Genomic DNA, 57,671 nt, shown 5'->3' with positions numbered 1-57,671 from the left:
CAAATTCCGAGACGATAAACAGTTGTTTCATGTTTTCGTTAATTGAATCTAACAGCGTTTTTGATTTATCTGTCACATATAAGGAAACTTTTGCTGTTAACGATTTCCCAATTACTTTTTGATTCCTTGCTTCTTCTAATGCCTTTAATACATCATCACGAAGCTTCAAGAATGACGACCATTTTTCTTCTAGTGCTTGTGAACCTTCAAGCTCCTGATACTCCGGAAGGTCGGTTAATTGCACACTTTCCTCTTTGACATTTGGGATGAACTTCCAAACTTCATCTGCTGTATGTGAAAGAATTGGCGCAACTAATTTTGTCAAGGCAAGCAATGCCTCATATAAAACAGTTTGAATTGCACGACGCTCATGGTGGTTCTCTGCTTCAATATATAGAACATCTTTTGCAAAATCAAGATAGAAGGCACTTAAGTCAAGGGTACAGAAATTATTGACTGCATGATAAATGCCGGCAAATTCATAATTTTCATAAGCATTGCGTACATATTTAATCAGCTTATTTAATTTAACAAGCATAAATTGGTCAACTTCACGCAGGTTTTCATACTTAACCATATTTACCGTCGGATCAAAATCCGCTAAATTTCCAAGCAAGAAGCGGAAGGTATTACGGATTTTGCGATAAACCTCGGCAACCTGCTTCAAGATGGCATCGGAGACTCGAACATCTGCCTGATAATCAACAGAAGCTACCCAAAGGCGTAAAATATCGGCTCCAAGCTGATTCATTACTTTGGCAGGAACTACGGTATTTCCGAGCGACTTACTCATTTTTCTGCCTTCACCATCTAGTGCAAAACCATGGCTTAGAACGCCTTTGTATGGCGCTTTGCCTGTTACTGCAACCGCTGTTGACAGCGAAGAGTTAAACCAGCCGCGGTATTGGTCAGAACCTTCAAGATAAAGGTCAGCAGGACGGACTAAATCTTCACGCTCAAGAAGAACGGCTTGATGCGAAGAACCGGAATCAAACCAAACATCCATGATATCTGTTTCTTTCGTAAATGTCCCGTTCGGACTTCCTGGATGGGTAAATCCTTCAGGAAGCAAATCCTTTGCTTCACGTTCAAACCAAATGTTTGAACCATTTTCACGGAATAAATTAGAAACATGATTAATTGTTTCATCGGTAATAATCTCCTCACCGTTTTCAGCATAGAAAACAGGAATCGGTACACCCCAAACACGCTGACGTGAAATACACCAATCACCACGGTCACGAACCATATTAAATAGTCTTGTTTCCCCCCAGGCAGGTACCCACTTTGTTTCCTTAACAGCTTCAAGCAATTCATCTCGGAAGTCTTTAATGGAAGCAAACCATTGAGCAGTTGCCCGGTAGATAACCGGTTTCTTTGTTCGCCAATCATGTGGATAGGAGTGTGTAATAAACGAAAGCTTTAATAATGCGCCAGCCTCTTCCAATGCCTGTGCAATTGGTTTATTTGCCGTATCGTAAAATAAGCCTTCAAAGCCAGGAGCTTCACTTGTCATAACCCCTTTATCATCTACAGGACAAAGAACGTCTAGGCCATATTTCTGGCCAACATAGAAGTCATCTTCCCCGTGACCCGGAGCCGTATGAACGCAGCCTGTTCCGGCATCTGTCGTAACGTGTTCTCCCAACATGACTAAAGAATCACGGTTATATAACGGATGTGCTGCTACAATATGTTCTAATTCCACACCTTTGAGCTTTTGGACAACGGCAGGATTTTCCCAGCCAATTTCTTGCGTTACAGCTTCAAGAAGTGCTTCTGCTACTAAGAATTTATTTCCAGTTACTTCAACCACCACATAGGTTAAATCAGGATGAACGGAAATTCCAAGGTTCGCCGGAATGGTCCATGGGGTTGTTGTCCAGATAACGATTTGCGTATCAGTATCTAGGATACCCTTGCCATCCTTCACCTTAAATCCAACATAGATGGACGGTGATCGTTTATCTTGGTATTCGATCTCTGCTTCCGCCAATGCTGATTCACTTGAAGGGGACCAATATACTGGCTTAAGGCCTTTATAAATATAGCCTTTTTTCGCCATTTCACCGAACACTTTAATTTGCTGTGCTTCATATTCAGGCTTCAAGGTAATATACGGATTTTCCCAATCAGCACGAACTCCCAGACGTTTGAATTGAGAGCGCTGATTATCAATTTGTTCAAGTGCATACTTTGTGCAAAGCTCACGGAATTCGGCAACCGTCATTTCTTTGCGTTTAACCCCTTTATTTGTTAATGCCTGTTCAATCGGCAGCCCGTGCGTATCCCAGCCGGGCACATATGGGGCATGGAAACCACTCATTGATTTGTAGCGGACGATCATGTCTTTTAAAATCTTATTAAGGGCATGACCCATATGGATGTCCCCATTTGCATATGGAGGACCATCATGCAGGACAAACATCGGGCGGCCCTTCGTCCGTTCTTGGACCATTTTATAAATATTCATTTCTTCCCATTTTGCCTGAATTTCAGGTTCTCTTTGGGGAAGGTTGCCTCGCATTGGAAATTCAGTTTTCGGCATTAATAATGTATCTTTATATTCCATTTCTTCTTCCTCCTGTATATCTCATCAGTTAACAGAATAGCCATTTGAACAAATAAAAAAACCTTCTCATCCCAAAAAGGGACGAGAAGGTTTGATTCCCGCGGTACCACCCTGATAGATAGCCGATCTTCACCGGGCTATCCGCTTTACCATTCGTAACGTGAATAACACGCCTGAGCCTACTACCCAAACAATTTAGGATTCGGTCTGGAACTCGAGGGTGATCTTCCAATTTTTCAGCTTTACCAGGCTTTCACCACCCCTGGCTCGCTTCTTAAAAGCTTTTCGAAAAATTGTACTGTCCCTTTCATCGTCAATTTCCATTCTATATCACTATGTTTAAAAATTATATGCTACTAAAACGTATTTCGTCAAGCTAAGGAATCTTCTTCTTGATGAATTTTTAACTCTGTTGCGTCCACTTCATATTCTAATAAATGATCCCAATCGTCCGTATTCAGCATATCAAGCTGTGCTTCGATCAACATTTTAAAACGTGTACGGAACACTTTTGACTGCTTCTTTAAATCCTCAATTTCAAGGGCAATTTTTCTTGCCTTCGAAAGAGATTCGTTTACAATCCGATCCGCATTTTTCTCTGCTTCCTTAATAATAAGCTTTGCTTCCTTTTGAGCATTGCGTTTTACATCTTCACCTGCTTCTTGCGCAATGATGATGGATTTGTTAAGAGTTTCTTCAATATTCACGAAATGGCCTAGACGCTCTTTCATTTCATTCAGGCGCTCTTCTATTTCTTTTTTTTCTCTAAGTACAAGTTCATAATCCTTGATGACTTGATCAAGAAATTCATTTACTTCGTCTTCATCGTACCCGCGAAAACCTTTATTAAACTCTTTATTGTGAATATCTAACGGCGTTAACGGCATTGATGCCACCTCCATAAATCTCTACTTCTATTATGTATAAGCTAATATTCGACAAGTTTTTCGAGAATCCTGCTTTTAAATGAATTATTTTTGCTTGCCGACAATAATCCGCCATTTTTCTTTTTTGGTTTTACCCTCTATTGCATTCAATTTTGCTCTGCCATATCCTCTGACAGAAAACATGTCCCCATCTTCACATAAAAATGAGGGATTTTCAATTAACGTCCAGTTTACTTTTACAAGCCCCTGTTGGATGAACAATTGTGATTTTTGCCTAGATATATGATAAATACCAGAAATAACAGTATCAAGTCGCAAAGAAGATACTGTCATTTCCTGGTCTTCCCAGCTTTCACTTGCTGCAAAGGCATTTGATATGTCCGTTTCAACCAATTTAACCCCTGCTCTGCCGATTGACTCGACATTGTTTTTAATATAGTCACTAATTTCTTTCGCTGCAAAAAATTGAATGTTCCCATCCTTTAGGAGGATGTCGCCAAATTTCCCGCGCTTTAGCCCTAAAGACATGAGGGTACCTAAAACCTGCCGGTGTTCAATTGTCACAAACTTTGTTGGATAATCGATTTTAAATAGACTGATTTGGAAATCATTATCATTTGCTGTTAAATAATCAGGGAAAATATACGCCCGTTTTCGTTCAACTTCATGTGCGCCGCCAAAAAAACTATATCCTATATCACCATTTTCACCAATGAGCATTTTAAGAATATGCTGCTCTCTAGGGTCCAAAAAGTCTGTAAGTTTTGGTGTATAGTGCGTCTCAACGTAATTCTTCCAATGTAATACCTGGTCAATATAGTCCCGTTCTTCCAGTCGAAAATGCTGATAAATGTTCATTAAGGGAAACACAACCTAATTAAAAATTCTTATGCAAGCCAAAGATATACTCTATGCAGCCCGCTTTGTGCAAAGTTTAGTACAAGAAACGCAACAATTGGCGAAATATCCATCATCCCAATCGGCGGAATGATTTTTCTAAATGGCTCTAAATATGGTTCGCAAATTCTTGCTAAAAATTGACCAATAGTGGACTCTCTCGCATTTGGAAACCATGACATTAAGATGTAAATAATTAATGCCCATGAATAAATCTGGATTAACTGCTGCAATAGACTAAAAACAAAAGCCATTCACATTACCACCTTGTATTTTGATTTTCATGGTCAAGGATTAAATCTGAGATATTTCCAGACACCTCAACATTATCAGGAGTACATAAAAAAATACTTAAACCGATTTTTTGAATGTCTCCTCCGAGGCAATAGACTGCCCCGCTTAAAAAGTCAATAATTTGCCGTCCTTGTTCATGATCAATCCGCTGCAGGTTTACTACAACTGCACGGCGATTTTTTAAATGATCGGCAATCTCCGTTGACTCTGAATAGGCTCGCGGCTCCACTAAAATAACCTTTGACGCCTTAGAAGAACTAGAAGAACTTGAAGTCTTTTGTACGCTTTGAAGACTGACAACATTTTGACTTTTCACTGGCTGTTGTTTTTGTTTAACTGGTTCCACCGTCTCCACATACTCATCATTGTTATCATCATATTCATCATCTAAAAAGAAAAATGTTTTTAATTTTGATTTAATCGTCATTTTTTTCACTCCTACCCATCTTCACCGACAAGTGATGTGCCTATTCTAACCATTGTTGCCCCTTCTTCAATCGCAATTGTAAAATCATTGGACATGCCCATTGACAGCTCTGTACAAGGCGCAAAATCTAATTGGTTGGCTTGAACTTGATCGCGAAGTTCTCTTAGTTTTCGAAAACAGTCACGAAGAAGCTGTTCATCATTTGTGAAGGGTGCCATTGTCATTAACCCTTCCACACTAATATTTTCAAATGGCCTTAAGGATTCAATAAAAGATATTGTATCTTCTGGAGATAAGCCATGCTTTGAATCTTCACCAGAAACATTGACTTGAACGAGACATTTTACCTTGTGATTTGCTCGCTTATTGATCTCTTCTGCAAGTGACAGGCGATCTAAAGAATGAATATATTCGACCTTATCAATAATATTTTTTACCTTGCGTGTTTGCAGTGTGCCAATATAGTGCCAATGAGGCTTGTCCTTTAATACTTCCCACTTTTCGAGCAGCCCTTCATCCCGGTTTTCACCTAGATTTTCTATCCCTGCTTCAAGGGCTTCCATTGCTCTTTCAGTGCTTACATATTTTGTTACAGCAATCAATTTCACTTCATCAGCGTTCCGATGTACATTTATACATGCCTCATTTATTTGTTGACTTATTTGCTTAAGTTTTTCTGCTACCCTCATAAACGATCCAAAGTCTCCTTCCAGCCAATAAAGCTTATCATTCTTCCTGTTTTGCCTTTGTCGCGGCGGTGAGAAAAAAATTTATCATCATTACAGCTGGAGCAAAATTGTGTAATGAGAATATTTTTATCAGGTACACCCGTTTTGAGAAGAATTTGCCTGTTTAATTCTTGTAAATTTAATGAATATTGCCCTTCTTTAAGTAAATTATAGGGTAATACTCCGCCATCTTCTAGTGATTTATCTACCAAGGTAATAACATGTTTATCAACAATATAACATTTTTCACAAATGGACGGACCAATTGCGACAAAAATTTCTTCAGGTTTAATTCCTTCTCTGCCCCAGGCTGTTATCATCTGTGCTGCAATTTGACCGACTGTACCCTTCCAGCCAGCGTGTGCCGTACCGATCATTTTTTTTTCAGGTGCAATAAAAAAAAGAGGGACACAGTCAGCAAAGCAAAGTGTTAACAGGATACCCTCTTCATTCGTATAAAAACCATCTATGCCTTTAAAGGAATGTTCATAGGAATTGGACCCTTTTCCACGGTCTGCTTTAGTAATCTTCTTCAAAACAATATCATGTATTTGTTCTGCCCCAACCCAAAACTTTAGAGGGAAGTTAAGCAATTCAGCAACTTTTTCTCTATTCAAACAAACATTAGTACCATTATCACCAACATGAAAGCCAAGGTTAAGGGATTCATAGTCACCCTTGCTGTAACCACCGCTTTGGGTTGTAAAACCAGCAATCAATTCTGGAAATTGACTGACCCAGTTTTCAATGGTTAAATAAGATTGATTTTTTAAATCAAAGGGTTCCATTTGCATACCTCTTCTGTTTTTCCTATAGTTTACCATGAAAAGAAAAAATGGTCATCGTTAAGTGCATGATTCCACTCTAAGCCTCTTCAGACATATTTTCGACACTGCCCTTATACCTCACCAAAATAACATCCTGGCCGATTTTAATGATATTTTTCCAGGGAATGACAATATCTTCATCTTTTCCAAAAAAGCCAAGGACCCTTCCGTTGCCGGAGATCACAACCGCTTCAATTTTACCTGTCGTTAAATTAATCTCAATATCCCCAATATTTCCAAGCCTTTTACCATCTGATACATTTACGACATCTTTTATCTGGAATTCTGAAATTTTAACCACATGCACCACTCCCAATTACATTACTATAATAACTATATGATGGGAGTTGTAAATTTATCTTACTAAAGTAAAAATAAAGCTGTCCGGTGAGGACAGCTTTAACTTTGAATATTTTTATTCATTTGTCTAATGGCTGCTTTTTCAAGACGAGATACCTGTGCTTGAGAGATCCCAATTTCATCAGCCACTTCCATTTGCGTTTTCCCTTGAAAAAACCGCTTCCGTAGGATTAATTTTTCACGGTCGTTAAGTCTGCGCATTCCTTCTTTTAAGGCAATTTCTTCAATCCAATGGATATCTTTATTTTTTTCATCGCTTAATTGATCCATCACGTATATCGGGTCACCGCCATCATTGTAGATCGGTTCAAATAGGGACACGGGGTCCTGTATGGCATCAAGGGCGAAGACGATTTCCTCATGTGGTACTTCTAAGACCTTGGCAATTTCTTCAGCAGTCGGTTCACGTGAGGTCTCGCTCATTAATCGTTCCCTGACCTGAAGTGCCTTATAGGCGATATCTCTCAAGGAACGAGATACGCGAATTGGGTTATTATCCCGTAAGTACCTGCGAATTTCTCCAATAATCATTGGTACGGCATAAGTGGAAAACTTTACATTTTGACCTAAATCGAAGTTATCAATTGATTTCATTAGTCCAATACAGCCAACCTGAAACAGGTCATCAACAAACTCGCCACGGTTGTTAAACCGCTGAATAACACTAAGGACTAGACGTAAATTCCCATTGACGAGCTTTTCACGGGCTGTTATATCGCCCTCTTGCATTTGCTTGAAGAGTATTCTCATTTCTTCGTTCTTTAAAACAGGAAGTTTTGATGTGTCTACACCGCAAATTTCAACTTTATTTCGAGTCAATCCTTTTCCCTCCTCACAGGAGCTGCTGTACAAAAAACAGTATCTCCTCGAGCAGGAAAAATATGCACCTGTCCTCGACTAAGGACAGGTGCATGAATGTCGAAAAATGTAATTATATCGCGAATAGCAACGGTTTTTTTGATGGAAAAAAATTTCTTTTTTTCTTATCTAAACCATTTTGTTAAATTCCTTTCGCAATCTTTTAATGATTCTCTTTTCTAATCTGGAAATGTAGGATTGAGAAATACCTAGCATATCTGCTACATCCTTCTGCGTTTTTTCTTCCCCATTTGTCAGACCGAACCTAAGCTCCATGATTTGCTTTTCACGGTCGGTAAGCTGATGCAATGCTTTTGAAAGGAGCTTCCTGTCCACATTTGCTTCAAGGTCCTTTGTGATAATATCATCATCGGTTCCCAATACATCGGATAATAACAGCTCATTACCATCCCAATCAATATTTAACGGTTCATCAAAGGATACTTCTGATCTGATCTTATTATTTCGTCGTAAGTACATGAGAATCTCATTTTCAATACACCTTGATGCATATGTAGCAAGTTTAATTTTCTTTTCAGGGTTAAAAGTATTAACTGCTTTGATTAAGCCAATGGTCCCAATACTAATTAGGTCCTCAATATTAATACCTGTATTTTCAAACTTTCTGGCAATGTAAACGACTAGCCGAAGATTTCGTTCAATTAATATTGATCTGGCTGCTTTATCACCAACTGGCAGTTTTTTTAATAACATCTCTTCTTCGTCTTTACTTAAAGGAGGCGGCAGGGCTTCGCTTCCGCCAATATAAAAAACTTCATCCGTTTTTATGCCCAATTTTATTAACAACTTATACCAATAGTAGGATAAGCGAAGTCTCCATTTTTTCATGTATGTTCCTCCTTCTAAACCATGTTTTTAATGAGTATAGTATTATTAACTTACTTTCGCAGACCCTCCTTGCTGTTTTGGCCCAGTCAGCATTTTTGGATGAACAATGCACTGGAAGGCATCATCGGCTGAAAGCTGCTGCAGCGTAAAGGATACAAGACCCTTTTCGCATAAGTATTGAGCACCGTTTTGTTCAATCAAAATAAAATCGGGTTTTACGGCAACAATGAGCTGATTTTCTTTTCCAACCACCCGACAAGGAACAATTCTTAGCCTATTTTGCCATTCATTAGGAAATTCTTGGCTGCCCATTATGAGTGGTTCAGGGTCCTCTGCCAGTTTTCTGATTGATTCTGGGATGGCTTCCAATTGGTTTTTGATAGAGACAAACATAACAGGGAGCTTTGACAAGGGATCGTATAGTTGGTTACCACTGTCTACTAATCCCTTAAAAGTCATGCTTTCACCTTCAATATTCAGCCTGACACAAACGATTTGTTCAAATTGAATTTTTGTCATCTCCATGCTTTCTACATTTTTTCTTGCGAAGTGCCAGGCAACCGGAAAGCCTAATAGGACAAAAAGCCAACTAATGGGATCACCAAAACCTTTTACGCTGGACATGAGCACCTTGGTGGTCAACATTGGATCGTATTGAATAAAATAATGGGCTCCCATTAATGCCCCGCCAATTAAAAAAGTCGAAACATAAAGCGTCATTAATGCTTTTAGGAAAAAGGTTAACCGCTTATAACCAAAGGCTATTAAAACCATCACGACGGAACAGATAAGTTTTGAAATCGGATGGCTTGAATAGACATTTAATGGAGTAAACGATAATAAAATAATCAATGAGCCAATAAATCCCCCGGCAAGTAATCTCCATAATCGTATTCTTCTTTTTAGAAAAATAGCTGTTAAGTAAAGGAGCAGGCTATCAAATAACAAATTCAGAGCCCAGATCACATCTAAATATACAATCAATCAGCTTCCTCCTTTAAGAAAGGACTATTAATCTGTTTAGGAAAAAGTATAACGTAGTTAAGGGGCTGAAGTGTGTCACTTTCTGTAATCAAAAAAACAGAAATTTCCACTATTCTCTTCGGATTTTGTCAAAGAAAAGTGGAAGTGCCCAGGAGCTGGAGCTGGACAATTCTCGAAGTAACAATTTACAATTTCTTACACAAAAAATGCATGGTCCATTTGGACCATGCATTTTTTATTATTCTTATCTTCTACGATTACGGTTTCTCAAGAAGGTTGGGATGTCAAGTGCATCCTCTTGTGATACATTCGTGTTACGAGCTGGTTCCTGTGGTGCAGGAGCTTCTTCACGCTTGTTGTGCTCTCTCTTGACAGTGCCCACAGGCGGTTTTGCTTGTCCGAAAGACGGACGGGTTACTTTTGGCTGTGCAACCTCTTCATTAAATCCAGTTGCAATGACAGTTACGATAATCTCATCTTTTAACGTTTCATTGATAACAGAACCGAAAATCATATTTACTTCTTGATCAGTTGCCGTTGCCACGATATCTGCAGCTTCCTGCACCTCATAAAGACTCAAGTTAGATCCGCCCGTAATATTCATTAACACACCCTGTGCACCATCAATAGAGGTCTCTAAAAGAGGAGAATTAATAGCCTTTTTGGCAGCTTCTGTAGCACGATTTTCACCGGCTGCAACCCCAATCCCCATTAATGCCGATCCTTTGTTAGACATGATTGTTTTAACATCTGCGAAATCTAAGTTAATTAATCCAGGTATTGCGATTAAATCGGAAATACCCTGGACACCTTGGCGTAGGACATTATCTGCCTCACGGAACGCTTCAAGCATTGGAGTACTCTTATCAACAATTTCAAGTAGACGATCATTTGGAATAATAATGAGTGTATCGACAGCTTCTTTCATGGAACCAATTCCGCCGGAAGCCTGGTTCGAACGCTTTTTACCTTCAAAAGTAAACGGACGTGTAACAACACCAACCGTCAAAGCACCTAGATCACGGGCAATTTGAGCAATAACTGGCGCGGCACCGGTACCTGTTCCACCGCCCATTCCCGCTGTAACAAACACCATATCTGCCCCACGAAGTGCTTCTTCAATTTGTTCCTTACTTTCCTCAGCGGCTTTTTTACCTACCTCGGGATTAGCTCCTGCTCCGAGTCCGCGAGTCAGTTTAGCACCAATCTGCATTTTCACTTCTGCTTTTGAAAGATTTAAGGCTTGTGCGTCAGTATTAACTGCAATAAATTCAACACCCTGAACACCATTTTCAATCATTCGATTTACCGCGTTATTACCGCCGCCGCCAACTCCGATTACTTTTATTGTTGCAAGAGAATCTAAATTTGTATCAAATTCTAACATGACAAATCCTCCTAATTCGTCGATTAATATTTTCGATTATTCGAAAAAGTAACCTAGGAATTTTTTTACTTTTGATGACATCTTTTCTTCCGGATGTTTTTCTACTTTTGCTGCTTTAGGTTGATGTTGTTTTGGCACTCTTTTTTCGATTGGCTCAGAAACCGCTGACGTACCACTGCTCGTTCCACCAGGTAATCTAGCATTCTTGTAAGCATATTTTATTAAACCAACCGCTGTTGTATATTGAGGTTCTCTTACACCAATATAGTCAGGTGAGGCAATGCGGACCGGATTTTGAAACATATCCTGGGCAAGCTCGAGTACACCTTGCATTTTTGCTGTTCCGCCTGATAGGACAAAACCACCTGGTAAATCATTCACACCTAATCGTTTCAAATCATTTGCAATCAGTTCAAAAATTTCTTCCATTCTTGCTTCAATAATTTCAGATACATAGAGCTGATTAAATTGCTGATGCTGATCACTTCCGATAATTGGTACACTGAAGAACTCATCTTCTGAGGCATTATCATAGAAGGCATGACCATATTTTACCTTGATTTTTTCAGCATCTTCAGTAGAAGTGTGCAAGACTTTGGAAAGATCATTCGTGAGAAGATCTCCGCCAACTGGAATCACACTTGTTGCCTTTAAAAATCCTTCTTCAAATACAGCTATTGTAGTTGATCCGCCGCCAATGTCAATAAGGGCAACGCCAAGATTCTTTTCATCCTTTGATAATGCAAAATCCCCTGCTGCTAACGGCTGCAGGATAATATCTAAAATTTCAAGGCCTGCACGTTCTACACAGCGCAATGTATTAATTATAGTGGATTTAGATCCAGTAATTAGTGTCCCATCCATTTCTAAGCGAACACCGATCATCCCACGTGGATCATTAATTTCATCCTTGCCATCCAGAATAAATTGCTTTCGAATGACGCCGATATTTTCTCTTTCAGGTGGAATGGAACCCACATGTGAGGCTTCAATGACACGAATGACATCCTCATTGGTAATTTCTCGGTTTTGGCTGGAAACTGCTACAATACCGTGACAGTTCTGAAGCATAATGTTGTTCCCGGAAATACCGACCACCACTTCTCGGATCTCCATTCCTATCATTCGTTCCGCCTGCTCAATCGCCCGCTTAATAGAATGAACGGTGTCATCCATGTCGACTATCGATCCTTTACGTAAGCCTTCAGATTTCACATTGCCAACACCAATTATATTTAACGAGTCTTTCCCCGAGTCATTGACCATTTCACCAATGATTACTTTTACACTGGATGTACCGATGTCAAGACTAACATATATTTCATTGCTGTTCATTCTTTGGCACCTCCTTTTAATCTCCTTAAGTCGAACAACAATTCATTTTGTTCAATACAAGTTTCATAGACATATCTTATAAAATTATTCGTCACAACTACATATTTCCCTTTAAAAAATATCAATTTTTTTCTATTTTTTCTTTGTTTGTTGACCATTTTGTCAATAATATTCGTCTTATAACGGCAATATTTTGAAATAACCTGACACCAAACGCAAAAACTGCTGCTAAATACAAGTCTACACCAAGATGAACACCGAGAAAAGCTAAACTTGCTGCGAGAATTATATTAAAAAAGAATCCTGAAACAAACACCTTTTCATCATAAATATTTTGCAGGTATGCCCTGATTCCACCGAAAAGTGTGTCGAAGGCTGCAAGTACTGCAATCGACAAATAATTGGAATATTCTTCAGGAATTCGAATTTCTGTTAATAAACCGAGAATGATTCCAATAATGAGTCCCATAACCGGAAGCCACATTAAGAACTGCCCCCTTCTTTGATCGGCTCCATGTACTTTATACGAATTGAATTATCATAGGCTGGAATCGTAATAGTTGGATTTGGTGCTGAAACATTAAGTCTTAAGCTTTCAGTAAAAAATTCATCTCTTGCTTTTGAGACCTTCATCCGGTTTGATAATTTTTCAGCACTATTTATTTCACTTACTCCCACTTTAATCTCGATAGGTAAACTCCTGATTGTATGGCCATCAATTTTTGTTTCACCATTGATATCCCTAATAACAGTGGTATTAATAATTCTTTGACCGTCAATCGCTATATATTTCGCTTCATACATATTTAATTCGTTTACTAATCTTTTTAACAGTTCAGGAGAAATGACTTTCGTAACAGGAGCTCCCAATTGAAGGTCCTCAATAACAGGTTCTATCTGCAATGTAATACCCGGACCCGCGATCTCGGTAAGTCCTGCTTCTGTTTTCAATTCTTGTAATGTATCCTTTAACACCTGTTCTTTACTTTGTTTTCGTTTAGATTCATAGGCTGATAGTTTCTCTTCATTCGAACGAATTTCGCTCAATAAATGAGACTGAAGTTCTTTTTCTTTTAATAGCGCCTCGCGAAGCTGCCAAACATCTCTTGTGTCACGCTCCACTGGTTCTTTCACTGTTTGGAATTGAATAGCAATCATGAATCCTATTACCATTGCAATCAAGGTAAAACTCACATTAATTTTCGGCTTGTCCACCTGTTTCACCTAACCTTTAATTTAATCATAACGTGGACACTTTTTAACTGCCTAAAATTGGATTTAGGACAATATCATTTACTTTTTCCAGTGTAAAAACAAGATTATCGTTGACTAGTTGATCCTTTACCCCTCCGGACAGGTTTAATGCTGATGAAAGAACATCTGGTTCACCAATAGCGGTAATGACAAACGGTGCAGGGTATTGAACCCCGTCAACGGTAATGACTGGACCGTTACATACAATATAAGAATGACTCGACAGTCGTTGTCCATTTATTGCAACAGCCGCAGCCCCGGAAATATAAAGTTCGTTCACTACTTTAAAAACATGATGTTCATGAACAAGATAATTGTTTACATTGTCTTCTTTTGGGTTATATGCACCGTCAGAAAGAGTGATTTTCACACCATTTCCTTTTACCTTTACCTTCCCAAGGTACATCCGATATTTTTCAGCATCCTCTGCTACATTAAGGAAAACCTGTGCTTCCTTAGCAAGATCTTTTTCATTTTTTAGTACTTTATCTTGCTTTTTATTTAATTCCTTTTGGAGTTTCCGATTGGTCTCTTCCTGGGAAATTAATTGATTCCTTAAGGCAAGAGTCTTTTCAAATTGTTTTCCCGACATGTCCCGTTTTTCTGTTTGATTTACTTTTTGGGTTAGATGATAGGAGAATGCCAACATAAACCCTAAAACAAGGCAGACAAGGGACAAGATAAAATGCTTACCCTTCACCTTTATCCTTTTCAACTTCTTTTTCCTCCACTTCCGGTTCAAAAGCCTTAAAATACGAGCCTACTTCCAAGTCGATAATTCCCTTTTTGTTAGGGTCTAATTGACTAATAATTGAAGGATAATGCACCATCTTTTCCGAAAAACTTCTAAGAGTGGCACTTACCTCAAAGCCATCATTCATAAATAAGGAAATATGATACTGATCAGTTTTTTTCGGAGAATAATGAATTTCAGAAATGGAGTTTAAAATTTCACTTGGAAGAATTTCTAACTCTTTTACCATTTGGTTAAGGACTTTACCTTCTTTGAATTCGAAAAGAATCGGAGAATTAACTGGGATTATTTCCGTCTTTCTGTCTTTTAAAATTTTCCCATTTTCCATAATTGGAAAATAGTTTGTATCTTGTTTAAGATACGCCACTCTTTTATGTTCTTTCACTTGAATTTGAATGGTGTTTGGCCAATGAATCTTTATCTCTGCCTTTTTTATTTCAGATAATTGCTGCAGCTTTGAAGCAGTATCACTTTTACTCACTTTCCAAATATTCGTATTAGTAGAAATGCCGCTCATTTTAATTAATTCTGCATCCGAATACACTTCATTCCCCTTCACTGTGATGATCTTAACATGACTCAATGGTGATTGAGAATATGCGACAACTACAATCATTGTAAAAAACAAAATTAGCAGAAGTACAAGTCGTCTATTGGCTTTTCGCCGTCTTTGCTCCTTAAGCTTTGGAATACGATCCTCAAGAGCAACGATTTTACCTTTTTCCATTCATAATTCCTCCAAATAAAAAGAAGTTGCCCTAAATATCAACTAAAGCTTGTCCTTAAAACAAATTAAGGTTACCTAATAAAGTGAAACAACGGCACGAAAAATCATGCCGTCATTCGTTCCCTTTGTTTTTCCATCTATAATATTATCAGTAATTATAACACAATATTTGTCATTCGTAAGGGATTTCTTACAAGAAAAGTAAGCTAAAATTTTGAATTTCTGTTTATCCTAGTCAGCACTATTTTCGCCCAATTATTTCTACTTCGGTTTCCATTTTAATCCCATAAAGACTGTAAATGGTATCCTTGACATGCTGTATTAACGCGAGCACATCACCTGCAGTCGCATTTCCGGCATTGACAATGAAATTCCCATGCAGTTCGGAAATCTTAGCCCCGCCAATATTGAAGCCTTTTAAGCCGGCGACCTCGATAAGTTTCCCAGCGTAATTTGGCAGTGGATTGCGGAAAATACTGCCTGCACAAGGAAAATTCCATGGCTGCGTCTCTTTTCGATAATCCTTGTTATGCTGCATTTGAGACACTATCTCTGCTCGATCTCCCAGACCAAGCCCAAAAACAGCTTCGACAACAATTCCCGGGCGTTTTTTCTGCAGGACAGATGTTCTGTAGGAGAACTCCATTTCTTCATTTGAAAGCCACTCCATCCTCCCGTCATCAAATAAAATATGTGCCCTTGTTAATATTTTGCTTATATCCGATCCGTGTGCACCTGCGTTCATATATACAGCCCCGCCGACTGATCCGGGGATACCACTGGCAAACTCCAAGCCAGTTAGTCCTTTTTTACTAATTATTGTTGATAGACTGACAAGCGAATGTCCACCGCCTGCTGTAATTTCGGTTTCGTTCACTTCGAGGTGACTCAAACCAGAACTAAGCTTAATAACTGCTCCCTCTATCCCTTTGTCTGAAACTAAAAGATTGGATCCTCTGCCAATCGCCCTCCACTTTATCCGGTGTTTTTCGATTACAGCCATTACCTGCTTTAAATTTTCAACTGACGAAGGCTCGATAAAAAGGTCAGCAGGACCGCCAATTTTTATTGTCGTATGATGAAGGAGAGGTTCATCTTTTTTCACTTTCCCAATATTTAAGTTTTGCAATTCTGTTAAAATCGCGTCCATATTTACCACCCTAACTTTCCTAGATGCGTTTATTTCAGTTTATGCTGAAATTAAATTTGGGCTACCTATGATTTGTTTTTACAAGCTGTTTCATTAATGAATAAAGTCTGCTTGCTGAATCTGGAACACCCATTTCCTTTGCTTTTATTTTCATATCCTGTAAAATTTCATTATTTAAGAGAATGCGATCGATTTGGTTCACAAGACTTTTATTAGTTAAATCTTTTTCTAAAAGCAATTCAGCAGCACCATGATCACTTAGAGACCTAGCGTTTTTCTCTTGATGGTTGTTGGTAACATACGGGCTCGGGACAAGGATGCTTGGAATACCTAGTGAGGTAATTTCTGCAAGCGTTGTTGCTCCTGCCCTAGAAACAACTAAATCTATCCCTGCAAGGACCTCCGGCATATTGTGAATAAATGGTTTTATCACCACATTGCTCGGACTTCCAATTAACTCCACTTCCTTTTTGACATCCTCAAAATGAACGTCACCTGTAATATAGAGAATCTGATATGGTTTCTCAGCCAATTCTGCGAAGGCTTTAACTACTGCTTCATTAATTGGTCTCGCACCACGGCTGCCGCCAAAAATTAGGACGGCAGGTTTCGTTGTACTAAGACCTGCTGAAAGACGCCCTTTTATTCCATCCTTGCCATTTACCTCTGAAGCACGTGGATTACCTGTAAAAACAATCTTTTCACTTGGAAAAAAAGCCTTTGCCTCTTCAAAACAGATGGCAATTTTGTTAACGTAACGGCTTAAAAATTTATTTGTAAGGCCAGGGACACTGTTTTGCTCATGAATGATCGTTGGAACCCGAAGCTTATGTGCTGCATAAACAACAGGCCCACACACATATCCGCCAGTTCCAATGACAATGTCAGGCTTAAACTCTTTTAATATTCTTTTGCTATCTTTCACACCTTTTAGAAAACGAAAAACGGTTTTAACATTTTCAAGGGAAAGCTTTCTTTTAAATCCAGTTATATGAATCGATTTAAAGGCAATATTCTCCCTAGGGACGATTTTACTTTCCAAGCCATTTATTGTACCTATGTATAGAAACTCGGCATCCTTGTTCTCTTTTTGAATTTCCCTAATTAGTGCGAGCGCAGGATATATATGTCCGCCAGTCCCGCCACCGCTTACTGCTATTTTCATTTTTTCCACCTCATTAACGATTTAACACCTGAATGCATACCTATCTTACTATAAATAAGGAGATAATAATGCAATTGAAAAAAGATTGTTATGTAATTGTAAAGTTTTCATCAAATGAAATGATACCCTGCCAATGTGAACAGGGTATCATTTCTTAATATCTTGAATAACGGCTAATATTTAGGAGAACGCCGATAGCCATTAACATCAAGGTCAACGAAGAGCCTCCATAACTTAAAAATGGCAATGTAATGCCCGTTACCGGCATTAACCCGGTTACAACACCAATATTAATCATAACTTGAATAGCCACCATTGCAATTATTCCTACAGCGAGAAAGCTTCCAAATAAATCGGGAGCACCAAGAGCGATGCGGATCCCCCGCCATAACAATAGCGCAAATAATAGCAGGATAAACGAACCGCCAATGAATCCTAATTCTTCTGAAAGAATGGCGAAGATGAAGTCTGTTTGCGGTTCGGGTAAGTAGAAAAACTTTTGTCTGCTTTCGCCAAGACCGAGTCCGAATAACCCGCCGGGGCCAATGGCATAAAGCGATTGAATAATTTGAAAACCACTGCCTAATGGGTCTGACCAAGGATCTAAAAATGAGGTGATCCGCTTTATCCGATACGGAGCTGAGGCAATTAAGCCGACAAAACCCGCTACACCTAAAAGCCCAAGGAAAGCAAAATGACTTATTCGGGCACCGGCTATGAAAATCATCACAACGCAAGTTCCCATCATAACGGTTCCCGTACCTAAATCGGGCTGCAGCATGATCATGGCAAATGCTAAAAAGGCAAGTCCTAAGGAAGGGATAAGACCCTTCTTAAACGAAGTAATCAGCTTTTGCCGTTCTGACAGATATTTGGCCAAAAAGGCAATCATCGCCAATTTCATAAATTCAGAAGGTTGGATTGAAAATGCCCCTACTCCTATCCAGCTTCTTGAGCCATTCCGAACATTCCCAATTCCAGGAATTAACACTAGTACTAACAAGACAAAGCACACAATTAAAATGGTTTTAGCCCAAGTTCTCCATGTCCAGTAATTAATATTCATAATAAAAAACATGGCAGCGATTCCGACTCCGGCGAATAGGGTTTGCCTTTTTGCAAAGAAAAAGGAATCATGAAATTTATATTCAGCCCATATTGCACTTGCGCTGTAAACCATAATTAGTCCTATCGCCAGCAGCGTGAAAGTTACAATCATTAAAATAAAATCAGGAGTTGTTCTCTTTGTCGGCACCACTATACACCTCAACTACGAGTTTTAGGGCTTTGCAGAACCACAAGGTGAGAACACTAAGCATTGAGCTTCAGCGCCAAGGTGCGACCACAAAGGTGCTGAAGCTTTTCTGGGTAAGACAAGCCCTTACTTAAGCTTATGCACCGCTTCGATAAAAATGTCTCCCCTGACTTCAAAACTTTTATATTGATCCCAACTGGCGCAGGCAGGAGACAATAATATGATGTCCCCTTGTTCGGAGTTTTGATATGCTTCAGGAACTGCCTTTTCAACATTATCGACACGCTTTATAATTTTTATTCCAGCTTGGGTACCGACACGCTCAATCTTTTGGGCAGTTTGCCCGAATACGATTAACGCCTTTACATTTCTTAAATAGGGAAGCAACTCATCAAACTCATTGCCTCGGTCAAGACCACCGGCAAGTAAAATAATCGGTGCCTCAAAAGCAGTAAGCGCCTTAATTGTCGCTAAAATATTCGTAGCCTTTGAATCATTGAAAACCTTTCTTCCATTTACATCAGCAACATATTGCAAACGGTGCCTGACACCAGTAAAGGTTCGGAGCACCTCTTGGATTGCACTATTTTCGACTCCTGAAAGTTTAGCGGCAGCCATGGATGATAAGATATTTTCTAGATTATGTACCCCTGGCAAGGCAATTTCATTGATTTCCATTACCCTTTCATGGTTAAACATGATCCAGCCATCTTGAATATAAGCACCTGATGCCAATTTTCTCTTTGTGGAAAAAGGGATAATGCTTGCTTTTGAGTGACGTGCGATTTCCATTGTTTCTTCTTGGTCTGCATTAATGATTAAATATTCCAGCTCTGTCTGGTTTTTCGTAATGTTGGCCTTTGCGTCAATGTATTCCTTTCGTGTTCCATGATAATCCAAATGGGCATCATAAAGGTTCGTGATAATCGCAATTTTCGGATTAAAGGTTTCGATTCCCATTAGCTGAAACGAAGATAATTCAATGACAATGGCATTTTCCTTTGTTGCCGCTTCGGCAACACCAGAGGCTACCGTTCCGATATTACCTGCAATTAATGGGTGCTTCTTTCCCTCGTTCAGCATTTCATATACAAGTGTTGTCGTTGTTGTTTTTCCATTTGTTCCGGTAATTCCGATAAATGGTGCTTCAGAAATTTCATAAGCAAGCTCAACTTCCGTAATAACAGGTATTCCCTTTTCAATGGCTCCTTCAATCATGGGATTGAAATAAGGAATCCCTGGATTTTTCACAATAAGTTCGAACCCTTCATCAAGAAGTTCAATTGGATGATCACCACAAATCACTTTAATCCCTTGCTCTAAAAGCCCTTGAGCCTCGGGGTTTTCCGATAATGGCTTTTTATCATTCACTGTAACAAATGCTCCAAGCTTATGCAGCAGGGCCGCTGCCGTTACGCCACTCTTGGCCAAACCAAGAACAAGGATTTTTTTATGTCGATAAGATTCAATCTGCTTCAATTACAACCACACCTCGATATAGATACCTAGTATCGCAAATATTAGCCCAACACTCCAAAATGTAACGACCACCCGCCATTCCGACCAGCCAACCAATTCATAATGATGATGTAAGGGACTCATTCGGAAAATTCGTTTCCCAGTCGTCTTAAAGGATGCGACCTGAAGAATAACTGATAATGTTTCAATGACAAAAACGCCGCCAATAATGATAAGCAGGATCTCAAGCTTTGTTAAAATGGCAATTGCGGCTATCGCACCACCTAGTGCCAGCGACCCTGTATCGCCCATGAACACCTTAGCCGGGTGGGCATTAAACACCAAAAACCCTAAGACCGCCCCAACCACAGCAACCGAAAAAACAGCAATTTCAAAATTATTTTGATTCCACGCCAATACAGCAAATGCTCCAAAAGCTATTGCCGAAGTCCCTGACAATAACCCATCGAGTCCATCTGTCAGATTTACTGCATTGGAGAACCCAACCAGCCAGAAGATAATTAAAAAGACATATGACCAGCCTAAATCAATGGAGTAATCTCCGAAAGGCAGTTTAATTTCTGTTGATTGTCCAGTCTGTTTAAAGATTAAGTAAAATATAACGGAAATAATAATTTGACCTAAAAGCTTTTGTTTTGATGTTAATCCTAAATTTCGTTTCAATACTACTTTGATAAAATCATCCAAAAATCCAAGCAAACCGAATCCAAATGTCACAAATAAAAGTAAAAACGCTGTAACTGGGGTTTGTTCAGAGTATTTCCCGATCATAACCAATGTGGTTATGATAATGGAGAATAAAATCATCAGACCACCCATCGTCGGTGTACCGGATTTTTTTTGGTGTGATTTAGGACCTTCTTCCCGAATGCTTTGTCCAAATTTCAACCTTCTTAAGAATGGGATAAAAATCGGAGAAAGTAAAACTGAGATTAGAAAGCCCATGATAATTGTGAAAAAAATAACTTGCTCCTTCATTTTATCCCCTCCTTTCCGTATCAGCCGGTAACATGTTTGTCAGCTTTTCTAATATCACAGCTATATCATATGTTTGTTTATTTTTATTAAGAAGTTTTTTATTTGAAAATTTAAAGTTAGTAATCTGCATGTGCTTATTCGTTTCTCCATCTAATTTTTTACTATAAATTTTTATTATATCTCGTATTGCCTCAGCCAAATCATCTGCAAAAAAAACAGGAAAATAGGTTGGTGTATAGCTTGGGAGTTTGGTTTCACGATCCCAAATGGCAGCGATCGCTCCATTTGCAATAGCGTCTAAAAGTTCCCCTGCATCATTTATTGGGATAAATAAGCCTTTTGGCTGGTCAGTATTTGCTTGATCTGCAACGGTATGAAACAACATATTATCCTGGATTCCTTGTTTAGCAGAAAACAAACTTGCCAAGTCATTCAATGCTAAAAACATACTTATCTCTCCTCAATCGCTTCCCTGGCAACAAGCCGGTCATCAAAGTCATGAACTACGGTACCAATCGTTTGATAGGTTTCATGTCCCTTTCCGGCAATTAAAATGACATCTCCAGCTGCAGCCTGATTGACAGCTGTATAAATAGCTTCCTTTCGATCAGGTATAACTTGGTATGTATCACCTTGCACACCTGCTTCCATTTCTTTCAATATCGCTAGCGGATCTTCACTTCTTGGGTTATCCGAAGTGAAAATCGGATTTGTTGCCAAATGACAGGCAATTTGTGCCATCAATGGCCGTTTTGTGCGGTCACGGTCGCCACCGCAGCCTACAATAACGAAAATCTTTTTCTTTGCGAAGTGCTGAATCGTCTTTAACACATTTTCTAGACTATCTGGTGTATGTGCATAATCCACAATCACGGTGAAATCCTGACCGGAGTGAACGAGTTCAAATCTTCCGGCTACCCCTTCGACGGCTTCTATTGAATGGATGATGTCATTAATCCCTATCCCAGATACTAATGCAGCAGTGATACTTGCTAAGACATTATAAACACTGAATTTACCAATTAACTGCATTTGAACTGGATAGATGGCACCATCGATAACAAGATCAAATTTTGTGCCTTTTGGCGTCATATGAATATTTTCCGCCTTTAGGTCTGCCTTTTGATCAATTCCGTATGTAACCACATGTGCTGCCGTTGACCTGCTATACATTTCGGTTGCAGGATCATCTGCATTTAAGACAGCAAATTTTGGTTTGTTTAAGTCAAAGGTATTCCCAAGCTGGGCAAACAACAAGCCCTTGGAACGTTTATACTCCTCCATTGTTTTATGGTAATCAAGGTGGTCTTGCGTAAGGTTTGTGAAAACAGCAATATCATAATCACAACCATGAACCCTTCCTAAGTCAAGAGCATGCGAAGAAACCTCCATTACGGCTAAATCAACATCGGCATCCACCATTTGTTGAAATGTTTTTTGGAGTGTCAAGCTTTCTGGAGTTGTGTTTTTCGTTTCAATTGTATTGTCAGCAATTTTTGTGTACATGGTGCCAATCAAGCCTGTTTTTTTGCCTGTATCAGCAAATATTTTTTCAATCAAATGACTGGTTGTTGTTTTGCCATTCGTTCCCGTGATCCCGATTAACCGCAGCTTTTTCGTGGGCTGCCCGTAAAAAGCATCCGCAAGCACTGCCATTACTCTTGTTGTATCGTTAACAACGATAACGGGTACATCAAGGTCTAACGGCCGCTCAGCGATTATTGCTACAGCACCATTATTAACAGCAGATTCTGCAAAATTATGGCCGTCTACTGTGTAGCCTTTAATACAAATAAATAAGCTCCCTTTTTGCACCTTCCGGTTATCGTTTTCAATTGATGTAATTTCCGGATCTTCTCCATTAAAAGGAAGAATCGGATGCAAATACGCAAGTAGCTTTTGCAGCTTCATTTTCTCTCAAATCCTCTCATAACCGTACATATCCATTTACCAATATTCCCTTTGAAAACTGTTATAACGAAAGTTCCATCTTATTTTACATTAAATTATTTTATTTTACCATTTAGTTATGTAAGCTTAATAAAATTTTAGGCGGCGGAAAACATTCCGGCCGCCATTCGATCCCTTTTATTTCAAATCTTGTTAGTCCCCTTTGCCAAAGTAAAGTCTAATTTTTGAGCCTTCCTTTACCTTTGTACCTGGTTTTGGGGATTGTCTCACTACAACATCGCCTTCACCACTAGCATCGATTCTTAAATTAATGAATTGTTCCATGAGTTCACTTTTTGTTAGCCCAACAAAATCAGGCAGTTTTAGTAATGGGGAATCCGGGTATTTTATCTCTTTTTCAATTTGGTCTTTTCGAGGCTCAATTCCCATTGCAATCAAACCATCCTTCATAATATTGCCAACGATTGGCGCACTAACTGTTCCCCCAAAGGCCGTAACCCCTTTTGGATTATCCACTGCCACATAGACAACAATTTGTGGATCATCTGCCGGCGCAAAACCCATAAAGGAAACAATAAAGTTATTTTCTAAATATCTTCCGTTTTGCGCTTTTTGCGCTGTTCCTGTTTTCCCGCCAACTCGGTACCCTTCAATAAACGCCTTGCCTCCTGTTCCTTGTGCAACAACACTTTCAAGGGCATGGCGAATTTCTTTTGAGGTCTCCTCCGTAATGACGCGCCTTTTTTCCACCGGCGTATTTCTCATGACCACTTCTTTTGTAACGGGGTCAATTAATTCTTTAGCGATAAACGGCTTGTAAAGAATTCCCCCATTAATAGCAGCGGAAACCGCAGTAACCTGCTGGATCGGCGTAACCGATACCCCCTGTCCAAAAGCAGTTGTAGCTTGCTCAACAGGACCAACCCGGTTCAAATTAAATAAAATGCCCGTACCTTCCCCCTGCAAGTCAATCCCAGTCTTCTGGCCAAATCCAAAATCCTTTATATATTTAAAAAGTTTTTCTTTCCCTAAACGATCTCCCATTTCCACAAATCCCGGGTTACAAGAATTTTGCACAACTTCCAACATGGTTTGGCTCCCATGACCGCCCCTTTTCCAGCATTTTAACCTTGCTCCTGCTACCTGTACAGAACCGGAATCATGGAAATGGTCTTTTTCCAAATCAACTTTTCCTTCATTCAGTGCAGCAGCAAGGGTAATAATTTTAAAAGTGGAACCTGGTTCATAGGTTGACCATACTGGCAGGTTTCGGTTATATACTTCTTGTGGAACATTTCGGAAATTAGCCGGATCAAAAGTAGGCCTGCTTGACATCCCTAATATTTCTCCGTTATTTGGGTTCATAGCTATCGCAACAATTCCATCAGGATTATATTTTGCCTCGGCAATATCCAATTCCCTTTCGATAATGGTTTCAATTTTTGAATCGATGGTTAGTTTCAAATCAAGTCCATTAACAGGATGTTCATAATCATCGGCCATGTCATTCATTCTTTCTCCTTTGGCATTGGCATAAAATTTAACAGCACCACGTTCACCACTTAACTCCTTATCATAGTACTGCTCAAGCCCCATCAACCCCTGGTTGTCCACCCCAGTAAACCCAAGAACATGGGAGAGGTAACTGCCATTAGGATAATGCCTCTTTGAATCTTCTCCTATATAGACACCTTCAAGATCAAGAGCCCTGATTTCCTTTGCCTTTTCATGAGAAATTTTTCTGCCTTCTTTAATACGAACGGATGATGCCCCTTTCGTAATATCTCGATACGCTTTTTCTTTCGGCATATCCAGCACGGATGCCAGCTTTTCCGCAGTTGTTGCCGGATCTTTAATTTGTCTTGGAATCACATAAACAGTTGGAGCACTAATATTTGTAGCTAACGGGATCCCATTGCGGTCGACAATCTGCCCGCGCTCAGGTTCAAAAGGAATATTCCGGCTCCAGGAACCTTTTGCCCGATCTGTCAACATATCACCTAAGACAAATTGGACGTATCCGAGACGAACATCAATTATTAAGAAGGTCAAAATTCCAACGAATAGGGCAATCATTAGCCGTTTACGGACAGTTACATTTGAAACACGCATACAATGAATGATCCTCCTTTATTACGCATTCACTTTCCATTTATCGTTCATTTATATGCTTGTACTTTTTCAAATAGAACGCAGGCTAAAAAGCCAATGTAATGCAAAAATCCCGCTTAAAAAGCGGGATAAAAAGTTAATCTTGAACTTTCTCTTCTTTATCTTCCTCTGTTTTTCCGGTTTCATCATTCTTAACGTTTATTTCAGTATCCCATTGTTCTTCAGGAGATTTAAAATCGACTATAAGGAAATCCCCGCTGTGTAAGATGGCGTTGGGTTGAATATTTTGCTGAGTGACATAGCCTTTCCCCTTAGAATTTAATTTTACTCCAGTAAGATTAGCTATTTTCATAACATCTCTTAGCGACCAGCCTGTCATATCCGGAGCCGTCAGATCACCATCTGTTTGGATGATTACCTTCTCACCCTCTAAAATGGTAGTCCCCGCCTTTGGCAGCTGCCCGACAACTTTTGATCCTTTGCCGAGTACAACCGTTTCAAAGCCATGATCTTTTAGATTCTTGACTGCTTCTTCTGTCGTTTGTCCATTAAGATTTGAGAGTTTGTTTACCACGGCCTTTTCAAGCATCGATGGCTGGATATTTAAATAATGCAGGCTATTCTTCATCACTGGATTAAAAATAGCCGAGACAGGAATAGCTCCCTGACCTGCGTCATCACCTACAAGCTCAGGCTGCTGTACTGCTACATAAACGATTAATTTAGGATCATCCTTAGGTGCCATCCCTAAAAATGAAAACATATAATTGTTTACACCTTTTAAGTAGCCCCCAGGTCCTGGGATATTAGCAGTCCCGGTCTTACCCGCTACACTGTAACCATCAATTTTGTAACGTCCACCAGTACCTTTAGGTGAAGTTACAACCGTTTCTAGGATATCACGCACTTGTTTGGCAGTTTCTGCCGATATCGGTGTTGACACAACTTCTGGAGATAATTTCTTTATCGTTTCCCCTGTATCATGATTGACAATTTTTTCGACTACTTTAGGCTTTAACATTTTCCCATCATTAGCGATGGCTGTAGCTGCTTGTATTTGCTGTATCGGTGTAATCGCCGTTCCTTGTCCATATGCCGTAGTAATCTTTTCACTGGGATACGTGTATTGAATTTTTCCGGACGTTTCATCTGGAAGCTCAATCCCTGTCGGTTTATCAAAACCAAACTTTGTTAAATATTCTCTGAAAGTATCAAAGCCTAATTTTTCTTTGGCGATTTTGGCAAACGCAACATTCGAAGAACGCTGCACACCTTCTAGATAGGTGATTGTTCCCCATCCGGATCCATTATGATCATGAATGGCTTTATCTTTGTCGGTAACCCTGTAGGAGCCGGACTCATATTGTTCATTCGGATCGAATTTATTTTCTTGTATCGCGGCAGCAAGAGTGAAAATCTTCATTGTTGAACCTGGTTCAAACGATGTTTCAACCGCTTCATTATGCCAGCTTTTTTCTATTCCTTCTTTTGTTTTCGGTTGGAACGATGGGCGCTGTCCCATAGCTAGGATTTCCCCAGTTTTCGGGTCAGCGACAACAGCAATAATCTTTTTCGGTTTATATTCCTTCACCACATTATCCATGGCATCTTCCAAAAAGGTTTGGATTTTTTTGTCAATTGTCAAATAGATATCATTACCATCTTGTGCGGGAGTAATCTTTTCCTTTCCATCAGGAAGGATATAGCCCCACAAATCGCTCTCATAATTAATTTTGCCATTTTCCCCTGTTAACTCATCGTTGAAGGCTTTCTCTATCCCCATTCTTCCTTCCGTTTTATAGGTTCCATCCTTTTGTTTAACATCGGTGCCATCCTTTTGTTTAACTCTTTCTGCATATCCAACTAAATGGGAAGCAAAGATCCCATTTGGATAGAAACGTTTCGAGTCACGGGAAAATGTGATACCGGGAAGCTCAAGGCCTTCTATTTTTTTCTTTATGTCATAAGAAATATCTCTTCCTGCTTTGCCGAATTCGACCTGGAACCTTTTATTTTCTTTCCCTGTGGTTAGAATTTTATAAATCTCTGTTTCATCCATTTTAATATACTTGGAAAGCTCTTGCGCTGTTTTACCAGGATCCTTTACATGTTTCGGTTTTTTGGAATTCGTTGTCATCTTTTTATCAAGAATTGCAATAAGTGTATACGCAGCCGTATCCTCGGCCACCAACTCACCATTCCGATCAAAGATGATTCCCCTTTCAGCCTGAAGGGTTCCCTCCCGGCCATATTTTTGCTGGGCCTTCGCTGCCAGAGGCTGTCCGCTGACTTCTCCGGTAATTTGAATTGAAAAATACCTGCAAATCAAAACAAAAAAGAGCAGGCCGAATATCCCAAACAATATCGCTGCTCCCACATTCATATATGGCTGTTTCTTGTTCATCTCTCCTGCACAACCTTGACGTCGTTATTTTCATCTCTGATTAAACCCATTTTCTTTGCCTTTTCAAAAATCCGATCGTAAGAACTCAATTCACTTACTTGTACCTGCAAATCACCGTTTACCTTTTGTTGTTCACTAATCTTTTCTTCAACTGCTTGAATGTCCTTGTTTACTTCATAAATGTTTGATTGATTAGATATGAGATGTACTGCACCAAAACATACCATTCCGGCAAATACGACTCCAATTATTTTTTCCCCTGGAGTAAGCCAGGATTTTTTTAATTTTACTTGACTTTTGTTTTGGACTGTTTTTTCTGCTTGTTGCTGTTCTAAATATTTCCTGGCAAGATTACCCAACCGTTTCCCCTCCAGATTGTTTTTCTTATAATTTTTCTGCAATTCGCAGTTTTGCAGAACGAGCGCGATTGTTTTGTTCTAATTCTTCTTCAGATGGAAGAATGGGTTTACGAGAGATTAGCTTTAAAATCGGCTTATATTCATCAGGAATGATGGGTAAACCATGTGGTAAATGAGGGGTCTCACTCGCCTTTTTAAAGGCAGCCTTACAAATTCTGTCCTCAAGAGAATGGAAAGTAATGACACTTATTCTCCCCTCTGGGTTTAAGAGGTCTATCGCTTGGATTAATGATTGTTCAAATACCGCTAATTCATCGTTAACAGCTATTCTGACAGCTTGAAAAATTCGTTTTGCAGGGTGTCCGCCTTTTCTTCTTGCAGGTGCGGGAATCCCTTCCTTAATCAACTCTACTAACTCGAAGGTTGTTTCAATTGGTTTTACCGATCTCGCTGCTTCAATTTTACGAGCGATTTGTTTTGAGAATTTCTCTTCCCCATAACGGAAAAAGATACGAACTAAGTCTTCATATGACCAATGATTAATGACGTCGTAAGCGGAAATATCCGCTTCATTGTCCATCCTCATGTCCAAGGGTGCATCATGATGGTAGCTAAAACCCCTCTCTGGTGTATCCAATTGCGGTGAGGATACCCCAAGGTCATAAAGAACCCCATCAACATGATCAATCCCACGGTTTTCAAGTTCTTCTTTCAAATATAAGAAATTGCTTTTAATAATAACTAACTGATCTCCGAATTCGGATAATTTTTCCTTCGCATTCGCAATTGCTGTTTCATCCTGGTCAAATGCATATAGTTTCCCACCTGTTCCGAGTCTTGAAAGAATAAGTGAACTATGTCCTGCACCGCCCAAGGTACAATCAACATAAATACCATCAGGCTTAATATTTAATCCGTCAACAGCTTCCTTTAATAACACAGTTGTATGTTCAAACATTTTCGTACCACCTTTTCCAATCGAACCTATTTCATTACAGAAATTATATTAATATAACTTATCCATTATATATCAAAGCCAATCATATTTTCTGCAATTTCCGCAAAAGATTCTTCTGACTGTGTAAAATAGTCTTCCCAAATCTGCTTGCTCCAAATTTCAATTCGATTGGAAACTCCTAAGATTACGCATTCTTTTTCTAATTTTGCATATTGCAAAAGCGGTGCAGGGATATTTATTCTTCCTTGTTTATCCAGTTCACTCTCTGTTGCTCCAGAAAAGAAGAATCTAGTAAAGGCACGGGCGTCTTTTTTCGTAAGTGGCAGACCTTTTAACTTTTCTTCAATAAGCCCCCACTCTGATACTGGGTAACCAAACAAACATTGATCCAATCCACGTGTGATGATAAACATGTCGCCAAGTTCATCACGGAATTTGGATGGCACAATTAATCGGCCTTTCGTATCAATGCTGTGATGGTATTCACCCATGAACATACCCATTACCCCCACTTTCTATAAAAAATGTACCACATTCCCCCACTTTTCACCACCTATTTTTAAATTATTCGCCCCAATTTCTTTAAAACCCTTTTTTTATTTGTGATTTTAGGCAAAAAAAAACTTCACATCGAAGGTGAAGTTTTCTTATACTTTCAAAACCTTATGGCAGCCATCAAATTCAAAAGTCTCTGCCATCAATTTATTCATAAAAGTCAAACCATATTGATTTAAATAATAAAATACATTCCAAACTCGTTCTTGTGGAAAGCCATCAGGTCGTAAGGCAAGGTCCACACGTGCATATTTTTTTAATAGGACATCATGTTTCAACTTTACGGCTTCTTCTAGTTTTGATTGCATGAAGCCAATCTCTTTTAGTAAATAATTTTCATTTTTCTTAAGCATTGGTAGGAGTGCACGATCCAGTTGTTCCGTTTTCGCTTCAATCATTTTGTACTGTTTTATTAACTGTTCAATTGTACTTGAAAATAATACTGCTAATTCTTTATCTTTAATGGCCGCTAAAAACTGTTCTCTTTCCTTCTCCGTTCCTTTACTTAAAACATCAATTAAATTCAAATTTAATTCTGAAATATCTGATTCTATTGAACGATCCAAAAATGTTATATTCAAACGCGGAACAATTGGCGGCATTTTAATATTAAAATGTTCAAATACTAGCTTTAGCTCTGCCCAGTAAGAAATTTCACCTGGCCCGGCAATAAAGGCAATTGTAGGAAACAGCCATTCCTGCATAAGTGGACGCGTCACCACATTATTGCTGAATTTGGCAGGATGTTCGTCGACTAACTCCACTAATTCCTCTTTAGAAAAGGTTATGGTACCACTTTTCCCCACGAAACGATCGAATTCACGATCATATTCTAGCAATATTCGTTCATTTGCCCTTTGATCATAGTAGAAGAGATTTGCAGCTTTTTCGCTCGCTTCAATTGTAATGGGAAACCCATTTTTCCCTATTTGCTTTTGCTGCTCTAATAACGAAAAGGTTATGATGTCATGGTGAACAATCTGCTTCTTAAAAAATTCTTTTTGTATCTGCCGGAAATCCCTGTTCCCGGAATCAACAATTAAAAGCCCATAATCTTTAAAAAGCTCCATAATAATGTGGGCAAAGAAATCAACGAAGGTAGCTGACTTTATAACTTGTGCTTCAGCAAATTCTAAAAGACCATTCGTATGTTCTGTTTCTCCATAATTCTTAATCAAGTTTTCTACCCACGAAAGACAAATATCTTTATTCAAAGTGATATCAGTCACCATTTTCTTTTGGTGAACTTTTTCCGGATAGATCCATTTATCGATTTTTTCCTTAACAGGTACAAACACATGATTTACTTCTTGGAAATCATGGTCTTCTCCGGCAATCCAAAAAACAGGAATGACAGGTATTCCAAGCTGTCTTTCTTTTTGTTCCGCTAATTTTATGATAGAAATGACTTTATGTATGGAATAAAGCGGCCCTGTCAGGATCCCGGCCTGTTGACCACCAACAACGACTAAGCTATTATCTTTTTTCAGTTTATTTATCGATTTCATTACGGCTTCTGAAGTTGGAAAGCGCTCCATAAAGTTCTCAATATGTGCAGCAACTTCCATTCGGGGAAACGGTCTATTGTTTAATTCAGCTATTCTTTTCTTATCTTCTTGTAAATCATTAAAGCGATAATGAAAAAAAGACTGGATATCAGCAGATTGTTCCAAATAATTCGATGCAAACCGATTCGTTGCCGGTAACGAGAGATTTAAAATCTCCATTCATGTACTTCCTTTCTGACACCTGAGATTCATTCTTTTACGAGTATACCACTACCTACCCATATTGAAAAAAACTTTGCTTCAAAAATTTAAGCTGAAAAGGTAAAAATCACAGCACCATGAATGATTCCATACAGTGTTAATGTAATATATGCTAGAAAAAAAACGATAAAATTAAAGCGCCAAAACCCTTTGAACACTTTATTTAGAATGATTTCTTCTTTTACCTTCCAATGAACAAAGACAAACACCATGGCAATGAAAATCATTAGTAGTATTATTAACCAAAAAAACGATTTGCCCCATATGGTGACGATTAAAAAATGAACAGATATGATATATAAAAGAGTTGTATAATCCACTGCCTTATGCAATGATTTCCGGGACTTTTTAGTGATTATTTTTATAACAAAAAAGACAAGAATGGAACCGAGGAACGGTAATGTAAAAAAAACAGTTAAGACTGCGGAGAGAATGGTGCTCATGTAACTTCCTCCCCACCAATTTCTTTTCCTTTTATCAAATAGTAAAGGTTCGCTATTTGAGGAGAGTTCTTTTCCTGTCTTTTTGCTTGTTCTAATAAAAAACCTAAAATTGCGTCAATTTCCGTCAACCTATTTGCTTCAATGTCCTTTAACATCGAAGATCGGTTGTTTGCCGTTTTTTCACAAATATCAACAACTAATTTTAAATGTTCATCCGGATTGTCTAGATTCAAAATAAAGGATATTTCTGAAAAGAGATTTTTGACTACCTGAAAATAATACTGATTTTCAATTAATCTTCCATTTTCCACTTGAAGGATGGCGGTCAATGGATTAATGACTGCGTTGACAATTAATTTTTTTACAAGCATATCGTAAAAATCTTCTTGAAAAACAATCGGAAAATCAGGAGACAACGAGGCTGCAAATTGTTGCAATGATTTTGCATCACCTTGGAAAACTGCAACATTTATCGCACCTTCCCCATTATGGCTCACCGTAAAGGAATTTTCCTTTAAGGCCCCATGCTCAACAGACCCGACATATAGATTGTTCGCCCTAATACATTCAAGCAACTTTATATGCCCCATACCATTTTGTATAAATAACAGGTTTTCAGGAATGACGGATAAATGATGAATTTTCTCAATAATTGCAGGAAGCTGATATTGTTTAACTGTAATGATTGTTAAATCTTCTGTTCCTTTAAAAGAAGAAACTGGAAGAGCCTTGACCAAGGCTCTTCTTTCATCTGCCCCTTTATGCAGCAAGATTCCATTTTTGTTAATCTCATCAGCCTGCGTTATCGTTCTAGTATAAATCGTCACCTCAAAGACCCTACTAATGTAGGAGGCAAATAATAATCCAATTGACCCTGCACCAATAATTCCAATATTCATGGTAATCCCTCTTTTTACTTCGTATTCCAGCCCCAGCGCCTAGCCCCTCGGGTCATAAGCCGCCCCGCTGTGGTGGCTGGAAAATTGCCTCCTCGCGGTTCGTCTTATGCCTGTCGGGGCTGATCAAGGCGCTTACGCTTTCTTATCTATAACCGTATTTTATCAGATGCTGTCCATTGATTGTTAGTACGTTTTATAAAAAATAAACCCTTTTCGGTTATATGCCGAAAAGGGCCATGTTCTATTATACAGGGTATACCGGATGCTTCCGGACACTGAAGTTTAATTCTTTCGTTTCATAATAGGCGAAACGCTGAATAAGTACATCTCTTAACTCCGAAGGGGCAACAATTTCATCGACAATGAGCTCGGATGCCAGCTTATAAATGTCGATATGTTCTTTATACTCTTTATGTTTTGCTTGAACAAAGGCTATTCTTTCTTTTGGATCGTCAATTTCATTAATCTTATTAGAGTAAACAGCATTTACAGCCGCTTCCGGACCCATTACCGCAATTTGGGCAGTTGGCAATGCAATGCAGCAATCAGGTTCAAACGCCGGACCCGCCATCGCATAAAGACCTGCACCATAAGCTTTTCTAATAATGACCGAAATTTTTGGTACGGTCGCTGAACTCATTGCTGCAATCAATTTTGCACCGTGACGGATAATTCCAGCCCGTTCTACTTTTGTACCAATCATAAAACCAGGGACATCTGCCAGGAATAATAGTGGAATATGGAAGGCATCACAAAGCTGGATGAATTTTGCAGCTTTATCAGCAGAATCAACAAATAATACGCCGCCTTTTACTTTTGGCTGATTGGCAATAATCCCAACAGCTCTCCCCTCAATTCTAGCTAATCCAGTTATTAATTCTGGTGCAAATAATTTTTTAATTTCATAAAAACTAGCATTATCAACTAGCCGTTCAATACATTCCACCATATCAAATGGTGCATTTTGATTTTCAGGAATAATCGCTTCCAGATCACGGCCTTCCTTCGCTGCCACTCCATTAGACATTTTTGTCTTTTCTTTAAAGCTGGCAGGAAAATAGCTAATATATCTTTTGGCCGATTCAATCGCTTCTTCCTCACTGTAAGCCAAAACATCCCCACAGCCGCTAATCGTACAGTGCATGCGGGCACCGCCCATTTCCTCCAATGATACCTTTTCACCGATAACCTTTTCTGCCATACGAGGGGAGCCCAAATACATGGAAGCATTTTGATCAACCATAATGACAATATCGCAAAATGCTGGGATATATGCGCCACCAGCCGCTGAAGGTCCAAATAGAATACAAACCTGTGGAATCATCCCTGAAAGCTTCACTTGGTTATAGAAGATTTTGCCTGCCCCGCGGCGATTTGGAAACATCTCTATTTGGTCAGTGATTCTTGCTCCGGCTGAATCAACTAGATAGAATAACGGAACCTTTAACTTTTCAGCTGTTTCTTGAATTCGGATAATCTTTTCAACCGTACGTGCTCCCCAAGAACCTGCTTTAATCGTCGAATCATTGGCCATGACACACACTGTCTGCCCATTAATTTTACCGATAGCCGTTACTACACCATCTGCCGGGAGATTCCCCGCTTGGAAATTGGCGAATTTTCCATCTTCTTCATATTTTCCTTCATCAAATAATAATGCTAACCTGTCACGAACAAACAACTTTTTTTGTTCTTTTAGTTTTTCATGATATTTTGGATGACCGCCAGCTTCAATCTTCTTCCTATTTTCATTTAAATGGTGATTTAACGTATTAGTTGCTGCCATAATGCTCCCCCTCAATAAAATGCTATTCTAGAACGATTAATACATCGCCTTCGTTTACGAAATCCCCAATGCTGACCTTTACCTTCTGAACAACACCTTCGATACCGCTTTCGATTGGAATTTCCATTTTCATTGATTCTAACATTAATACTTCTTGTCCCGGGTTCACTGCGTCTCCTTGTGATGCGAAAATATTTAATACAGTACCCGCCATAGTTGCTGTGATTTCTTTCATGTTATCTCTCTCCTTCATTCACTAATTTTTTTGTTAGAAAACTTGTGGTATACGACCCATTCCTGAAGTCGGCGTTTGCTAAAATATTTAAGAAAAGCGGTGCATTTGTTTTAATTCCTTCAATTTTTACCTCTTTAAAGAAATTTTCTGCCGCCGCCAATGCCTCGAGTCTTGACGCTCCATGAAAAATACATTTGGCAATCATCGGATCATAAAATGGTGTCACCGTTCCGCCTGCTTCATATCCTGAATCTATTCTCACTCCCACTTTTCGATTCCAACTAAGCGTCGTGATTTTTCCTGGTGATGGTAAAAAGCGAACTGGATCTTCGGCATAAAGCCGAAATTCAATAGCGTTGCCTGAAGAGATAATCTCAGATTGCAACAAAGGCAATGTCTTACCTTCCGCAACGAGAATTTGCCATTTGACTAAATCAAGTCCCGTAATCATTTCGGTCACAGGGTGCTCCACTTGTAGTCGTGTGTTCATTTCAAGAAAATAAAAATTTTCATTTTCATCGACAATGAATTCAATCGTTCCGGCGTTTGAATATTCGACAGCCCGAGCAGCCTTTACCGCAGTTTCAAACATTTTTTGTCGGACTTTTTCAGACAGAAACGGTGATGGTGATTCTTCGACAACCTTTTGATGCCTTCTTTGAATGGAACAATCCCGTTCAAAAAGGTGGACGATGTTTCCAGTGTGATCTCCAAACACCTGAACTTCAATATGCCTGCCATCAGCAATATATTTTTCAATAAACACTTCACTTGAACCGAAATAAGCCATTGCTCTCGACTTTGTCGAATCATAAGACTTAACGAGCGCTTGCTCATTTTCACAAAGCACCATTCCAATACCACCGCCACCGCCGCTTGCCTTTAGCATAACTGGGTATCCGATCGCCTCAGCAAGACTCATAGCTTCTTCAATAGTTTTTAGACTATTTCCACTGCCAGGTACCACTGGGACACCGGCCTTCTCCATTGTTTGGCGCGAAACAATTTTATCCCCCATTAACTCAATGGTTTCAGGTTTCGGTCCGATAAAAATAATCCCTTCATCAATAGCCTTTTTGGCAAATGTGGCATTTTCGGATAAAAAGCCATATCCAGGGTGGATAGCATCTACTTTTTCGCTTTTTGCTATTTCTAAAATTTTATCACTTTGTAAATAGGATTTGTTAACAGGTGGTTCCCCCACACAAACAGCCTTTGTTGCCGCTTTTACATAAGGCATTTCCTTATCGGCTTCAGAATAAATAGCAATCGTTTCAATCCCCATCACATGACAGGTTCTAATAATCCGAAGGGCAATTTCTCCTCTATTGGCAATTAAAATTTTTTGCACATTTTTACCCCTTTCTTATTCCCTTTGTGCCATCCCTATTAAATTTCTACATCATTCTGCGAATTTCCTGCAAATTTTGAAAACGCTTCCTGAAGTTATTTGAAGAAATTTTTGTGCTTTTGTTATATAATGAGAGTAATTCATTTGAATAGTGCAAAAATTATTTCATTGTGTGTTTTCTTCACCAAATGATTGATAGCAGGATATCATTTTTAGGGGGTTTTACGATGGTGGCAAAAGTGGAAAAACTAAAAGTAAATTTCAAAACACTAGAAGAATTTAAAAAATTTAAAGAATATGGGATTCAAGAATTATCGATGCTTGAAGACCTTGAAGCAAATATGATTGATAATGATAGTGAGTCACCTTTTTACGGGATTTATTTCGGGGACAAACTAGTAGCACGAATGAGTTTATATCAAATTGATGCTAAATTTGATCGCTATTTCTATCCACCACAAAACTATTTAGAATTATGGAAGCTCGAAGTACTACCTGATTATCAAAGCAAAGGCTTCGGTAAGGTCCTTGTAGAATTTGCAAAAGGCTTTGGACTTCCAATTAAGACAAATCCTAGAGTGCAATCTAGAAGTTTTTGGGAATACATGGAGTTTACAAATGTTGATTACGATATGGAGCGTGACCGCGGAGAAAATCCACTAGTCTGGTTTCCAGAGGGTGTGGAATTACAACAACAATAATATTGTGTAAAAGCGGACATAAATGTCCGCTTTTTGCTATTTTTCCACTCTTTCAAGATTGCCGTTTTTGTCCATTTGAAATTTTACTTTTTGCTGTCGGTCCTCATCTTGAAGGACGACCATTTTTCTGGCTCTTTCCATAATTTCAATTAACGAACGGTAATCTTCTTCTATGGCCTTTAAATTTTTTAACAGTCTTTCATTCTCAGCGGCCAAATAGTAAGCCTTTTTTTCCAGTTCTTTAATCTTATCAAAGGATTTCTTCCTGTCCTCTTCAAAACTTGATGAAGTACCAGCTTGCTTTTGGAGTCCCTCTAAAAAGTGGATAACGGCTGGAAATGTAATAGTGCTTCCCTGTTCGCAACCTGGTGGTGACTGAACAATTTCCACGTTAGCCGCCTCTTGAATAGCCACTCTCTCAACAGGAGTCTCTTGTTTCTTTAACTCCTTCCGCTGCTTCTTAGCAAGTTCAATTCCTGACTTATATTGCTTACGTACATATGAGTTCCAACGGAAACCACAGGCTGCTGAAGTTCTCGAAAGCTGTTTGCCAACCTCCTCAAATGCCTGCAGTTGTGTTCCGCCTTCACGGATATGCCTTAGTACAACTTCAGCAAGCAACAAATCCTCATCTTGGGACCATGCATCTTGTCTGGTTGGTGACATCAGAAATCCCTCCTAGTGTTTTTATAATACATATGCATCTACTAGAAAAGATAGACTTATATAAGAGTTGTCTTTTATTCTTTATCCATTGTTTTTTTTACTCATGAACGTTTTTACGTAGTTATGATGGGCATCACTTTCCCATAGGAGCGAACAATTTCGTACTTCTTCCTCTATTCTCTCACGCAGCTTGGTTTCCTCCCACTTTCTAGTCCAAACTTTTTTATAGGATTGGAGTACGCTTACATCCTTCGTTACCATTTTATCAATGAATACCTCACATGCTTGAAGGGAGTCATTTTCGAAGAGAGCATTGAAAAAGCCAGCATTTTTTAAATCTTCAGCTGTTTGTAACTCAGCTTCCATTAAAAGCTTCATCGCACAAGCTGCTGAAAGTTTTTCCGCTAAGATAGAACCGCCGCCCCAGCCCGTGGTGATGGCCTGATTACCTTGAACAAACCCAGCTTTTATCCCTTTTCGCGCTAAACGAAAATCGCAGGCTGCCGCAAGCTCACAACCGCCCCCTATGGCTGTCCCGTTTATGAGAGCAATGGTCGGAATTGGCAAGGTAAGCAGCGAATAAAGAATATTAGCCATCATCGAAAGCATAGGATAGGCCTCCTCCTTCGTATGAAGGAGATGAAAAACGGATAAATCTCCTCCGGAACAAAAGGCTTGAGATCCCTCTCCGGTAATAATAAGTGCCTTTATATCTGAAACAGCAGCCCTATTTACTGCCTCTCTTAACCCCTTCATCACTTCATAGTTAATGGCATTTCTTTTTTCACTTCTTGTTATCGTAAATAATAAATAACCCTTCTCTCGTTTTTCGATGGTGTATGACAATCTATCTCGTCCTTTCATAACAGATTTTTTCACTAGTAATGATTAAATTTAGGCTGTTAGTATGTATAGAAACGACAAAAGCACAAGGGTTATGCCACCCTTGTGCTTTCTATCCTAACGGAAATTAGTCGTTAACAACGTCTTTTCCTTTGTATGTTCCGCAAGCTTTACATACGCGGTGTGCAAGTTTCATTTCACCACAGTTTGGGCAACTTACCATACCAGGTACGTTTAATTTAAAATGAGTACGACGCTTTCTTTTTGCCGTTTTAGAAGTTCTTCTAAAAGGTACAGCCATTCTTCCCACCTCCTTAAAGAGTATTAAGAAAGTAATGAAGGCCAGGAATCTGGTTCTTCACTTTGCTTCTTAGATTTGCCGATTATGATTCGGTAGAATTGTTTTCGTCAAAAAACTTTGCAAGTCCCGCAAGTCTCGGATCCATCTTTTTTGACCTTGCTTCCTCAGCTACTACTTCCCAATCCTTACCGGACATCGGAGCAGCATCTTCAGACTCTACATCCTCGCAAAACACTTGCATCGGAACCTCAAGTAAAAGAATTTCGCGAATGACTGGCAACACATCAATCACATCGCCCTTTACTTGATATGCTTCCTCTTCAGTTTCATAAACTGAACCTTGTAAGAGGAAAGTTTCAGTTGTTTCGACATTAATTGGAAGTTTTACATCCACTAAAGTACGAGAACAAGGAAGGATTAAATGACCTTCGATTTTTAAATGGAATGTCACTTTCGTTGAATCGATATCTCCCCGACCTGTAATATGCATCGGAGAAACGTCTCGAATGGTGGGATCGTCTTGTTTAATCTCGTCCACAAGAACCATCTCATCAACTAAAAATTCCTTGTTTCGATATTTTTGTAATTGACTTAATGTCCATTTCAATTGAATCACCCCAAGGCAACAAAGGTAATTATAGCCTTCGAAAATATTTTTGTCAATGTTTTTTCTTTACACCTCGTCAGGTGATTTTTCACTCAATAGAATTCACTGGAAAAGAGTTTTTCCATTATAGTGTATCCAGTTAAGCCCTTTACAAACATCTAAAACATCTTACCATAAAATTTGATTGGTTTCCTTAGATTTTTGCTATAATGTTAATAATTTATTACAAGGAGAAATGAAATGAAATCTGTTGGCTTAATTGTCGAGTATAACCCTTTTCACAACGGGCACGCCTTCCATTTAAATGCGTCGAAGGAAGTTGCGGATGCTGACGTTGTCATTGCCGTCATGAGCGGGAATTTTTTGCAACGAGGGGAACCTGCTCTTGTTTCCAAATGGTACCGCACGAAAATGGCGTTACTAAATGGAGTTGATATCGTCTTTGAACTGCCCTACCGCTTTGCCGTGCAGAAGGCAGAAACCTTTGCAAATGGAGCCGTGTCAATTCTTGATGCTGCTTGCTGTGAATCGATCTGTTTTGGTAGTGAGAGTGGAAATATTTCCGATTTTAATTATACAATCGAATTTTTACAGGAGCAGCAACAGCCATTTGAGGATCATATTCATCAATTTATGGCTACAGGTGTCAGTTACCCAAAAGCTGTATCCCTTGCATTTCAGCAATTATCTGATTCAAAAAAATATTTGGATTTAGCGAAACCGAACAATATTCTAGGGCTTGAATACATAAAAGCAATTAACCAACAAAAGAGTATGTTGAGGCCATTGACAGTGCCGCGAAAAAATGCCGACTACCACGATGAACATTTTGCCTCCGAAACGATTGCAAGTGCGACGAGTATCCGAAAAGCCATTTTCTCAGATGTGGATGGTAAAACTGAAGTTGACCAATATGTCCCTGGACCAACAAAACTATTGCTAAAAGAATATCTGCAACATTTTCATGTATTTCACCAATGGGAAAATTATTGGAGCTATCTGCAATTCCGTCTTCTCCACTGTAGCCCAGACGAACTAAGAGAAGTCTATGAGGTGGAAGAAGGACTTGAGAACAGATTACTGGCCGCAGCTTTAGAGGCAGGGAGCTTTTATGAATTTATGCAAAAAGTGAAAACGAAACGGTATACCTGGACGAGGCTGCAACGATTGTGCGTTCATATTTTAACGAATACAAAAAAAGTAGACATCACAAGCTACCCGGTAAAAGCTTCCTATTTAAGACTTTTAGGGATGACCGGCAAAGGAAAAGAATATTTGAATAGGAAGAAAAGGGAGTTTAGTCTTCCCCTCGTATCCAAGCTCTCATCTTTTAAAGGCCATGAGATTACCCTTGATATTAAAGCTGCCCGTATTTATTCCCTTGGTATTCCAAATCAGGTGAAAAATGAATTGATCAAGCAGGAATTTAATCAGCCGCCTATCTATATAAAGTAAAAGAAGATGATGCTATTCGCATCATCTTCTTTTACTTTTCAGGCAGTTTATCTAAATAGTCAACTGCCTCATCGAATGTATCGATTGGAATGATTTTCATTTTTGTATGAATATCGCGAGCTGTTTTTATTGCAGCCCGATAGTTTGAATTCTTTGCTCCTTTTTCCTTTGGAGCTAAAAAGATTTCCGCGCCGGCCTTGTCGGCTGCAACAATTTTCTGTTCAATTCCGCCGATTGGACCTACAATCCCCTCCTCATCAATCGTACCTGTGCCTGCAATTTGGTATCCTTTTGTTAAATCTTCACTCGTTAATTGGTTATAAATTTCCAAAGAAAACATTAGCCCAGCGGATGGACCGCCAATTTCGTCCGTCTTCACCTTTACCTTTGGATCAACAATAATTTCTTTATCGTCCACAAGCGAAATGCCAATCCCAATTTTTGTGGGGTCCTCTTTAAATGGCTGAAGACTTAGGGTGACTGTGTCCGTTTTTTTATTTCTTGAGTAAGTTAATGTGACCTTATCGTTTGCATGTTTTGTGCCAACATATTCAATAAACTTTCCCGAGGAAGGAAACTCTCGCCCATCTACTTTAAAAATACGGTCACCTGCATGAAGTTTCCCTTCTGCCGGCATTCCCGGTACTACCTGTACGACATAGATACCTTTATATTTGTAATCAACAGGCAGGCCTGCTTTACGGTAGGCAACCTCTATCGCATTTAGTTTTGAGCCCGCCATCAGGTGAAGCTGTCTGGCATTGTACTCCTCCTCTGTTTCTTTTTTGTATAAAATCATTTCCAATGGATATATTTCTTCATATTTTCGGAGTTTTGCTTCCAAATAGGAATAGATATTAGCTCTTCCCATTCTAACGGTTGTGAGCATAAAGTTTCCTTCATCCTTATAGCCGTCTTCAACCGTTATAATTGGCCCAAGCTCTTTGGCCATACCTGGTTTTGATACATAGTATGGTAAAGAATAATACATCCCGCCAATAAGGATAATAGCTATCAATAATGAGGTACCTATATAAATTTTTTTACGCATCGCTAATGTTTCCCCTTCCACTGTTCAATAACGGTTTCAATTTGCTGTAAATGTTTTTTTGCTTCTTCCTTTCCGATATTGATAATCTCTTCATGATGTGTGAAGGCTCGTGAGCTATACATTTCAACAGAGGGTCTGATCATAACATCAGCAGAAGTTTCCCGGTTGTTAATGATTTCACTTTGCATAATGTCAATGCTTTGCATGATGACATCGTAAATGGTGGTTATTTCAGCGTTCCGTTTCACTCTTGAAACATCCACTGCAATGACAATATCCGCCCCCATCTCTTTTGCAACCGATATAGGAACACGATCTGTCACCCCGCCATCCACTAAAATTCTTCCATTATATTTTTCCGGCACAAAAATACCAGGAATGGAGATGCTTGCCCGTACTGCTTCGGCAATAGGTCCCTTTTGAAAAATGACCCTTTCTCCCGTCAATAAATCTGTTGCCACAATACTGATTGGCAGTGAAAGCTCCTCAATGTTTTTCCCATGGGTAAAAACCCTGATAAATTCTTTGATTTTCTTTCCTTGGATCAAACCCATTTTTGGAACGGTAAAATCCAAAAAGTATTTCCTTTTAAAGGAGGTTGATAATTTATATAACCGGTCCAAGTCAATTCCTGCCCCATAAAAACTGGCTACAAGTGCCCCCATACTGCTGCCCGCGATTAGATGAATCGGGATTCCTGCTTCTGTCAATGCCATAATAACTCCTAAATGAGCAAACCCGCGTGCACCACCTGAACCAAATGCCAAGCCTATTTTTGGGTGCTCCATATCGCTTGACCTCCTATATCAATGAATAGAAATCTCGTTCAATCTTATGGTCTAATTTAACGTTCTATGAGTATATTTGATATATATGAGGACAAGGGTTATTGACATTTAATCGAGAATAATATTTATTTTAGCATTGATAAAATTGATTTGCACGATTTGAGCAATGCGTAAGGAAGGAGGTCCCTTCATTGTTTCGGTCAAAACTAAAAACAATTTTTTTATCCGTTTCTGTTACGATTTTAGCAGCCTCGCTTATTTCCTATCCACAAGAGTCATTTGAAGCATCTATCCGAGGCCTTAATATGTGGTGGGAAATCGTTTTTCCTTCTCTGTTACCTTTTTTTATTGTTTCCGAAATGTTGATTGGTTTTGGCGTTGTCAAATTCATTGGGGTTTTGTTAGAGCCCTTCATGAGACCACTTTTTAAAGTGCCAGGTGTGGGCGGGTTTGTATGGGCAATGGGCATGGCCTCAGGATTCCCGGCAGGGGCCAAGTTTACCGCAAGATTACGTCAAGAGGGACAATTAACTCAAATTGAGGCTGAAAGGCTGGTTTCATTTACCAATTCCTCTAATCCACTGTTTATCTTTGGCGCTGTATCGGTAGGTTTTTTCTATAACGCACATTTAGGGGTGCTCCTTGCATTCTCCCATTATTTAGGGAATATTTGTGTAGGTATTATTATGCGCTTTTATGGAAATGAATCGCCTGAAGAAGCCAGTGAAAAAAGAAAAAAATTCAAAATTCGATCTGCAGTATCTGCCTTGCATCAAACAAGATTAAAAGACAATCGGCCAATTGGTAAGCTTTTAGGTGATGCCGTTAATTCGTCGATTCAAACACTGTTAATGGTTGGCGGCTTTATTATTTTATTCTCGGTGATTAACAAATTACTTTATCATTTACATATTACGGCGACATTGGCTAAATCAGTTGAGGTGCTGCTTTCCGCCATGTCATTCCCGGAAATGCTAAGTATCCCCTATATTTCCGGATTATTTGAAATCACTTTAGGTAGCCAATTAACCAGTCAGGTTCAAGACGCCACTCTTTTACAAAAGGCGATGATTACAAGTTTTATCCTCGCTTTTAGCGGTTTTAGTGTCCAAGCACAGGTTGCCAGTATCTTAGCGCAAACAGATATTAGATTTCAGCCGTTTTTTATTGCAAGAATCATCCACGGTATTTTCGCCAGTTTCTTTGCCTTAATTCTGTGGAAACCTATATATGTACACTTTAATAATAAGGAGCAGCCTTCAAACGCATTGCCCGTTGGTTTTTTTGAAGACGGTTCATGGGCAAATCATTTTTACCATAAATTGATTGAGGTTGGACCGTTAATTACCATCTTTTCACTTTTCGTGTACATCATCATTTTGTTTACTCGGTTAAAAAAGAGCTAGGCAAACGCCTAGCTCTATTACCGCTTATATTTTTTGTGCAATTCTTTTTCTACAATCGGCGGAACCAGTGTTGAAATATCGCCATTATACTTAGCTACTTCTTTCACAATGCTAGAACTTAAGAAGGAATATTGATTATTCGTCATGATAAAAAAGGTTTCAATATCTTCATTTAAGACCCTATTCATCGAGGTAATCTGCATTTCATACTCAAAGTCAGAAACCGCCCGCAAGCCACGGATGATGGCATTCGCATTGACAGCCTTGGCGTAATCAACAAGTAAACCTGAATGTTCATCTACCTTAACATTTGGAAGATCTTTGGTTACAGCTTCAATAAGATTAATCCGCTCCTCAACGCTGAATAACGGATTTTTTGCTGAATTGTTCATAACGCTCACATAGACCATATCAAATACTTTGGCACCCCTTCTAATGATATCTAAATGGCCATATGTAATCGGATCAAAGCTCCCTGGACAAACGGCTATTCTAGCCAAATTAACCCCCCCTTATTCCCCACTCACTCTCGAATAAATTGTTACAGCGATCATCCCATATTGTTCATGTTTAATTTCTGAAAATCTCCCCACCTTTTGTGGTAGTTCAACATCAAAACTATGTTCACAAATAACAATTCCATCTGTTTTTACTAAGTCTTGCCTATCCATTTTTTCCATTAAACTGATTAGCTGTTGTTTTTTGTAGGGCGGGTCTAAAAATATGTAATCAAAACAGATTTCTCTTTTTATTAGCGCCTTTAACGCTCTATCAGCGTCATTACGAAAAACCTCAGTTTTACCTTCTAATTTGCAGGCTTTAATATTTTCATGGATCACCTGGATGGCCTTTGCCTCTCTGTCAACAAATATAACCTTCTCTAACCCCCTGCTCAGCGCCTCCAAACCTAATCCGCCGCTGCCGGCAAAAAGATCCAAACCAATTCCACCATCAAAATAAGGACCAATCATATTAAATAAAGCTTCCTTCACTTTATCCGTCGTCGGACGTGTCGTATTTCCTGGAACAGCTTTAAGAGGTCTTCCCTTACAAATACCTGAAACCACTCTCACGGATATATCACCACATTTTTATTGGAAATAATTTTTCTTTATCCATCCTATCATAATTTATAAAAAGTAGACAATCTGTTATGAAGATCTTTATTACTATTTAGTTGATTTCAGCAAAATACAGGTAAAATGGAAAAATTAATAAAATTGACGTATAAGGTTTTATGTTGTGGAAATAATGTTATTAACAACATCAATTCGAGGATGTTGTTGCCAACCGCGGAGAAGACTTACGTTTCCCCATAAGTTCTTCCTCCGGTTTCTCCTCTCCCTTTGCCTTCTATCCTTTATGAGGATGTGGAAGGACCCTGCAGAATTTTCTGCAGGGTTTTTTTTATAAAGTTTCTAAAACAGTAAAAGGTGAGGGTTCGAAAACCCTCACCTTTTTATATTCCCATTTTATAATCATATTCCTTGGCTTTATCTGGAGCAGAATTTTCATACTCCATTCTTAAGAATGGCTTATATGAAGGTTCTACTTTCTTGACAAATGAAAAAGAATTTAACTTTTCCATGATTCCCTCTACTTCTTCTTGGTTACAGTACAAAACGACATATTTCAGTTTTTTGGACACGTAATGAACATTTCCGAAGCGCCTTAGCATTTTAGCTTGTTTTAAAGAGTACAGCCAAACAACTAATCCTTGTCTTTGAACAAACATACTTTTTTCCCCTTCAGCAAAACCATCATTTTACATAAGTCTAGCACATTAAAATGCTTTATTTCAATTCAAACTTTTTATTCATCCACACCCGCAGCTGCCGCCGCCTCCACAGCCGCTGCCGTGACCGCTATCAAAAAATGGGTTCCCTGATGGTACCTTGATATGTTTTGATACCGCACTGCCAATTAACATGCTGATTTGATCCAAGAGACTTTGTAGATCATTTTCAGCCAGCTTGAACTCTGCTACAAACGGGTCTAAATCCATTTCCCGTTTATATTCACGAATTTGCATCATAACCCTTTTATAATCTGGATGGTATTTCCCAAAACGTTGAACTTCTTCATAAAGTTCTTTTAAGCTGACAAATTGGTTTATTTTCCGCTTTGTTTCCTTGTTATTTTGCATTTTATATAAACAAATTTGGTATTGTTCCGCTATATCAGAATCTAATACCATCTTAGCTAAGCCTTCAGCATTTTCCAATAACTCAATTCTCTCAATAGTAGCAAGCACTTCCGCCCACCTCCAACGCTATTTTACCATGAAAGTGTGGAGAAAGCGAAAAATTCCATCTACCTAGTGATATTTACCATAAACTCTTTTGTTAATCCATATGGGTCATTATTCAGCTTCACCACTTCAAGCTTCAATTTATGCCCTCCAGGAGAAAGACCTTTAATAATAAACGCGGCTGAAGTTACCTCTGAATTCCTTTTCCCATCAACCCAAACAATCATTTTTCCAACCTTTTGCTTGGAATGATCTGATTCCCGAAAGCTGATTCCATTAACAATACACTCGACTAAAACTTGATTTCCTTTTGTCTCATGCTGCACAAATAATGAAGGAAATTCCTTTGAATATTGATAAAAAACTGGGACAATTTCAGCATGTAAAATATTTGACCGATTCAGTGACACGATTTTCGGTTTCGTTTCTGGTTTTGGCAAATCCTTCTGACATCCACAAATGATTCCTGTCAGCAGGATAAATAGAATATAAAATGGTATGATCTTCTTCATCCTATCACTCCTTTATTTATGTATTGTTCGCCTCCTTTATATTTTTTAGTCTTATTCCAATAAGCAAAAAAAGGGCCACATATCAATTTATGTGGTCCCTTGTTAGCTTTGTGTTTTCATGGTCTGAAACATGGAATACATCATCGAAGCCATTTGGACACTATTAGAAAACTTTTCTACCTGATCGGGTATTGTCTTTTTATAATAGTGTAATGAGGCAACCTCAAGCGCCTGTAAATCATAAGGGTTTCTTGACAGTTTCCGATACCATTGCGGCTGTTCACGAACAAATTGCTTTAGGTCCTTCTGACGTTCTAAATAATCCAGTACATCTCTTCGCATTGGTTACTATTCCTTTCCATTAGTCTTTTCGAAATGCAAAAGGATTCTTTGGCCCTTCTTGCGGCTTTACAGATCCCGCCGCAGCATTACCACCCTGAAATTGTGAAATAACACCCTGAATGGCTCCTAATGCCTGACTTAAGTTATTAATATGGTTTTGCATTTGATTTGGATCCATCTTTTTTACCATACCCGCAATATTTGACATCCAATCTCCCTTGGACTCGTTAGTTTTTTCAGGGGCTGAACCATTTTCCGTACCAATGGCTTCCCAGCGTTTATCCTCTTCTCCCAATAAGTACCAATCCTCAAATAACTCTTGCCATGTTGCCTTCCCATTCCGAACCTCTTTGATGATTTGGGGATTATTTTTTACAAATTCTTTGAATTTGAGCACGGAAGGGTGCAATTCTTTTTGCGTCACTTTTCTCACCTCTGCCCATATTGATCGCCAATAATACAATATGTAGGAAAGGATGAAATGTGAATCTCAAATCGGTGTGAAATGATTTATTATTATGCTTCTTAGTGGTAAGATGTCAAAAGATAAAGAAATGAAAGAGGTATCAAATATGAAAGACGAATTGCGTCAATTACTTGAATCATGTCTTGAAACTGGTTCTGAAACTGACTTACAGGCTATTGCCAGCCTATTAGAAGGCGTCCAAAAAAAAATTAAGCGAAACAGGAGCACTTTTATTGATGCGATTCTCCATATGGAAAGAAGTTTTGGGCAAAATTCCTGTGAAATCACGATTCCAATTAATCCCGTGATTCATAATAACCTAGATATTGTCCACGGTGGGATCACAGCGACGGTTCTCGATACGGCCATGGGTGTATTAGCCAATCAACTTCTGCCGGAAGGATTGGGCGCTGTGACAAATCAGCTTAATATTCATTATATTGCGCCGGGAATAGGCGAGTCACTTCGCTGTAAAGGTGAAATTATTCATCAAGGCAGCCATACGATGGTTATATCTGGAGAAGCATATCGTAGTGACGGAAAAAAAATCGCCTATGCAACAGGCACTTTTTTTATTATTAAAAAATAATAAGTGGAGGCGTTTTAATCAAAATGGTTACCGCCATTGTGATCCCGATCATTTGCCTTTACTTTTTCTGGCTGACAAGAAAAGAGATGAAAGAGCAGGATGCGAAATGGCTTGCCGCTAATAATGTACCGCATGAGGCTGTTTTAACAGGAGAAGTTAAAAGCAGTGTTGGAGAGAGGGAGCGTTTTTATTACCACCGATACATATATGTACAAACACTAACGCTTCGAACGGCAACGAAATTAATCACCGCGAAAAAGGTAACTCCTATTACCAAAAACGTGAACCCAGATTCATTTACCGTGGGAGAAGTCATTCGAGTATACGGCAGTTGGGAAGGCAGCAAATTTTTATTTAATCATTATGAAATTGAAAAAAGGTGATTGTCCAGTCACCTTTTTCTTGTTTGACCCTTCACCAAAGGTATTGCGCTTTTGTTATTGTTCCGTTTTTTGGATGAAGTTTTGTGTATAATATTTTTGATATACCCCGACACCAAGATGGGTATAATCTTTATTTAATAATGTTTCCCTATGCACCTTACTATTTAACCACCCTTCCACAACGGCTGGGCCATCCGTATATTTTGCGGCAATATTTTCACCGGCATTAATGTATGCGACTTTTGCTGTTTTTAATCGATTAGTCAGGTCGCCAAATTTCTTTGAGGTATGAGAAAAATCATTATTTTCAGCCATATCCATACTATGCCCGTATGCAACTTCAGCTGTCATATCATCCCAGATTAACGGTTTCAATTTATTCTTAACTCGTAAGGCATTAGTGATATCAAAAATCTCTTTAGCCATGCCATTTTCGATCAGTTCCCATGCATCCACACTAGGTTCAGCTGCTTTGAGCAAATCACCATGGTAAACAAGTTCGTAAGGACGCTGTTTGATTAGGGTTTCTGCATTCAAAAAGCGCACACTTGAGAGGTTCCCGGTAAACTTATCGATGTAGAGCTGCACATAAATATCCCCTATCTTAACCATAGGACGGAGATTTAAATCGGTATCATTCAATTCAAACCTGTAGGTATTTCCGTTAACTTCTAGATTAATATTAGTATCAAAAAATTGCGTATTAAAGATTTCCTCAACAGGCTGTCCGATTTCAAACGGAGCAACATCTAGAGTTTCTCCAATTGCAAATATAGTCACAACTTGATTATTTTCAACCCCTACCTGAAAATACCGGTTATAATTCTGATTATAAATATACCATTGATAGCCATACAACGATTCATCAATCCTTTCAGGAGTTCCGAATTCCTTGTCTAACACAGTTACATCTTGTCCAATTAATAATGCTAAACCTTCTTTTGGTTTTTCTAAGGATGTTTTATTACTTGCCTGTTGTTCAGGTCCTTGAGGCAAAGATTGTTTCATTTCCAGGGGATGATCTTCTTTAATCAACACATTACTATCATTTTTTTCATTTATACTAACATAAAAACCAATTGTTAAGAAAACCACTGAGAGTATCAGAATTCTAACAAGAGTCCGCAGAGGCATTCACCCTCTCTAATACTTTATAAATATTATATGTATGGATAAATTAATTATATCACCTATGAACAGATTAGTAATAGGCATTGTCGAAATTGGCGGATAAATTAACATTTTATTAATAAAACAGGTACGCCGCGTACCTGTTTTACCTGAAAAATGTTAATTTTCTGATAGTAATATCAGTGTTGAACACCATTATAGTTTTGCTCAGAAATTTCTGTCAACGCTTCTTTTGCTTGGTCATCCGTTAATTCACGGATAGCAAAATCACCAAGTGAAACAATTCCTATTAAGTTTTCATTCTCCACTACAGGTAATCGGCGAATTTGATGCTCAGCCATTAACTTTGCTGCATCCTTACTAGAGGTATCCGGTGTCACGGTTATGAGTGTCTGACTCATAATATCTTCTACCTTAGAAGAACCGGGATGTTTTTCAGCAACTCCCCTGATTACAATATCTCTGTCTGTAATCATGCCGACAAGTTTTTCCTGATCAACAATTGGGATGGCTCCTACATTAAGCTCTTTCATTTTTACTGCAACCTCAAACATATTATCTAATAATGTACAGCATTCTACATCATCTGTCATAATATCGCGTATTTTTTCCATGTTTTTTAGCCTCCGACGTTTTTTAATTCTTGTTAACAGTAATATAGTTTTCAAAGCGGGATTGTTTTATTCGAGGAATCTATCCATTGCAAGTTGAAACATTTTCAACTATTATTAAAATGAATTATACTTGCTGTAAAACCATTATCGAAACATTGGGGTAGGCAATCGTTTTTAGGAGGAATTCATGATGAAATTCGAGAATATTGGAATTGAAAATTTAAAAGCGGAATTGACCCGTTTAGATGAGGTCATGCATGAACATGGTTTGGTTCGTGCAGGACAATGGGACTATGAACGTGTTACATACGACCGCAAGTTTGAATTAAAAGAAGGTGTCTATTACCTTCGTGTTCAAGGTGATGCAATTGATGGTGACGTCGATACGTACAAAGCAACTATTCAACTGATGACACCAATTTTAGGTAAACATTATTATCCACACGGCGTCGAGTATGGCGAAGGCGAGAACTTCCCAGCTTCCCTCGTGAATCAATGCAAAAAGATCCTCGAAACTGTAAAAGAAGAAGTAAGTAAATTTGCTTTATAATGAAGAAAAAGAAAGGGCGTACGGATTCCGATCCGTACGCCCTTTCTTATAGCCATGATCAACTTCATTTCAATGCCTATTAATTTATGAATTTTTAACTTTTCTATTCTAGCAAATTTTTCTTCGGTTGCCTTATACAGCCTAAGTCTGCCTTTTTAATAACCAAGAATTGCTTTGATCATCGACGTCGTTTCTCCACCTCGATAAAAAACATATAACAAAAGATAGACTGCAACCCCTGTAATTGCCGTAAAGAACCAAATGATACTCGTTACTGGCCCCAGCTTGCGATGAACAGAAAGCTTATTCTTATAACCGGTTATGATAGAAACTACCCCAAATACCGCTCCAATTGTCGCTAATGTGATATGAAAAACTAAAAAAATTGTGTAATAAATCTTTATCTCGTCTGGTCCGCCAAAAGAAGTGTTTCCAATAAAAATGGTCCGAGAAGCATAAATAATAAAAAAGATTAGTGCAAATATTGCAGCAGTAAACATCGTCTTCCTATGTGCCTCAATTTTCCTCTGTTTTATTTGCCACCAGCCAATTGCAACTGTTAGAGCGCTTAAAACAATAAAGGAAGTACTGATCGTTGGTAAAATCGGTATGGAATTCATTCATTTGTCCTCTCTTTACAAATATTCTACCCTCATTTTAGTGTAGTTCCCTATCCTTTTCAATTTTTCAGAGTTTTTCGTAAAAAAACCCCCAATTGAATGGGAGTTTATTCAACAAGATGTGGATTAAGAATGTGATTCTTCATTTCACGTTCAGATTCTTCTTGATCTTTACGATACCATTCAAAAAATACTTGGGCTAATACAACAGCGTAAATAATTTCTTGAATTATTTTCATCACTACTCCGCCAAGCCGTTGATCATCAACCAATGACATCGAGCTAAATAATTCCGGCCCGCTAAGATTTAAATTGGAGAAAACCGATGGCCCAACACATAAACTCATTACCTGCCCCCAGACTTCTGGGTCATGATAGGTTGCATATAGTGAAGAATCCGAAAAAATAATCAGTGCACAAGCAGGTGTAATTAACATACTGTTTGCAAATAAATAGGCTACTTTTTTAATCCCGCTTAATGGTTGATATTCCGGCAGCGGACTGATTAATGACCACCACATGAAGAGCGCAAGAACACACAAAACAATCGAGTATCCTCCATGGTAAAATCGATTTTGCATGACGTGATCAAAAACAATTGGGATATGGTAGAAGGAAAAGAAACCGTTAAATAATAACACGGCAACCACAGGTTTTGTAAAGAGCTTGAATAAAGAGTTGAACCATTTCACATTTAGAATCCTTCTCCATAACCATTGAGGAATCGATAAAATGAACAAAGGAGGAATCAGTAATACTAAAATAACCATCGTAATCCCATGGATATAAAACATAAGATGACCCATTAAATCAAGCGGTGAACCTTTAATCGCATACAATAATATCATCGCTGTCAAAAATAAGGCAGCTTGTTTGCCTGTTAATGGCTCGCTACCAACAAACTTTGATCTAAATGTTATCGTGATGAGAAAATAAGCTATGGTCATAGCAACTAATATTAACAAAAAGTACGGGCTCCAAAGGGCTTTAAAACCAAAAATATCTAAAGTAAGCACCTTGATATCACCTCAATATATAGTAAAAGAATCTTGACTTTATTATACCCATTGAAATTTTTAAGTACAAAAAATTGAATTCAAATTTCTATACCTAAAAAGAAAATCGGCTAAAAGCCGATTTTCTTTCTTAAAGATTACCACCAAATTATGGTGAGAAATGTCAATATTGCAAGGAATCCAACAAATACTCCACTAAACAGAAATAGTGTTGGAGCTTCATGTCCTTTATGGCTCATATGCATAAAGTAAAACAACTGAAAAACTACTTGTACTGCGGCTAATAGAAGTATAAAAGGTATGGTAAACCATGCTGTAAATCCTTTCATAGCCACTGATGCGAACGCGATTAATGTTAAGAAAATCATTAGAGTGAAGGAAATAACTTGGTAGCGCATCTCCTCCGCACTTTTCCTGCGGCGATATTCAAGATCTACACTTGGGTTGTTTGAGCTTAATGGCTGATTTGTCATGTTATCCCACCATCCCCATCAAGTATACTACCGTAAAGATAAATACCCAGACTACGTCGATAAAGTGCCAATAAAGGCTGGCAACATAAAACTTCGGTGCATTGTAAAGGTTTAATCCGCGTTTAGAGTTACGAATCATTAATGTTAAGATCCAGCATAACCCAAAAGCAACGTGCGCACCATGGAAACCAACAAGTGTATAGAAGGCCGAGCCAAATGCGCTACTTGTAAAGGTATGATGATATTCATGCACATAATGGTTAAATTCATACACCTCAAGACCTAAGAAAGCAGCACCCAATAAGAATGTAAGACCTAGCCAGACCATCATCTTCTTAAAAGCAAAGTTTTTCATATGATACATAGCATATACACTTGTTAACGAACTTGTTAATAACAGCATCGTTGCCACGAATGTAAGCGGCATATCAAATAAATCTTTAGCAAGATGCTGACTTGTATTAGGCACCTTATCTTTCAAAGCAAGATAGGTGGCAAAGAGAGAAGCGAATAGTACTGTCTCTCCCCCTAAGAATAACCAAAAACCTAAAAATTTATTTTTTGCTTCAAGGGTGGATTTCTCCGGTGCCGCAGGCCATGTTTCATACGTCATTTTCTCTTCAACGTGCATTATGCCTTAGCCCCCTTTTCATCTTGTAATTCTTCTTTATGAATATGGAATCCGTGATCATCCTTAATAGAACGAACAAACATAGAACCAAATGTTACAAGTAATCCAAAAATCATTAATGGCAGTGCCCATGCAACTTTATCAACATGATACATTGCGCCAAATGCGGCAATGAATAATCCAAGAGAAATCATAAATGGAATAAATGAGGCATTCGGCATATGAATGTCACCCAGCGGTTCTGCTGGTGTCATACCTTTTTTACCTTCCATTTTTTCTAGCCATAAAGCATCTAAGCCACGAACAAGCGGAAGCTGCTTAAAGTTATAGAAAGGCGGTGGTGATGGAATAGCCCATTCAAGTGTTCTGCCATCCCCCCATGGATCATTGCCAACCTTTTCATTTTTCACAGACGTAATAATAATGTTATAAAGCAATACAAGTACACCAATAGACATAAATGCAGCACCAATTGAGCTAATCATATTCGAAAGCTCATACCCTTGCCCCGGAAGATAAGTAAATACGCGGCGAGGCATTCCCCAAAGACCTAAGAAGTGCTGAATAAAGAATGTTAAATGGAAGCCAATGAAGAAAAACCAGAATGTAATTTTTCCTAATGTTTCATTTAACATGGTTCCAAACATTTTTGGCCACCATAAATGTGTAGCAGCAAGAATCGCCAGTACAACTCCGCCGACAATAACGTAGTGGAAGTGAGCTACGACAAAATAAGTATCGTGATACTGATAGTCAGCAGCTGCTGTAGCAACCATAACCCCAGTTACCCCACCGCAGACAAACGACGGAATAAAGCCAAAGGCATAATGCATCGGGGTAGTAAACTTCACACTTCCTCCCCACATCGTGAATAGCCAGTTAAAGATTTTAATTCCCGTTGGTACACCAATCGCCATTGTTGCAACGGCAAAGATTGCGTTGGCAACAGGACCTAAACCAGTTGTAAACATATGGTGTGCCCAAACCATGAAGCCTAAGAATCCAATTAACACAGTTGCAAATACCATCGATGAGTAACCAAATAATCTTTTTCTCGAAAAGATTGCGAATATCTCAGAGAAAATACCGAAGGCAGGAAGTATAAGAATGTAAACCTCAGGGTGTCCGAAAATCCAGAAAAGGTGTTCCCAAATCACTGTATTTCCACCCATTGTTACATCAAAGAAATTAGCGCCAAACATTCTGTCAAACATCATAAGTGTAATCCCGACAGTTAAAGGCGGGAATGCGAATAAAATCATCGCAGAGGCAACGAATGTTGACCATGTAAACAACGGCATCCTCATATAGGTCATTCCCGGTGCACGCATATTAATAATCGTAACCAGGAAGTTAATACCCCCAATTAACGTTCCAAAACCCGAAATCTGCAGACCTAATACGTAAAAATCAATTCCATGGCCTTTTGAATGTAGTGCAAGTGATGCATAAGAAGTCCAACCTGCATCAGGAGCTCCGCCTAAAAACCAAGAAAGATTTAGGAATATACCTCCAAAGAAGAAAAGCCAGAATCCTAATGCATTCAAAAATGGAAATGCAACGTCACGTGCACCAATTTGTAATGGCATAACCGCATTCATAAAACCAATGAGAAGCGGCATCGCTGCTAAGAAAATCATCGTTGTTCCATGCATCGTGATAATCTCGTTAAACGCACCCGCACTGACAAAGTCATTATTCGGTACTGCCAGCTGGATACGGATAAATACTGCCTCAAGTCCGCCTATTACGAAGAAAAATCCGCCAGCGATCATATATAGGATAGCAATTTTTTTATGGTCAACTGTTGTTAAATAGTCCCATATTGTTGCGCCAAATCCTTTTTTTTGAGCAATGGTACTCACAATTTTACCTCCCTTTCAACCAATTCCCCTTATTCCTGAACCTTTAATCCCATTAAATACTCTGCTAATGCATCAAGCTGATCATCAGACAGTTCACCATATTTTCCAGTCATCAAATTGCCTGGTTTATAGGTTTCAGGATCTTTAATCCAATTTTTCAATTCTTCTTTATTATGATCTAAAATACCAGCAACTCGAGACCTTTCACCAAAGTTTGTTAAGTTTGGTGCTATGCGCGCTGTTTCTGGCATTTTATTAGCAGGTGTAACAGCATGACAGCCAATACAGCTTTGATTAAAAATATCCTGTCCTTTTGCCGCTAAATCTGTTTGTGCTTTTTGCGGTTCTTTAACATCCTGCATTGCAGTAACCCATGTATCAAATTTATCACGGCTTATTGCTTTTACTTTAAAGTCCATCAATGCATGTGATGGTCCACAAAGCTCAGCACATTTTCCGTAAAAAAGATTTCCTGCTTCATTTGAGCGTTTATCATCAAACTCCAGCCAAAATTTGTTGATATTATCCGTGTTGGTATCCAATTTTCCACCAGCAGCCGGAATCCAGAACGAGTGTTTTACATCCATAGATTTAAGGTTGAAATAAACCTTTTCATTCGTTGGAACGACTAATTCCTGACTCGTCACAATTTTTTGCCCAGGATATTCAAAATCCCACCAATACAAGTGTGATCTAACGTTAATTACAAGAGCTTTAGTGTTTTTCTTATCCATCTCTTTCACATCAGCTAGTTTAAATGTTGCAGCTACAGTTGGAACAGCCAAAATTAGCAGTAAAAGAATAGGAATCGCAGTCCAGATAATTTCTAACGTATGGCTTCCTTCAACTTGCTTTGGAATTTTGTCGTCTTTTCTTCTAAAACGAATAAATATCAAAACAAAAATGAGCATTACGATTAGGATTACTCCCACCATGACATAGGTGCTTAACTTCATTAAATCATATTGCATGTCTGCAACTTCACCGGCTGGTCGGAGCGCAGAAACAAAGCGTTCACCGCTACATCCGGAAAGTACAAGCGCTAAAATCGAAAATAACGAAATTAGGCGCCATTTTGCAAGCCTTTTCATAGCTTAATCAAACCCCTCTTTCACTAATGAATTCTTAAAAATAATGTTTGGTCAAAGAAGTATGTAGGTTGAATCTTCCGTTCATCAATAATTCGATGACTGGGAAGAATCGTAGACAAAACTAAAGTAATGTAACTATAACCATCGCTACAAAAATAATAGTTAAATATTGCAAAGAATAAACAAACATTAGCTTTGCCCACTTAATGTCATCTTTGATCCTATATCCATAAATCCCTAATGCCAGCCATCCGATATTTAACAGAGTAGCTAGAATTAGAAATGGGATTCCTAATTTGGTAAGAAAGAATGGGATCGGCAAGAGGGCCGCAACCCAAATTAAAATATGAATTTTCGTTGTTTTGAAGCCCTTTACAACAGGAAGCATTGGAACTCCAGCTGCTTTGTATTCTTTCACTCGCCTCATTGCAAGCGCATAAAAATGTGGAGGCTGCCAAACAAACATAAGGACAAACAAAGCCCAGGCCATAATATCAAGATTCGCATCAACTGCTGCCCAGCCAATTAACGGCGGAACAGCACCCGAAATACTCCCAATAATTGTATTAGAAACCAATTGACGCTTAGACCACAGTGTATAGAGGAAAACATAACTAAAAACTCCAAGCAGTCCAATTACTGTTGCAGTCATGGTAGTAAAGAATAAACAAAGTGTTCCCAGTCCAATCAGTAAAATACCTAAAGCAAGAACTTTTACAGGCAGAATCTTCCCTGTTACAGTAGGCCTTGATTTTGTTCGTTCCATCAAATGATCAATATCACGATCAACATAATTATTGACTGCACACGATCCAGCAATAATCAAAGAAGAACCTGCCACAGTAAAAAATACAATATCCAAATTACTTAAAAAGCTTTGGCCTGAAAAATGAAGTGCAAGCCAAAGTCCTGTAAACGTGGTAATTAAATTGGAATTAACAATTCCAATTTTGATAAGCGCCATAAAATCTTTCCAAACAGAGGTCTTTTCAATTGTTGCATGCAGGCTTGCTGCGCCGTTTTCAATGGACGCATCTCCAAAAGCCTTAGAGTTGGACATTTATTTCTCCTCCTAATCCTTACTAACAAATATTCACCAATCAAGGAATATCAATACTCAATTATTTTAGTTTATCTATGTATTGATGCAAAAATATAAAAACGAGTTTAATTATTTTTCTACTAATTCAAAAACGCTAAATAAGAATTGAAAAGAGTAGTGATTTTAAAAACACTTTCTCTGTATATTAAATCACACTTTCCGATATTTTTGTGAACTTTTTTTGAATAATTTTTGACTAAATTGTGACAGCCTTCAAAATACATGAATAACTGTACATTCTCCAACTATTTATCTTTTTATTAATATA

At 38.6% G+C, this 57,671-nt stretch carries 63 protein-coding genes and 1 other annotated feature (1 of these 64 running past the window's edge); of the genes, 6 read left to right on the top strand and 57 right to left on the bottom strand.

Going from position 1 to position 57,671, the window contains the following annotated elements:
• The 35 genes from ileS to ACIQXV_RS22680 form a co-directional block, all read right to left on the bottom strand.
• Positions 1-2,572: the 5' portion of an isoleucine--tRNA ligase gene (ileS, locus tag ACIQXV_RS22850; RefSeq protein ID WP_402962419.1), read on the bottom strand. The gene continues 200 nt to the left of window position 1, outside the view; the window shows 2,572 of its 2,772 coding nt (coding positions 1-2,572); the start codon lies at positions 2,570-2,572; its stop codon lies off the left edge, out of view.
• A 74-nt stretch (positions 2,573-2,646) separates the two neighbouring features.
• Positions 2,647-2,892: a binding site (T-box leader), on the bottom strand.
• Between the two features lie 51 nt (positions 2,893-2,943).
• Positions 2,944-3,459 carry a DivIVA domain-containing protein gene (locus ACIQXV_RS22845; RefSeq protein WP_402962640.1) on the bottom strand — a complete coding sequence of 172 codons (516 nt, stop codon included), beginning with the start codon at positions 3,457-3,459 and terminating at the stop codon, positions 2,944-2,946.
• Between the two features lie 84 nt (positions 3,460-3,543).
• The gene (locus tag ACIQXV_RS22840) at positions 3,544-4,317 is read right to left on the bottom strand and encodes a YlmH family RNA-binding protein (protein WP_402962416.1); all 774 of its coding nucleotides are present in this window, start codon (positions 4,315-4,317) and stop codon (positions 3,544-3,546) included.
• A 29-nt stretch (positions 4,318-4,346) separates the two neighbouring features.
• Positions 4,347-4,610 (bottom strand): YggT family protein, encoded by a 264-nt coding sequence (locus ACIQXV_RS22835; protein ID WP_402962414.1) that lies wholly within the window; start codon positions 4,608-4,610, stop codon positions 4,347-4,349.
• Between the two features lie 5 nt (positions 4,611-4,615).
• Positions 4,616-5,077, bottom strand: coding sequence for a cell division protein SepF (locus tag ACIQXV_RS22830; protein WP_402962411.1), 462 nt, complete (start codon positions 5,075-5,077; stop codon positions 4,616-4,618).
• A gap of 11 nt (positions 5,078-5,088) precedes the next feature.
• Positions 5,089-5,766, bottom strand: a complete 678-nt coding sequence (locus tag ACIQXV_RS22825; RefSeq protein ID WP_402962408.1) for a YggS family pyridoxal phosphate-dependent enzyme — start codon at positions 5,764-5,766, stop codon at positions 5,089-5,091.
• On the bottom strand, positions 5,763-6,593 hold the full coding sequence (pgeF, locus tag ACIQXV_RS22820) for a peptidoglycan editing factor PgeF (RefSeq protein WP_402962406.1): 831 nt from the start codon (positions 6,591-6,593) through the stop codon (positions 5,763-5,765). The genes ACIQXV_RS22825 and pgeF overlap by 4 nt, the downstream gene beginning before the upstream one ends.
• Positions 6,594-6,669: 76 nt before the next feature.
• Positions 6,670-6,933, bottom strand: a complete 264-nt coding sequence (locus ACIQXV_RS22815) for a YlmC/YmxH family sporulation protein (RefSeq protein ID WP_402962403.1) — start codon at positions 6,931-6,933, stop codon at positions 6,670-6,672.
• A gap of 98 nt (positions 6,934-7,031) precedes the next feature.
• A complete protein-coding gene (gene sigG / locus ACIQXV_RS22810; RefSeq protein ID WP_402962401.1) occupies positions 7,032-7,811 on the bottom strand; it encodes an RNA polymerase sporulation sigma factor SigG in 780 nt (259 codons plus the stop codon).
• A 168-nt stretch (positions 7,812-7,979) separates the two neighbouring features.
• The gene (sigE, locus tag ACIQXV_RS22805) at positions 7,980-8,699 is read right to left on the bottom strand and encodes an RNA polymerase sporulation sigma factor SigE (RefSeq protein ID WP_402962398.1); all 720 of its coding nucleotides are present in this window, start codon (positions 8,697-8,699) and stop codon (positions 7,980-7,982) included.
• 45 nt (positions 8,700-8,744) lie between these two features.
• Positions 8,745-9,683 (bottom strand): sigma-E processing peptidase SpoIIGA, encoded by a 939-nt coding sequence (gene spoIIGA, locus ACIQXV_RS22800; protein WP_402962396.1) that lies wholly within the window; start codon positions 9,681-9,683, stop codon positions 8,745-8,747.
• A gap of 244 nt (positions 9,684-9,927) precedes the next feature.
• Positions 9,928-11,070, bottom strand: a complete 1,143-nt coding sequence (gene ftsZ / locus ACIQXV_RS22795) for a cell division protein FtsZ (protein WP_402962393.1) — start codon at positions 11,068-11,070, stop codon at positions 9,928-9,930.
• 36 nt (positions 11,071-11,106) lie between these two features.
• Entirely contained in the window at positions 11,107-12,405 is a 1,299-nt protein-coding gene (ftsA, locus tag ACIQXV_RS22790) for a cell division protein FtsA (protein WP_402962392.1), read from the bottom strand.
• A gap of 121 nt (positions 12,406-12,526) precedes the next feature.
• Positions 12,527-12,889: a small basic family protein gene (locus ACIQXV_RS22785; RefSeq protein ID WP_402962390.1), complete on the bottom strand. Its 363-nt coding sequence runs from the start codon at positions 12,887-12,889 to the stop codon at positions 12,527-12,529.
• The gene (locus ACIQXV_RS22780; RefSeq protein ID WP_402962388.1) at positions 12,889-13,620 is read right to left on the bottom strand and encodes a DUF881 domain-containing protein; all 732 of its coding nucleotides are present in this window, start codon (positions 13,618-13,620) and stop codon (positions 12,889-12,891) included. The genes ACIQXV_RS22785 and ACIQXV_RS22780 overlap by 1 nt, the downstream gene beginning before the upstream one ends.
• A 43-nt stretch (positions 13,621-13,663) precedes the next feature.
• Positions 13,664-14,374 (bottom strand): DUF881 domain-containing protein, encoded by a 711-nt coding sequence (locus ACIQXV_RS22775; protein ID WP_402962387.1) that lies wholly within the window; start codon positions 14,372-14,374, stop codon positions 13,664-13,666.
• Positions 14,349-15,140: a cell division protein FtsQ/DivIB gene (locus ACIQXV_RS22770; RefSeq protein ID WP_402962385.1), complete on the bottom strand. Its 792-nt coding sequence runs from the start codon at positions 15,138-15,140 to the stop codon at positions 14,349-14,351. Before ACIQXV_RS22770 ends, ACIQXV_RS22775 begins: the two co-directional genes overlap by 26 nt.
• Positions 15,141-15,381: 241 nt before the next feature.
• The gene (murB, locus tag ACIQXV_RS22765) at positions 15,382-16,290 is read right to left on the bottom strand and encodes a UDP-N-acetylmuramate dehydrogenase (RefSeq protein ID WP_402962384.1); all 909 of its coding nucleotides are present in this window, start codon (positions 16,288-16,290) and stop codon (positions 15,382-15,384) included.
• Positions 16,291-16,351: 61 nt separating this feature from the next.
• Positions 16,352-17,455: an undecaprenyldiphospho-muramoylpentapeptide beta-N-acetylglucosaminyltransferase gene (murG, locus tag ACIQXV_RS22760; RefSeq protein WP_402962382.1), complete on the bottom strand. Its 1,104-nt coding sequence runs from the start codon at positions 17,453-17,455 to the stop codon at positions 16,352-16,354.
• A 154-nt stretch (positions 17,456-17,609) separates the two neighbouring features.
• A complete protein-coding gene (gene spoVE / locus ACIQXV_RS22755; RefSeq protein ID WP_402962637.1) occupies positions 17,610-18,674 on the bottom strand; it encodes a stage V sporulation protein E in 1,065 nt (354 codons plus the stop codon).
• Between the two features lie 162 nt (positions 18,675-18,836).
• Positions 18,837-20,189: a UDP-N-acetylmuramoyl-L-alanine--D-glutamate ligase gene (gene murD, locus ACIQXV_RS22750; RefSeq protein WP_402962380.1), complete on the bottom strand. Its 1,353-nt coding sequence runs from the start codon at positions 20,187-20,189 to the stop codon at positions 18,837-18,839.
• The gene (gene mraY, locus ACIQXV_RS22745) at positions 20,190-21,167 is read right to left on the bottom strand and encodes a phospho-N-acetylmuramoyl-pentapeptide-transferase (RefSeq protein WP_402962378.1); all 978 of its coding nucleotides are present in this window, start codon (positions 21,165-21,167) and stop codon (positions 20,190-20,192) included. It abuts the gene before it with no gap.
• A 1-nt stretch (position 21,168) separates the two neighbouring features.
• Positions 21,169-21,615, bottom strand: coding sequence for a hypothetical protein (locus ACIQXV_RS22740; RefSeq protein ID WP_402962376.1), 447 nt, complete (start codon positions 21,613-21,615; stop codon positions 21,169-21,171).
• 2 nt (positions 21,616-21,617) lie between these two features.
• Entirely contained in the window at positions 21,618-23,078 is a 1,461-nt protein-coding gene (locus ACIQXV_RS22735) for a UDP-N-acetylmuramoyl-L-alanyl-D-glutamate--2,6-diaminopimelate ligase (RefSeq protein ID WP_402962374.1), read from the bottom strand.
• Between the two features lie 192 nt (positions 23,079-23,270).
• Positions 23,271-25,190, bottom strand: a complete 1,920-nt coding sequence (locus tag ACIQXV_RS22730; RefSeq protein ID WP_402962372.1) for a stage V sporulation protein D — start codon at positions 25,188-25,190, stop codon at positions 23,271-23,273.
• A gap of 136 nt (positions 25,191-25,326) precedes the next feature.
• Complete coding sequence (locus tag ACIQXV_RS22725) at positions 25,327-27,594, bottom strand: penicillin-binding protein (protein ID WP_402962370.1); 2,268 nt, start codon at positions 27,592-27,594, stop codon at positions 25,327-25,329.
• The gene (gene ftsL, locus ACIQXV_RS22720) at positions 27,591-27,953 is read right to left on the bottom strand and encodes a cell division protein FtsL (RefSeq protein ID WP_402962368.1); all 363 of its coding nucleotides are present in this window, start codon (positions 27,951-27,953) and stop codon (positions 27,591-27,593) included. The genes ACIQXV_RS22725 and ftsL overlap by 4 nt, the downstream gene beginning before the upstream one ends.
• Before the next feature lie 25 nt (positions 27,954-27,978).
• Complete coding sequence (gene rsmH, locus ACIQXV_RS22715; protein WP_402962366.1) at positions 27,979-28,911, bottom strand: 16S rRNA (cytosine(1402)-N(4))-methyltransferase RsmH; 933 nt, start codon at positions 28,909-28,911, stop codon at positions 27,979-27,981.
• A 65-nt stretch (positions 28,912-28,976) separates the two neighbouring features.
• Positions 28,977-29,408: a division/cell wall cluster transcriptional repressor MraZ gene (gene mraZ / locus ACIQXV_RS22710; protein WP_215040695.1), complete on the bottom strand. Its 432-nt coding sequence runs from the start codon at positions 29,406-29,408 to the stop codon at positions 28,977-28,979.
• A gap of 150 nt (positions 29,409-29,558) precedes the next feature.
• Positions 29,559-31,193: a bacillithiol biosynthesis cysteine-adding enzyme BshC gene (gene bshC / locus ACIQXV_RS22705; RefSeq protein ID WP_402962364.1), complete on the bottom strand. Its 1,635-nt coding sequence runs from the start codon at positions 31,191-31,193 to the stop codon at positions 29,559-29,561.
• Positions 31,194-31,282: 89 nt separating this feature from the next.
• A complete protein-coding gene (locus ACIQXV_RS22700) occupies positions 31,283-31,678 on the bottom strand; it encodes a DUF3397 domain-containing protein (protein WP_402962362.1) in 396 nt (131 codons plus the stop codon).
• Positions 31,675-32,577 carry a 2-dehydropantoate 2-reductase gene (locus tag ACIQXV_RS22695; RefSeq protein WP_402962360.1) on the bottom strand — a complete coding sequence of 301 codons (903 nt, stop codon included), beginning with the start codon at positions 32,575-32,577 and terminating at the stop codon, positions 31,675-31,677. Before ACIQXV_RS22695 ends, ACIQXV_RS22700 begins: the two co-directional genes overlap by 4 nt.
• Positions 32,578-32,821: 244 nt before the next feature.
• Positions 32,822-34,363, bottom strand: a complete 1,542-nt coding sequence (locus ACIQXV_RS22690; protein WP_402962358.1) for an acyl-CoA carboxylase subunit beta — start codon at positions 34,361-34,363, stop codon at positions 32,822-32,824.
• Positions 34,364-34,385: 22 nt separating this feature from the next.
• Positions 34,386-34,598, bottom strand: a complete 213-nt coding sequence (locus tag ACIQXV_RS22685) for a biotin/lipoyl-containing protein (RefSeq protein WP_402962356.1) — start codon at positions 34,596-34,598, stop codon at positions 34,386-34,388.
• Position 34,599: 1 nt separating this feature from the next.
• Positions 34,600-35,949 (bottom strand): acetyl-CoA carboxylase biotin carboxylase subunit, encoded by a 1,350-nt coding sequence (locus ACIQXV_RS22680; protein ID WP_402962354.1) that lies wholly within the window; start codon positions 35,947-35,949, stop codon positions 34,600-34,602.
• A 227-nt stretch (positions 35,950-36,176) separates the two neighbouring features.
• On the opposite strand from ACIQXV_RS22680, the gene ACIQXV_RS22675 reads away from it, so the two are divergent.
• Complete coding sequence (locus ACIQXV_RS22675; protein ID WP_402962352.1) at positions 36,177-36,650, top strand: N-acetyltransferase; 474 nt, start codon at positions 36,177-36,179, stop codon at positions 36,648-36,650.
• Positions 36,651-36,686: 36 nt separating this feature from the next.
• Here the strand turns inward: ACIQXV_RS22675 and ACIQXV_RS29800 are convergent, their stop codons facing one another.
• The 4 genes from ACIQXV_RS29800 to ACIQXV_RS22655 form a co-directional block, all read right to left on the bottom strand.
• A complete protein-coding gene (locus ACIQXV_RS29800) occupies positions 36,687-37,316 on the bottom strand; it encodes an RsfA family transcriptional regulator (RefSeq protein WP_483874211.1) in 630 nt (209 codons plus the stop codon).
• 81 nt (positions 37,317-37,397) lie between these two features.
• On the bottom strand, positions 37,398-38,162 hold the full coding sequence (locus ACIQXV_RS22665; protein ID WP_402962350.1) for an enoyl-CoA hydratase/isomerase family protein: 765 nt from the start codon (positions 38,160-38,162) through the stop codon (positions 37,398-37,400).
• Between the two features lie 124 nt (positions 38,163-38,286).
• Positions 38,287-38,460, bottom strand: coding sequence for a 50S ribosomal protein L32 (rpmF, locus tag ACIQXV_RS22660; RefSeq protein WP_024029176.1), 174 nt, complete (start codon positions 38,458-38,460; stop codon positions 38,287-38,289).
• Positions 38,461-38,542: 82 nt separating this feature from the next.
• A complete protein-coding gene (locus tag ACIQXV_RS22655; protein WP_402962348.1) occupies positions 38,543-39,067 on the bottom strand; it encodes a YceD family protein in 525 nt (174 codons plus the stop codon).
• A 240-nt stretch (positions 39,068-39,307) separates the two neighbouring features.
• Between ACIQXV_RS22655 and ACIQXV_RS22650 the strand changes: the two genes are divergently transcribed.
• Positions 39,308-40,522 carry a nucleotidyltransferase gene (locus ACIQXV_RS22650; protein WP_402962346.1) on the top strand — a complete coding sequence of 405 codons (1,215 nt, stop codon included), beginning with the start codon at positions 39,308-39,310 and terminating at the stop codon, positions 40,520-40,522.
• A gap of 31 nt (positions 40,523-40,553) precedes the next feature.
• Here the strand turns inward: ACIQXV_RS22650 and ACIQXV_RS22645 are convergent, their stop codons facing one another.
• A complete protein-coding gene (locus ACIQXV_RS22645) occupies positions 40,554-41,573 on the bottom strand; it encodes a SepM family pheromone-processing serine protease (protein ID WP_402962345.1) in 1,020 nt (339 codons plus the stop codon).
• Between the two features lie 2 nt (positions 41,574-41,575).
• Entirely contained in the window at positions 41,576-42,361 is a 786-nt protein-coding gene (locus ACIQXV_RS22640; protein WP_402962343.1) for a patatin-like phospholipase family protein, read from the bottom strand.
• A 191-nt stretch (positions 42,362-42,552) separates the two neighbouring features.
• Here ACIQXV_RS22640 and ylbJ point away from each other — a divergent pair, with 191 nt between their 5' ends.
• Positions 42,553-43,767 (top strand): sporulation integral membrane protein YlbJ, encoded by a 1,215-nt coding sequence (gene ylbJ, locus ACIQXV_RS22635; protein ID WP_402962341.1) that lies wholly within the window; start codon positions 42,553-42,555, stop codon positions 43,765-43,767.
• A gap of 17 nt (positions 43,768-43,784) precedes the next feature.
• Here the strand turns inward: ylbJ and coaD are convergent, their stop codons facing one another.
• The 7 genes from coaD to ACIQXV_RS22600 form a co-directional block, all read right to left on the bottom strand.
• Positions 43,785-44,267, bottom strand: a complete 483-nt coding sequence (gene coaD / locus ACIQXV_RS22630; RefSeq protein ID WP_402962339.1) for a pantetheine-phosphate adenylyltransferase — start codon at positions 44,265-44,267, stop codon at positions 43,785-43,787.
• A 12-nt stretch (positions 44,268-44,279) separates the two neighbouring features.
• Positions 44,280-44,840, bottom strand: a complete 561-nt coding sequence (rsmD, locus tag ACIQXV_RS22625; RefSeq protein WP_402962337.1) for a 16S rRNA (guanine(966)-N(2))-methyltransferase RsmD — start codon at positions 44,838-44,840, stop codon at positions 44,280-44,282.
• Between the two features lie 386 nt (positions 44,841-45,226).
• Complete coding sequence (locus ACIQXV_RS22620; RefSeq protein WP_283922520.1) at positions 45,227-45,502, bottom strand: YlbG family protein; 276 nt, start codon at positions 45,500-45,502, stop codon at positions 45,227-45,229.
• 81 nt (positions 45,503-45,583) lie between these two features.
• Positions 45,584-46,021, bottom strand: a complete 438-nt coding sequence (locus ACIQXV_RS22615) for a YlbF/YmcA family competence regulator (protein WP_402962335.1) — start codon at positions 46,019-46,021, stop codon at positions 45,584-45,586.
• Between the two features lie 59 nt (positions 46,022-46,080).
• Entirely contained in the window at positions 46,081-46,530 is a 450-nt protein-coding gene (locus tag ACIQXV_RS22610; protein WP_402962333.1) for a hypothetical protein, read from the bottom strand.
• 102 nt (positions 46,531-46,632) lie between these two features.
• Positions 46,633-46,872 (bottom strand): YlbE-like family protein, encoded by a 240-nt coding sequence (locus ACIQXV_RS22605; protein ID WP_402962331.1) that lies wholly within the window; start codon positions 46,870-46,872, stop codon positions 46,633-46,635.
• 19 nt (positions 46,873-46,891) lie between these two features.
• On the bottom strand, positions 46,892-47,296 hold the full coding sequence (locus ACIQXV_RS22600) for a YlbD family protein (protein WP_402962329.1): 405 nt from the start codon (positions 47,294-47,296) through the stop codon (positions 46,892-46,894).
• Positions 47,297-47,408: 112 nt separating this feature from the next.
• Between ACIQXV_RS22600 and ACIQXV_RS22595 the strand changes: the two genes are divergently transcribed.
• Entirely contained in the window at positions 47,409-47,927 is a 519-nt protein-coding gene (locus ACIQXV_RS22595) for a PaaI family thioesterase (protein ID WP_402962327.1), read from the top strand.
• Between the two features lie 23 nt (positions 47,928-47,950).
• Complete coding sequence (locus ACIQXV_RS22590; protein WP_402962325.1) at positions 47,951-48,310, top strand: hypothetical protein; 360 nt, start codon at positions 47,951-47,953, stop codon at positions 48,308-48,310.
• A gap of 54 nt (positions 48,311-48,364) precedes the next feature.
• On the opposite strand, the gene ACIQXV_RS22585 is transcribed toward ACIQXV_RS22590, so the two are convergent.
• Complete coding sequence (locus tag ACIQXV_RS22585; protein WP_402962323.1) at positions 48,365-49,444, bottom strand: CAP domain-containing protein; 1,080 nt, start codon at positions 49,442-49,444, stop codon at positions 48,365-48,367.
• Between the two features lie 176 nt (positions 49,445-49,620).
• Positions 49,621-50,055, bottom strand: a complete 435-nt coding sequence (locus tag ACIQXV_RS22580; protein ID WP_402962321.1) for a CBS domain-containing protein — start codon at positions 50,053-50,055, stop codon at positions 49,621-49,623.
• A gap of 190 nt (positions 50,056-50,245) precedes the next feature.
• Between ACIQXV_RS22580 and ACIQXV_RS22575 the strand changes: the two genes are divergently transcribed.
• Complete coding sequence (locus ACIQXV_RS22575; protein ID WP_402962634.1) at positions 50,246-50,605, top strand: YugN family protein; 360 nt, start codon at positions 50,246-50,248, stop codon at positions 50,603-50,605.
• Between the two features lie 155 nt (positions 50,606-50,760).
• Here the strand turns inward: ACIQXV_RS22575 and ACIQXV_RS22570 are convergent, their stop codons facing one another.
• The 7 genes from ACIQXV_RS22570 to cyoE form a co-directional block, all read right to left on the bottom strand.
• A complete protein-coding gene (locus ACIQXV_RS22570) occupies positions 50,761-51,225 on the bottom strand; it encodes a DUF420 domain-containing protein (protein WP_402962319.1) in 465 nt (154 codons plus the stop codon).
• Positions 51,226-51,332: 107 nt separating this feature from the next.
• Positions 51,333-52,241: a cytochrome c oxidase assembly factor CtaG gene (ctaG, locus tag ACIQXV_RS22565; protein WP_402962317.1), complete on the bottom strand. Its 909-nt coding sequence runs from the start codon at positions 52,239-52,241 to the stop codon at positions 51,333-51,335.
• A gap of 137 nt (positions 52,242-52,378) precedes the next feature.
• Positions 52,379-52,714: a cytochrome c oxidase subunit IVB gene (gene ctaF, locus ACIQXV_RS22560; RefSeq protein WP_402962315.1), complete on the bottom strand. Its 336-nt coding sequence runs from the start codon at positions 52,712-52,714 to the stop codon at positions 52,379-52,381.
• A 1-nt stretch (position 52,715) separates the two neighbouring features.
• Entirely contained in the window at positions 52,716-53,345 is a 630-nt protein-coding gene (locus ACIQXV_RS22555; protein ID WP_402962313.1) for a cytochrome (ubi)quinol oxidase subunit III, read from the bottom strand.
• Complete coding sequence (gene ctaD / locus ACIQXV_RS22550; RefSeq protein ID WP_402962311.1) at positions 53,345-55,210, bottom strand: cytochrome c oxidase subunit I; 1,866 nt, start codon at positions 55,208-55,210, stop codon at positions 53,345-53,347. The genes ACIQXV_RS22555 and ctaD overlap by 1 nt, the downstream gene beginning before the upstream one ends.
• Positions 55,211-55,239: 29 nt before the next feature.
• Positions 55,240-56,301 carry a cytochrome c oxidase subunit II gene (gene coxB, locus ACIQXV_RS22545; RefSeq protein ID WP_402962309.1) on the bottom strand — a complete coding sequence of 354 codons (1,062 nt, stop codon included), beginning with the start codon at positions 56,299-56,301 and terminating at the stop codon, positions 55,240-55,242.
• 121 nt (positions 56,302-56,422) lie between these two features.
• Entirely contained in the window at positions 56,423-57,361 is a 939-nt protein-coding gene (gene cyoE, locus ACIQXV_RS22540) for a heme o synthase (protein ID WP_402962307.1), read from the bottom strand.
• Between the last annotated feature and the right edge of the window lie 310 nt (positions 57,362-57,671).

It is taken from the genome of Neobacillus sp. NPDC097160, assembly GCF_044762155.1.
GTDB lineage: Bacteria > Bacillota > Bacilli > Bacillales > Cytobacillaceae > Neobacillus.
The sequence above is the reverse complement of the archived record's forward strand: the minus strand, read 5'-3'. Positions and strand labels throughout refer to the sequence as shown.

Bases quoted from the DNA above. Each gene is read 5' to 3' on its own strand.
- ACIQXV_RS22785 (WP_402962390.1), bottom strand. From the start codon at position 12,889: ATGTGGCTTCCGGTTATGGGACTCATTATTGGAATCATTCTCGGTTTA.
- ACIQXV_RS22590 (WP_402962325.1), top strand. From the start codon at position 47,951: ATGGTTACCGCCATTGTGATCCCGATCATTTGCCTTTACTTTTTCTGG.
- ACIQXV_RS22605 (WP_402962331.1), bottom strand. From the start codon at position 46,872: ATGCGAAGAGATGTACTGGATTATTTAGAACGTCAGAAGGACCTAAAG.
- ACIQXV_RS22845 (WP_402962640.1), bottom strand. From the start codon at position 3,459: ATGCCGTTAACGCCGTTAGATATTCACAATAAAGAGTTTAATAAAGGT.
- ACIQXV_RS22730 (WP_402962372.1), bottom strand. From the start codon at position 25,190: ATGCGTGTTTCAAATGTAACTGTCCGTAAACGGCTAATGATTGCCCTA.
- rsmH (WP_402962366.1), bottom strand. From the start codon at position 28,911: ATGTTTGAACATACAACTGTGTTATTAAAGGAAGCTGTTGACGGATTA.
- coxB (WP_402962309.1), bottom strand. From the start codon at position 56,301: ATGAAAAGGCTTGCAAAATGGCGCCTAATTTCGTTATTTTCGATTTTA.
- ACIQXV_RS22835 (WP_402962414.1), bottom strand. From the start codon at position 4,610: ATGGCTTTTGTTTTTAGTCTATTGCAGCAGTTAATCCAGATTTATTCA.
- sigE (WP_402962398.1), bottom strand. From the start codon at position 8,699: ATGAAAAAATGGAGACTTCGCTTATCCTACTATTGGTATAAGTTGTTA.
- ftsZ (WP_402962393.1), bottom strand. From the start codon at position 11,070: ATGTTAGAATTTGATACAAATTTAGATTCTCTTGCAACAATAAAAGTA.
- ftsA (WP_402962392.1), bottom strand. From the start codon at position 12,405: ATGAACAGCAATGAAATATATGTTAGTCTTGACATCGGTACATCCAGT.
- ACIQXV_RS22575 (WP_402962634.1), top strand. From the start codon at position 50,246: ATGAAATTCGAGAATATTGGAATTGAAAATTTAAAAGCGGAATTGACC.
- ACIQXV_RS22645 (WP_402962345.1), bottom strand. From the start codon at position 41,573: ATGCGTAAAAAAATTTATATAGGTACCTCATTATTGATAGCTATTATC.
- ACIQXV_RS22620 (WP_283922520.1), bottom strand. From the start codon at position 45,502: ATGTTTGTTCAAAGACAAGGATTAGTTGTTTGGCTGTACTCTTTAAAA.
- murB (WP_402962384.1), bottom strand. From the start codon at position 16,290: ATGGACGCGATTTTAACAGAATTGCAAAACTTAAATATTGGGAAAGTG.
- ACIQXV_RS22830 (WP_402962411.1), bottom strand. From the start codon at position 5,077: ATGACGATTAAATCAAAATTAAAAACATTTTTCTTTTTAGATGATGAA.
- ACIQXV_RS29800 (WP_483874211.1), bottom strand. From the start codon at position 37,316: ATGTCACCAACCAGACAAGATGCATGGTCCCAAGATGAGGATTTGTTG.
- ACIQXV_RS22610 (WP_402962333.1), bottom strand. From the start codon at position 46,530: ATGAAGAAGATCATACCATTTTATATTCTATTTATCCTGCTGACAGGA.
- ACIQXV_RS22695 (WP_402962360.1), bottom strand. From the start codon at position 32,577: ATGAATATTGGAATTATTGGTGCAGGGTCAATTGGATTATTATTTGCC.
- ACIQXV_RS22585 (WP_402962323.1), bottom strand. From the start codon at position 49,444: ATGCCTCTGCGGACTCTTGTTAGAATTCTGATACTCTCAGTGGTTTTC.
- cyoE (WP_402962307.1), bottom strand. From the start codon at position 57,361: ATGTCCAACTCTAAGGCTTTTGGAGATGCGTCCATTGAAAACGGCGCA.
- ACIQXV_RS22555 (WP_402962313.1), bottom strand. From the start codon at position 53,345: ATGCACGTTGAAGAGAAAATGACGTATGAAACATGGCCTGCGGCACCG.
- pgeF (WP_402962406.1), bottom strand. From the start codon at position 6,593: ATGGAACCCTTTGATTTAAAAAATCAATCTTATTTAACCATTGAAAAC.
- murG (WP_402962382.1), bottom strand. From the start codon at position 17,455: ATGAAAATAGCAGTAAGCGGTGGCGGGACTGGCGGACATATATATCCT.
- bshC (WP_402962364.1), bottom strand. From the start codon at position 31,193: ATGGAGATTTTAAATCTCTCGTTACCGGCAACGAATCGGTTTGCATCG.
- ACIQXV_RS22675 (WP_402962352.1), top strand. From the start codon at position 36,177: ATGGTGGCAAAAGTGGAAAAACTAAAAGTAAATTTCAAAACACTAGAA.
- ACIQXV_RS22740 (WP_402962376.1), bottom strand. From the start codon at position 21,615: ATGTTTTTAGCATTGAATGACTTGGCAAGTTTGTTTTCTGCTAAACAA.
- ACIQXV_RS22690 (WP_402962358.1), bottom strand. From the start codon at position 34,363: ATGGCAGCAACTAATACGTTAAATCACCATTTAAATGAAAATAGGAAG.
- ACIQXV_RS22700 (WP_402962362.1), bottom strand. From the start codon at position 31,678: ATGAGCACCATTCTCTCCGCAGTCTTAACTGTTTTTTTTACATTACCG.
- ACIQXV_RS22685 (WP_402962356.1), bottom strand. From the start codon at position 34,598: ATGAAAGAAATCACAGCAACTATGGCGGGTACTGTATTAAATATTTTC.
- rpmF (WP_024029176.1), bottom strand. From the start codon at position 38,460: ATGGCTGTACCTTTTAGAAGAACTTCTAAAACGGCAAAAAGAAAGCGT.
- ACIQXV_RS22570 (WP_402962319.1), bottom strand. From the start codon at position 51,225: ATGAATTCCATACCGATTTTACCAACGATCAGTACTTCCTTTATTGTT.
- ACIQXV_RS22735 (WP_402962374.1), bottom strand. From the start codon at position 23,078: ATGAAGCTGCAAAAGCTACTTGCGTATTTGCATCCGATTCTTCCTTTT.
- ACIQXV_RS22650 (WP_402962346.1), top strand. From the start codon at position 39,308: ATGAAATCTGTTGGCTTAATTGTCGAGTATAACCCTTTTCACAACGGG.
- ACIQXV_RS22840 (WP_402962416.1), bottom strand. From the start codon at position 4,317: ATGAACATTTATCAGCATTTTCGACTGGAAGAACGGGACTATATTGAC.
- ACIQXV_RS22595 (WP_402962327.1), top strand. From the start codon at position 47,409: ATGTCAAAAGATAAAGAAATGAAAGAGGTATCAAATATGAAAGACGAA.
- ACIQXV_RS22825 (WP_402962408.1), bottom strand. From the start codon at position 5,766: ATGAGGGTAGCAGAAAAACTTAAGCAAATAAGTCAACAAATAAATGAG.
- ACIQXV_RS22640 (WP_402962343.1), bottom strand. From the start codon at position 42,361: ATGGAGCACCCAAAAATAGGCTTGGCATTTGGTTCAGGTGGTGCACGC.
- ctaF (WP_402962315.1), bottom strand. From the start codon at position 52,714: ATGACAAATCAGCCATTAAGCTCAAACAACCCAAGTGTAGATCTTGAA.
- mraZ (WP_215040695.1), bottom strand. From the start codon at position 29,408: ATGTTCATGGGTGAATACCATCACAGCATTGATACGAAAGGCCGATTA.
- spoVE (WP_402962637.1), bottom strand. From the start codon at position 18,674: ATGATTGTAACTTTCACGCTGCTGGCGATAGGACTAATTATGGTTTAC.
- ACIQXV_RS22580 (WP_402962321.1), bottom strand. From the start codon at position 50,055: ATGGAAAAAATACGCGATATTATGACAGATGATGTAGAATGCTGTACA.
- ACIQXV_RS22725 (WP_402962370.1), bottom strand. From the start codon at position 27,594: ATGAACAAGAAACAGCCATATATGAATGTGGGAGCAGCGATATTGTTT.
- ACIQXV_RS22770 (WP_402962385.1), bottom strand. From the start codon at position 15,140: ATGGAAAAAGGTAAAATCGTTGCTCTTGAGGATCGTATTCCAAAGCTT.
- mraY (WP_402962378.1), bottom strand. From the start codon at position 21,167: ATGAAGGAGCAAGTTATTTTTTTCACAATTATCATGGGCTTTCTAATC.